This window comes from Dendronalium phyllosphericum CENA369, assembly GCF_016056275.1.
Taxonomy (GTDB): domain Bacteria; phylum Cyanobacteriota; class Cyanobacteriia; order Cyanobacteriales; family Nostocaceae; genus Dendronalium; species Dendronalium phyllosphericum.
In genome coordinates this window covers 1-42841 of record NZ_JAECZA010000204.1, presented here as the reverse complement: position 1 = coordinate 42841, position 42841 = coordinate 1, and the positions used below count along the sequence as shown (strand labels likewise).

The 42841-nt window shown below is 43.1% G+C and carries 46 protein-coding genes, 1 tRNA gene and 1 pseudogene; 13 read left to right on the top strand and 35 right to left on the bottom strand.

The window, feature by feature from the left end:
* From I8752_RS22660 to I8752_RS22595, 16 genes and pseudogenes are all read right to left on the bottom strand, one after another.
* Positions 1-164: DUF4277 domain-containing protein (locus tag I8752_RS22660; protein ID WP_214434518.1), on the bottom strand; the 164-nt coding region annotated here is incomplete at its 3' end.
* 84 nt (positions 165-248) lie between these two features.
* Positions 249-488 (bottom strand): hypothetical protein, encoded by a 240-nt coding sequence (locus I8752_RS22655; protein WP_214434515.1) that lies wholly within the window; start codon positions 486-488, stop codon positions 249-251.
* 83 nt (positions 489-571) lie between these two features.
* On the bottom strand, positions 572-2215 hold the full coding sequence (locus tag I8752_RS22650; protein ID WP_214434514.1) for an acetolactate synthase large subunit: 1644 nt from the start codon (positions 2213-2215) through the stop codon (positions 572-574).
* 81 nt (positions 2216-2296) lie between these two features.
* Positions 2297-3664, bottom strand: coding sequence for an NAD-dependent succinate-semialdehyde dehydrogenase (locus I8752_RS22645; RefSeq protein ID WP_214434513.1), 1368 nt, complete (start codon positions 3662-3664; stop codon positions 2297-2299).
* Between the two features lie 665 nt (positions 3665-4329).
* On the bottom strand, positions 4330-4659 hold the full coding sequence (locus tag I8752_RS22640) for an MDR/zinc-dependent alcohol dehydrogenase-like family protein (protein WP_225895842.1): 330 nt from the start codon (positions 4657-4659) through the stop codon (positions 4330-4332).
* On the bottom strand, positions 4631-4864 hold the full coding sequence (locus I8752_RS22635; RefSeq protein ID WP_214434512.1) for a hypothetical protein: 234 nt from the start codon (positions 4862-4864) through the stop codon (positions 4631-4633). The genes I8752_RS22640 and I8752_RS22635 overlap by 29 nt, the downstream gene beginning before the upstream one ends.
* Positions 4865-5009: 145 nt before the next feature.
* A pseudogene (locus I8752_RS22630) lies at positions 5010-5525 on the bottom strand (IS110 family transposase); the annotation flags it as partial.
* A 234-nt stretch (positions 5526-5759) separates the two neighbouring features.
* Complete coding sequence (locus tag I8752_RS38140) at positions 5760-5882, bottom strand: hypothetical protein (protein ID WP_263985879.1); 123 nt, start codon at positions 5880-5882, stop codon at positions 5760-5762.
* Positions 5882-6091 carry a hypothetical protein gene (locus tag I8752_RS22625; RefSeq protein WP_214434511.1) on the bottom strand — a complete coding sequence of 70 codons (210 nt, stop codon included), beginning with the start codon at positions 6089-6091 and terminating at the stop codon, positions 5882-5884. Before I8752_RS22625 ends, I8752_RS38140 begins: the two co-directional genes overlap by 1 nt.
* A gap of 3 nt (positions 6092-6094) precedes the next feature.
* Complete coding sequence (locus I8752_RS22620) at positions 6095-7312, bottom strand: hypothetical protein (RefSeq protein ID WP_214434510.1); 1218 nt, start codon at positions 7310-7312, stop codon at positions 6095-6097.
* Positions 7302-7424: a hypothetical protein gene (locus I8752_RS38135; RefSeq protein ID WP_263985876.1), complete on the bottom strand. Its 123-nt coding sequence runs from the start codon at positions 7422-7424 to the stop codon at positions 7302-7304. The genes I8752_RS22620 and I8752_RS38135 overlap by 11 nt, the downstream gene beginning before the upstream one ends.
* Positions 7421-7594: a hypothetical protein gene (locus I8752_RS22615; RefSeq protein ID WP_214434509.1), complete on the bottom strand. Its 174-nt coding sequence runs from the start codon at positions 7592-7594 to the stop codon at positions 7421-7423. The genes I8752_RS38135 and I8752_RS22615 overlap by 4 nt, the downstream gene beginning before the upstream one ends.
* Positions 7587-7796 carry a hypothetical protein gene (locus tag I8752_RS22610; RefSeq protein ID WP_214434508.1) on the bottom strand — a complete coding sequence of 70 codons (210 nt, stop codon included), beginning with the start codon at positions 7794-7796 and terminating at the stop codon, positions 7587-7589. Before I8752_RS22610 ends, I8752_RS22615 begins: the two co-directional genes overlap by 8 nt.
* Positions 7786-7989: a hypothetical protein gene (locus I8752_RS22605; RefSeq protein WP_214434507.1), complete on the bottom strand. Its 204-nt coding sequence runs from the start codon at positions 7987-7989 to the stop codon at positions 7786-7788. Before I8752_RS22605 ends, I8752_RS22610 begins: the two co-directional genes overlap by 11 nt.
* Positions 7986-8201, bottom strand: coding sequence for a hypothetical protein (locus I8752_RS22600; RefSeq protein WP_214434506.1), 216 nt, complete (start codon positions 8199-8201; stop codon positions 7986-7988). The genes I8752_RS22605 and I8752_RS22600 overlap by 4 nt, the downstream gene beginning before the upstream one ends.
* A 46-nt stretch (positions 8202-8247) precedes the next feature.
* On the bottom strand, positions 8248-8607 hold the full coding sequence (locus I8752_RS22595) for a hypothetical protein (RefSeq protein WP_214434505.1): 360 nt from the start codon (positions 8605-8607) through the stop codon (positions 8248-8250).
* A 383-nt stretch (positions 8608-8990) separates the two neighbouring features.
* Between I8752_RS22595 and I8752_RS22590 the strand changes: the two genes are divergently transcribed.
* Entirely contained in the window at positions 8991-9326 is a 336-nt protein-coding gene (locus I8752_RS22590; protein WP_214434504.1) for a hypothetical protein, read from the top strand.
* Positions 9327-9807: 481 nt separating this feature from the next.
* Here the strand turns inward: I8752_RS22590 and I8752_RS22585 are convergent, their stop codons facing one another.
* On the bottom strand, positions 9808-10149 hold the full coding sequence (locus tag I8752_RS22585) for a hypothetical protein (protein ID WP_214434503.1): 342 nt from the start codon (positions 10147-10149) through the stop codon (positions 9808-9810).
* A gap of 227 nt (positions 10150-10376) precedes the next feature.
* Here I8752_RS22585 and I8752_RS22580 point away from each other — a divergent pair, with 227 nt between their 5' ends.
* The 3 genes from I8752_RS22580 (at position 10377) to I8752_RS22570 (ending at position 13248) form a co-directional block, all read left to right on the top strand.
* A complete protein-coding gene (locus I8752_RS22580; RefSeq protein WP_214434517.1) occupies positions 10377-11306 on the top strand; it encodes a DMT family transporter in 930 nt (309 codons plus the stop codon).
* A gap of 92 nt (positions 11307-11398) precedes the next feature.
* The gene (locus tag I8752_RS22575) at positions 11399-12265 is read left to right on the top strand and encodes a DUF2382 domain-containing protein (RefSeq protein ID WP_214434502.1); all 867 of its coding nucleotides are present in this window, start codon (positions 11399-11401) and stop codon (positions 12263-12265) included.
* Between the two features lie 314 nt (positions 12266-12579).
* Entirely contained in the window at positions 12580-13248 is a 669-nt protein-coding gene (locus tag I8752_RS22570; protein ID WP_214434501.1) for a DNA-3-methyladenine glycosylase family protein, read from the top strand.
* Here I8752_RS22570 and dapF read toward each other — a convergent pair.
* Positions 13232-14071, bottom strand: coding sequence for a diaminopimelate epimerase (gene dapF / locus I8752_RS22565; protein WP_214434500.1), 840 nt, complete (start codon positions 14069-14071; stop codon positions 13232-13234). The two genes, I8752_RS22570 and dapF, sit on opposite strands and share 17 nt — an antisense overlap.
* 188 nt (positions 14072-14259) lie before the next feature.
* Here dapF and I8752_RS22560 point away from each other — a divergent pair, with 188 nt between their 5' ends.
* Entirely contained in the window at positions 14260-14478 is a 219-nt protein-coding gene (locus tag I8752_RS22560) for an Hfq-related RNA-binding protein (RefSeq protein ID WP_214434499.1), read from the top strand.
* 49 nt (positions 14479-14527) lie between these two features.
* Here the strand turns inward: I8752_RS22560 and I8752_RS22555 are convergent, their stop codons facing one another.
* Entirely contained in the window at positions 14528-16864 is a 2337-nt protein-coding gene (locus tag I8752_RS22555; RefSeq protein WP_214434498.1) for a cation:proton antiporter domain-containing protein, read from the bottom strand.
* Between the two features lie 400 nt (positions 16865-17264).
* Between I8752_RS22555 and I8752_RS22550 the strand changes: the two genes are divergently transcribed.
* The gene (locus I8752_RS22550; RefSeq protein WP_214434497.1) at positions 17265-18245 is read left to right on the top strand and encodes a magnesium transporter CorA family protein; all 981 of its coding nucleotides are present in this window, start codon (positions 17265-17267) and stop codon (positions 18243-18245) included.
* Positions 18246-18311: 66 nt separating this feature from the next.
* Here the strand turns inward: I8752_RS22550 and I8752_RS22545 are convergent, their stop codons facing one another.
* The 3 genes from I8752_RS22545 to I8752_RS22535 form a co-directional block, all read right to left on the bottom strand.
* Positions 18312-18935, bottom strand: a complete 624-nt coding sequence (locus tag I8752_RS22545) for a hypothetical protein (RefSeq protein ID WP_214434496.1) — start codon at positions 18933-18935, stop codon at positions 18312-18314.
* A gap of 98 nt (positions 18936-19033) precedes the next feature.
* Positions 19034-19669 (bottom strand): Uma2 family endonuclease, encoded by a 636-nt coding sequence (locus tag I8752_RS22540; protein WP_214434495.1) that lies wholly within the window; start codon positions 19667-19669, stop codon positions 19034-19036.
* Between the two features lie 31 nt (positions 19670-19700).
* Positions 19701-21266, bottom strand: coding sequence for a YcjF family protein (locus I8752_RS22535; protein ID WP_214434494.1), 1566 nt, complete (start codon positions 21264-21266; stop codon positions 19701-19703).
* Positions 21267-21593: 327 nt separating this feature from the next.
* Here I8752_RS22535 and I8752_RS22530 point away from each other — a divergent pair, with 327 nt between their 5' ends.
* A complete protein-coding gene (locus I8752_RS22530) occupies positions 21594-22118 on the top strand; it encodes a DUF937 domain-containing protein (RefSeq protein WP_214434493.1) in 525 nt (174 codons plus the stop codon).
* Between the two features lie 134 nt (positions 22119-22252).
* On the opposite strand, the gene I8752_RS22525 is transcribed toward I8752_RS22530, so the two are convergent.
* From I8752_RS22525 to I8752_RS22490, 8 genes are all read right to left on the bottom strand, one after another.
* Positions 22253-22783, bottom strand: coding sequence for a pentapeptide repeat-containing protein (locus I8752_RS22525; protein WP_214434492.1), 531 nt, complete (start codon positions 22781-22783; stop codon positions 22253-22255).
* A gap of 362 nt (positions 22784-23145) precedes the next feature.
* Positions 23146-23652 (bottom strand): COP23 domain-containing protein, encoded by a 507-nt coding sequence (locus I8752_RS22520; RefSeq protein WP_214434491.1) that lies wholly within the window; start codon positions 23650-23652, stop codon positions 23146-23148.
* A 369-nt stretch (positions 23653-24021) separates the two neighbouring features.
* A complete protein-coding gene (locus tag I8752_RS22515) occupies positions 24022-24255 on the bottom strand; it encodes a YXWGXW repeat-containing protein (RefSeq protein WP_214434490.1) in 234 nt (77 codons plus the stop codon).
* A gap of 241 nt (positions 24256-24496) precedes the next feature.
* The gene (locus I8752_RS22510; protein WP_214434516.1) at positions 24497-27091 is read right to left on the bottom strand and encodes a polynucleotide kinase-phosphatase; all 2595 of its coding nucleotides are present in this window, start codon (positions 27089-27091) and stop codon (positions 24497-24499) included.
* A 120-nt stretch (positions 27092-27211) separates the two neighbouring features.
* Entirely contained in the window at positions 27212-27973 is a 762-nt protein-coding gene (locus I8752_RS22505; protein WP_214434489.1) for a tRNA(His) guanylyltransferase Thg1 family protein, read from the bottom strand.
* A complete protein-coding gene (locus I8752_RS22500) occupies positions 27963-28412 on the bottom strand; it encodes an ATP-binding protein (protein ID WP_214434488.1) in 450 nt (149 codons plus the stop codon). The genes I8752_RS22505 and I8752_RS22500 overlap by 11 nt, the downstream gene beginning before the upstream one ends.
* Positions 28413-28459: 47 nt before the next feature.
* Entirely contained in the window at positions 28460-29248 is a 789-nt protein-coding gene (locus tag I8752_RS22495) for a hypothetical protein (protein ID WP_214434487.1), read from the bottom strand.
* Positions 29245-30627, bottom strand: a complete 1383-nt coding sequence (locus I8752_RS22490; protein ID WP_214434486.1) for a 3' terminal RNA ribose 2'-O-methyltransferase Hen1 — start codon at positions 30625-30627, stop codon at positions 29245-29247. The genes I8752_RS22495 and I8752_RS22490 overlap by 4 nt, the downstream gene beginning before the upstream one ends.
* A gap of 214 nt (positions 30628-30841) precedes the next feature.
* Between I8752_RS22490 and I8752_RS22485 the strand changes: the two genes are divergently transcribed.
* The 5 genes from I8752_RS22485 (at position 30842) to I8752_RS22465 (ending at position 34752) form a co-directional block, all read left to right on the top strand.
* Complete coding sequence (locus tag I8752_RS22485) at positions 30842-31573, top strand: ABC transporter ATP-binding protein (protein WP_214434485.1); 732 nt, start codon at positions 30842-30844, stop codon at positions 31571-31573.
* Between the two features lie 29 nt (positions 31574-31602).
* A complete protein-coding gene (locus I8752_RS22480) occupies positions 31603-32166 on the top strand; it encodes a Uma2 family endonuclease (RefSeq protein ID WP_214434484.1) in 564 nt (187 codons plus the stop codon).
* Positions 32167-32375: 209 nt separating this feature from the next.
* Complete coding sequence (locus I8752_RS22475; RefSeq protein ID WP_214434483.1) at positions 32376-33023, top strand: histidine phosphatase family protein; 648 nt, start codon at positions 32376-32378, stop codon at positions 33021-33023.
* Between the two features lie 55 nt (positions 33024-33078).
* Positions 33079-34104 carry a glucokinase gene (locus I8752_RS22470; RefSeq protein WP_214434482.1) on the top strand — a complete coding sequence of 342 codons (1026 nt, stop codon included), beginning with the start codon at positions 33079-33081 and terminating at the stop codon, positions 34102-34104.
* Positions 34105-34149: 45 nt separating this feature from the next.
* A complete protein-coding gene (locus I8752_RS22465; RefSeq protein ID WP_214434481.1) occupies positions 34150-34752 on the top strand; it encodes a hypothetical protein in 603 nt (200 codons plus the stop codon).
* Positions 34753-35070: 318 nt separating this feature from the next.
* Here I8752_RS22465 and fba read toward each other — a convergent pair whose 3' ends face one another.
* The 5 genes from fba to pdhA form a co-directional block, all read right to left on the bottom strand.
* Positions 35071-36150 carry a class II fructose-bisphosphate aldolase gene (fba, locus tag I8752_RS22460; protein WP_214434480.1) on the bottom strand — a complete coding sequence of 360 codons (1080 nt, stop codon included), beginning with the start codon at positions 36148-36150 and terminating at the stop codon, positions 35071-35073.
* Between the two features lie 235 nt (positions 36151-36385).
* Complete coding sequence (locus I8752_RS22455; RefSeq protein ID WP_214434479.1) at positions 36386-37078, bottom strand: Uma2 family endonuclease; 693 nt, start codon at positions 37076-37078, stop codon at positions 36386-36388.
* Positions 37079-37231: 153 nt separating this feature from the next.
* Positions 37232-37303: transfer RNA gene (locus I8752_RS22450), tRNA-Lys, on the bottom strand.
* Positions 37304-37364: 61 nt separating this feature from the next.
* Positions 37365-38234 carry an aldose epimerase family protein gene (locus tag I8752_RS22445; RefSeq protein WP_214434478.1) on the bottom strand — a complete coding sequence of 290 codons (870 nt, stop codon included), beginning with the start codon at positions 38232-38234 and terminating at the stop codon, positions 37365-37367.
* 206 nt (positions 38235-38440) lie between these two features.
* Complete coding sequence (gene pdhA / locus I8752_RS22440) at positions 38441-39475, bottom strand: pyruvate dehydrogenase (acetyl-transferring) E1 component subunit alpha (protein WP_214434477.1); 1035 nt, start codon at positions 39473-39475, stop codon at positions 38441-38443.
* Positions 39476-40447: 972 nt separating this feature from the next.
* Here pdhA and I8752_RS22435 point away from each other — a divergent pair.
* Entirely contained in the window at positions 40448-42742 is a 2295-nt protein-coding gene (locus I8752_RS22435) for an IMS domain-containing protein (protein ID WP_214434476.1), read from the top strand.
* The last annotated feature ends 99 nt before the right edge of the window (positions 42743-42841 follow it).

Here is a 42841-nt window from a genome sequence, read left to right as displayed (position 1 = left end):
ATTTCCTTGGGTTCTAGAACTTGACCTGCACTGATAATTTCTTGAGCGTGAGTTCCCAATAGCCGATTAATTTGTTCTACTAGATTCATCTCATCACAGATGCCTGCGACTATGCCGCAGTGGTCAATATCCTGTACCCTAATATCTAATGGTGATGCTGTCATGCTTCTAAAATGCAGCATTTAGCTCATTTTCAAAAATACAGCATTTACGAGCGCACCTGCGGAATCTAGGCTCAAAGTAAGAAATTAAGTCAAGACGTTTCTTACTTTGTGGTTTTTGAAAGAATTTTTCGCTCTCCGGCTAGGTAGCGATCGCCCTACCTTCACCTCAAGGCTTGATTCTAAAAAATGTGAAATAAAGGGGCTGGGGAAGATGGGGGAGACACGGCGAGTTTTTTCTTTGCGTTCCCGCATCCCCGCGTCCCCCTCCGGGTTCGGAAGTTCGGACTCGACGGGAACCGCCCTTCGGGTTCGCCACTTTGCCATCGACGCAAAGCGCCAAGACGGCAAGTGGACTCACCAAGACTCCGACTTCCTCACCGCGTCTTCCTCTTCCAGCCTTTTAAAAGTTAAAGCGCACAACTCAACTCGCCGGCTTTTTGGGTAAAGCGGCTGTTCTCTCGATAGTCTACTGGACAATCAATGACGGCAGGCACATCTTGAGCAAGGGCTTCTTTAAGTGTGGGTATCAAATCAAGTGTAGATTCAACTCGATAACCTTTTAAACCCATGCTTTCTGCTAATTTGACAAAATCTGGATTGCCAAAATGTACAAATGATGAATTGCCTTTACCAAAATGATTTTCTTGCTTCCACTCAATTAACCCATAGCCACCATCATTAAAAATAATGGTGACAAACGGAGTTCCAACACGTAAAGCAGTTTCTAATTCCTGGCAGTTCATCATAAAACCGCCATCACCAGTCACCGCTACGACTTTGCGGGTGGGATGAACGAGTTTTGCGGCTAAAGCACCAGGAATGGCAATACCCATTGCTGCAAAACCATTAGAAATAATGCAAGTATTAGGACTATGACAGTGGTAATGACGGGCCATCCACATTTTATGTGCGCCTACATCAGAGATCGCAATATCATCTGGACCCATCACTTGCCGTAAGTCATAAATTAATTTTTGCGGCTTAATAGGGAAACCTTCATCGTGGGCATACTGTTCGTAATCTGCACGAATATTTCCTCGTAAACTGATAGCAAAAGGATTAGGTTTCCCCTGACGGTCTGCCAATTTTAAGATTTCATAGAGAGAATCGGTAATATCTCCTACTACTTCTGCGTGAGGTATATAACTACTATCAATTTCCGCCGCATTTAATCCAATATGTACGATTGGAATTTTGCCATCAGGATTCCATTTTTTGGGGGAAAACTCTATTAAATCGTAGCCAATAGCAATTACTAAATCTGTATTGTCAAAGCCACAGGTAATAAAATCTCTTTGCTGTAATCCTACTGCCCATAAAGCTAAATGATGAGTGTAAGGAATTACTCCTTTACCCATAAAAGTATTGACAACAGGAATATTCATCTGGGTGGCGAATTGCGTTACAGCATCACTTGCTTGAGCGCGAATTGCCCCATTTCCGACTAAGATTAACGGGTTAACTGCTTGAGAAATTGCAGCGGCGGCGGCCCGAATGCTAGCAAAAGATGCATAGGTTTTTTCAATATTATCCTTACGCAAAGGGTTGCCAGATACAGGCATGGCAGCAATATTTTCTGGTAGATCGATGTGAACTGCCCCAGGTTTTTCGCTTTGCGATCGCTTAAATGCTTTTCGCACAACTTCTGGTGTAATACTCGGCCGGACAATCTGTTTATTCCACTTGGTTACGGGTGCAAACATTGCCACCAAATCCAAATATTGATGGGATTCGATGTGCATTCTATCTGTTCCCACTTGACCGGTAATCGCCACCAAAGGCGCACCATCGAGGTTAGCATCTGCTACCCCAGTCATCAAGTTTGTCGCCCCAGGCCCAAGAGTAGAAAGACAAACTCCGGCTTTTCCTGTCAGACGACCGTAGACATCCGCCATGAAGGCTGCACCCTGTTCGTGACGAGTAGTAATAAATTTTATGGAAGAATGTTTAAGTGCTTCTAAAACGTGCAGATTTTCTTCGCCAGGGAGTCCAAAAACATATTGCACCCCTTCATTTTCTAGGCACTGCACCAACAATTCAGCTGTATTCATTTGATTTCCTTACTAGCGACAAGTCAGTGGTCAGTAGTCAGTGGTTAAGAGAAAAACAACTAACAACTGACAAAATCCAAATCACTTAACCCACACAGTCTTAACATTGACAAATTCATGTATACCCTGAATACTCAATTCTCTGCCATAGCCAGAACGCTTGATGCCGCCAAAGGGTAAGCGGGGGTCGGATTTAACCATGCCGTTGATAAATACAGCACCAGCTTCGATTTCTTCGACTAAGCGATCGCGTTCTTGGTCGTTGGTTGTCCAGGCACTTGCACCTAAGCCAAAGGGTGTAGCATTAGCAAGTTTAATAGCAGCATCGAGATCGGGAACGCGGAATAATAAAGCCACTGGGCCAAAAAATTCTTCTTGAGCAATTGGTGTATCAGGAGGGATATCTATGATAATGGTTGGCGGATAAAAGTTTCCAGAACGATTTGCTAAAGGTTGTCCGCCCGTGAGGACTTTACCCCCACTTTTAACGGCGGTTTGCACTTGTTGGTCTAAATCTTCGAGGATACCGGGAGTTGCCAACGGGCCGAGGTCGGTGTCTGCTTCCATCGGATCGCCAACTTTTAGCGCCTCGAATTTTTCGAGTAGCAATTTTTCAAATTTATCGGCGATCGCTTCTGCTACAATAAAGCGTTTCGCTGCTATACAAGATTGCCCGTTATTCAACATTCGTGCTGTAGTAGCTGTGACAACTGCTGCCTCTAAATCAGCGCTTGCTAACACGATAAATGGGTCGCTTCCTCCCAATTCCAAAACGGTTTTTTTCAGTTGTTTGCCAGCAGCAGCGGCCAAGGACGCGCCTGCTGGTTCGCTTCCGGTCAAGGTGGCAGCTTTCACCCGATCGTCAGCCATTAAATCGGCAACTTTGCCAGCACCGATTAATAGCGTTTGAAAGACACCTTGGGGAAAACCTGCGCGTTGAAAAATATCTTCAATTGCCAAAGCACACTGCGGCACATTAGAAGCATGTTTGAGTAAACCGACATTGCCTGCCATCAGTGCTGGTGCAGCAAAGCGGAACACTTGCCAAAAAGGAAAATTCCACGGCATAACTGCGAGAATTGCACCTAATGGCTGGTAGCGAACAAAACTATGATTTGCATCAGTATCGACAGCGACATCAGCCAGGAAATTAGCTGCGTGTTCGGCGTAATAGCGACAAACAACGGCACATTTCTCTACTTCTGAGACTGCGGCCTTGAATGGCTTACCCATTTCTAGAGTCATTAATTTAGCAAAGTCTGCTTTTTCTTGCTCTAAAATTTCCGCAGCTGCTTCTAGCCAATGCGATCGCTTTTGGAAATTAGTCTGGCGGTATTGTTCAAAAGCCCGACCTGCCAAATCCAGTTTAGCGGCAATTTCTGAATCGTTGAGCGGCTCAAAGGTTTTGAGCGTTTCCCCAGTGGCGGGATTAATGGTGGCGATAGCCATTACCTGACCTCCCGTTAAAAAAGTAGCTTGAAGTAGCTTCCTAGTGTTACACATATCAATTAGGGAAGCCACCACCCAAATTTTAATCTTTCAGCTCAAAATTAGCTGCTCAATATTACAATTTTGCAACTTAAATTGAATTAAACTATACCAAGCAATAAGTATTAATATTGGTGAATTAAATGCCAGTCAAGTTGCGATAATTCGCACAATTGAGGAATTAAGCCATGACTCAAGCCTTACGCAAACTAGTCAGCAACTTTTCCAGAGTTGAATTTATGAATTACGCAAGCAATTGCAAACGGCTTTAACCACAAGTATTTCGGCTTTTCTTAATGTTCATTAGATTACAAAGTTCTCTGTTTAGGCTGGGTGTAGGGTGTTGGGTGTTGGGTGTGGGGAAAGAATTGCATTGATGAGTCGCTATAAAAGTTAATTAGCGTGAGTAAATTCAATCTATAATCATCAAAAAGCCATGATTGACCTAATTAGTCTTTAATAACACCAACAATCCGCTCCTTTGTCACCAACACCCAACACCCAACACCCCACACCCTGTCTTCACGAAAAAGTTTTCGGTCTACCGAATGTCATTCGGGTATGGGGAAAGGTAAATTCAAACCCTTTCCCCATGACCAAAAAGTATTGGAATCGGTGCTTAATTACTAATGTTTTAAGACAATTCGATAACGAGCCTTTCCTGCTTCTAGATGAGCAAGTGCTTCATTCACTTGGCTAAAATCAAAAGTCTCTGTGACAGGTTCAATGCCATGACGAGCAGCAAAGTCGAGCATTTTTACTATTGTTGTTGGGCTACCAGTTGGGCTACCCGATAAAGATTTTTGTCCAAAAATTAAGGGAAGCACATTCAGTTGAATTGGATTCGGCACGGTGCCCACAAAATGTAACTTTCCTTTGGGACACAGCACATTAATGTACATTGCCCAGTCTAAATCTGCATTCACTCTAGTAAGTGTTGTCCGAGTTAGCCGCATCCCATTCATCCCATTCCAACCCCGACGCACATTTACAACACATAAAAACATCGTCGGGAATTGGTGCATTTTCTGGCCAAGTTTCAAATTCTTGGTTTGTAATCCCAGAATGCCAATCGTGTAGCATTTGACTTCCGCAAACGTCGCAGTAATAATAGCCGCGTTTTAGTTCTTGTTCCGTTATTGGTCGATAGTCATTAGTCATTAGTTATAGCCTTCACTAATTCACGAAACAGCAGCCGCGTACCAATCGCAGCAATTTTCATTCTTACCAACTTGACCGGGCGGCCTGCTTCCTTCTCTGCCACCAGCTTCTCACCCAATTGCTGACCAATCTCATTTTTGAGACGCGATCGCACTAGTGCCACCTCTGGAAACTGCCATGCTAAATCCTGGCGAATGCGGTTAGCAATGGGACTTTGGACGCGGTTCAGGTGTGCGAGTCTCAGTACCAGTTCCCGAATTCTGACAATTGTGCGATCGCGAATTTGCACAAATCGACGCGGGTCAGCGTGGTAATCAAAGTAATAACAGGCCAGTGCTAGGGAATCGGCATCATCATCTTTGTCAGGTAGTGCCAGATGGTGCGCTCGGTAGTTCCTTAACTCTTTGTGACCGACCAACCGCACCTCAACACCAGCTCGGGCCAAGTGAGTTCCCCAAAGCTTGCTGTAATTACTGCCTGTTGGCTCCATGATTGCAATGTCCGGTTTGAGTGCCAAAAGTTCTTTGATGCCTTGACTATTGGCACTCAAGCGATAAAACGGACATTCGTAATAAAATTGTCGTGGTTGAATCGGCTTGTCCGTCAAAAGACAAGCAACAACTGAGGACTTGCTAACATCAAGTCCTAAAATTCTGGTCATTAGTTTTCCTCGTGGGTGGTTTGTTTGAGTTGTCCCAGTGTCAAAGCCTATGAATCACCCATAAGCCAGAAAGCTTCCTTATTAAGGCTCCAACCCCCGATAGTTATGTGAGAAATGATTGGCAGCATACACCGGGCGTAGGCTCGGACCTCTTTATGGGTTAGCTTGCCTGTTTCATCGTTGCTAGCTATTCGCTTCAAAAAGCTTTTCAGCCCTTCAATTTCATCACTGCCATCAAAACTTAATCCAAACATGATTAATGTGATATTTTTGACAAAGTATTTGAATATGGTGCGATCGCGTTCCTCCCCGGTTGCGCGTTCGCCCTTGGCGTTGGCGAAGCCATCGCTTTTGCATTAGTTTGAACGCCGATTAATAGCTTGCTCGTACTGATTTACAGTCTCTTTCAGCTTTTCAACCTCCTGACGCTTTGCAGCGCAATCTGCCTCCAAGTCTTCAAGCCGTTTTTGCTTCTCGGCAATCCTGATATCAGCAGCTTCGATCTGCCGATCTAGTTCGCGGCTCTCAGGGGTATCTGTCAACCAATCCCAAAGTTTACCCAACATTGTCTACCCTCCAAATTCCTTTCTCAATCGCTCCAAAAGTGTCATCCCCTCGCCGTAGCGCTTGCCAGTGAAGCCCAGCACCTCAGTCACGATCGCGCTATCGCTTTTTCCCTCCCCAAATCGCTGAATCATCCGCCAAAGTAGGCGATTTTCATCAGAAAAAGAATCGCTGTAATCGGCTCCTGGAGCGGTTTTTACGGCATTTTTAGCGCTTTTTTCGGGGTGGATCGCATTGTCATAGTATGGTTGTACTATGGTCGAACCACCGCGCAGCGCTGCGGACTTCATCTCGCGGTATGGCGGAAGTTTCAAAGGCTGGTCATCAAGTAAGCAGTGAGACTGGTCTTGTTTTAACCAGTTAATAAGCTGCTCATTTTTCAGCGATTTGGCATGTGCTAGAGCCTTTTTACCCAGGCGAATGCGGTAGAAAGCATCGGCTAAATCGCTCTTACCATCAAGTCCCCATGCTGCAACTCGGTCATACTGACTCAGTAGAACTGTAAAGCGTTTGGCTTTGCGTCCCCTCCTGGCGTGACGTTCTAGCCACTCCCCACTACTAAGAACCTTTGAAACGAGTTCGGGGTATTCTTCAGCAATGATTACCCGTTCGGTTCCAGCCAAAGCACCATCACCGCGTTCGGTTCTCAGCTTGAGTTGATTACTCAAGTCTTCCAAGTCCTCAGCCATCCCCAACTCGATAGCCCCCCAATCTTCACCCTTGCCAATCACCTCAAGCCCTTGCCAGTCAGTTGGTGTGCCTTCGCATTCGTAGACGCGAACGCGACCGCCCACGGTATAGGCGAGGTATTGGGCAATGGTAGATTTACCCGTTCCCATCTCCCCGATAATCATCACCTGTTTACCTTCAATGGCACTGATGATATTGGTGATGATTTCTAGTGGCTCCTCAATGACGGCGGCTGATGCTTCAATCACTTGGGTCATGGGAGTTCCGGCGTAAGGGAGAGCATCATAAACTTTGAGCAGGCGCTTGACCCCAGTTTCAAAGCCGTCACATAACCAAATGCCCAATTTAAAAGCATTACGGGTAATGTTGACACCGAACAAGGACACAGAAAAACATAACCTTCCCACTCCCCAGGCGCAGTATTTGAGGAGAGTATTGCCATCTGGCAAGTGAAGCTCAACCCACAACCCGGTTGTTGTCCTGGCGGGTGTGGGGGAACTGGGGGACTTTACCTCAACTAGATCACTTCCCATACTGCACCTCAATTTTTAGGTACATTGGGCGATCGCTCGATTGTTTACACAGTGCAATGATGGCGAAAGTCAGTGATAGCAAGGTTAACAGCAGAATTAACAGCTGGTTCATTGTCCCCCCTCAGCATCAAGAATGGCGTTGAAGTTGTAAATGGTATCAGCAAGGGGTGGTGGATCTGGTGCTGTCATTGGCTCAAAACTAGACGCGATCGCGTCTAATATTTCTGTCTCGCAATTACCCAAAATGTTGAGTGTCGAGTTTACTGGCTGGTCTTCATTCATTGCTTTGTCCCTGCCAGTAACGGTTCATATGCCCGACAGCTTCATCTACTACTTGCTGGTCTTTTTCTGTGCGACCAAGATTTTCTTGATGGGGGTCATCTTTTGCCACTACTGCGGAGGCTGCGCTAGCAACATTTTCGGGAACGCCATTGTCGATTAGTGTTTCGAGTGAAGCTTGATAAAGGTCTGGGTTAAAAGTCATTGCCTAACTCCAGTTCAATGGTTGCGGCTGGTGGTTCGACCTCCCAAGCCAAGTTAATCAGTGCTGTTTTCGCGTCCCCAATGGTTACATCTGGGGTATAGTCATTCTCCAAAAGCTTTTGATAGTCAGGATGCTGGATGATTTCCTCAATCAGGGATTGGGTATTAGTTATTAGTTGAGCGAGTGTTTTCATCCGCCGATCCTCTTGTAAATGAAGGAGTTACTAGAAAATCCCTCCTTGGCTACGAGATGGTCGTCTGGGGTATCTGCAATGATGTCAGCCCAGCCTGTGGACTGATTATCGCGGATGTTGCGTTCAGCTATTTCACCCATACCCGGACAAGCTTTCTCGAATTCGTCAACTACTTTTTGTTCTTTGGGTGTTAGCGATCTATCTTCAGTCATGGTAAATTTTGATTGTGTTGAGTTCAAAACAAGCCTTCAGCGGGAACTAGGGCTTGTTTTGATTTTGGTTTGGATGATTGGACAAAGAAACTCGAAAGCAGCGCCCGGAACCGACCATCATTACTTCGCGGTCGGCAAGCCGAACGGCTTTGCTACAGCTGACTTTCATCATTGGGAATGACCCATCGGGGCTAAGGCTGAACATCTCGTAATTTTTCAAAGATGTCCATTCCACAGCTGTGCGATCTGCTAGTCCCGAATATTCAACAGAATTCATGTCTGCGGCAGAAACGGCACTTGCCATCTTTGCCAAGTGCCGTTTTTGCTTTTCTTTGTCTTTTGAGGACTTCTTGTCGGTGTTTAGTGGGGTTTGAGTGCCATTAGAAGTGGCTTCTAGTGCATTCATAGTGGTTGCATAAGGGTATGATGCACGGACTTAAGTCTGTGCATAGTTCGGTTTAACTGTGGGCATAGTGGGGCTTAAGTGCCACTATGCACCGGGTATAGTGCCACTATCGAGTAGTGGTAATTTTGGTGAAAAGCTTGTATGTCAATGGTTTGAGCGTTTTGATATTTAGTTAAACTTCCGTTATTCTCGGTTTTAGTCAGCATCAGGTACATCAAGGGTGTGTCCGCGCAAGGTCAAGGCGCGGGTGCTTGCTCCTTTTGGTGGAACACGAGGTCTAGGTGTTCGGGAGCACATATCTTATGTAAGATATGTGTTTATCCTAGCATCTTATACAATAAATCTTATACAAAATCTTGCTAATCTTATATAAGAAATTCACCATGATTACCAAAAATGCCAAAGTCCAAGCACAGAGAGCACGGAGAAACCAAGAAACAGTACAGCCTAGGGCTGACGGAGACAGGAGTGGAGGGTCTAGACAAACAAGCTCAGAAAATGGGGGTGAGTCGCTCTCAATTGATAGAGATGATCGGTCGCGGGGAGATTTCACTAACCAATGTGGACAAACAAATGTTGGGGGAATCCTTGATCGGCTGATCGTTAAAACAATAGAGTTAATTCAGGATTCTGAGAATCGAACAGCCGAGCTAAAAACTCAACTACACGAATTAGTAGAGCTATCTAAGGAGTTTCAACAAAAAACAGAAGATTCATAAAACCGTCCTCCTTTACAAGATGAGGACGGTTTTATTCATGCGATCGCAGACAACTTACAGGATTACCAACAGGCATGGGATGACTGGGAGAAAACACACGGCGAGTATAAAAAGTATCCGGTTAACCGTGTTAGCGAATCATATTTTGGTGGAGATGATTCGCTAACAGAAAATCACGATCGTGATAATGATGATTCGCTAACAGCAGTCAACACTTACAAACTAGCCGGAACTGCTAGGGGAGATTTAAAATACTTCCGCGTAAGTTAATTAGCAGTTTTTGGTCGGCAATTTAACTTAAAAATCAAAACTGTGGATCGTAAAAACTATAGTTACCCATAGTCAATGTTAACATTTACCGCATCCTTACCACCGAGCAAATAGAGCAGACGCTGGAATTATAACAATTTTGATAGCGATCGCCATATTGTCAAGATTGAACGAGCGATCGCCATCATCAAAGTTAATTTTTATCGCCTGCTTACCAGTTCTTACCTAATAAAGTTTCAAATTCAGCTTGTAATGCTGCAATATCTGCCACTCTCGCCACGAGTATATTCTCTCGACCAGCATCATTTAAACGTGCTTTCCAATAGCGAATATTATCTGCGTTGTTTAACCAAAACTGAACTACTGTTTCTATCACTTGCTCGGAATTCCAACCCCACTTTATGGGTACTGGTTCTACAGTTTCTATCAATGCATCAAGCGTACATTTTTGGGTTCCTAGATATTCTACGCCTTGGTTATTTGGCTTTTGCTGTTGGTTATTAAAGAATTGCCAAATTGGAGACACCCCTACAATATCAAAAGTGTATTTCATTTAAGCCCTCCTAAATGGTAATTAGTTGTACAAAAATTTAGATTTATAGAAAAATTATGTCAGAAAAAATATCCGCCTGTCATCTGATAAAAGTATAATTCCCCCCTATGTCATCGGAATTAAACTTTGTTTAGAAATTAGCACTTGCCAGCTTAGAGTGCTAATTTTCATTCAACTAATTGATGTATTATTAGTAAGTTTCAAGCATAAATTCTGAGGCTAATTTTATTTTTAATAATTTTTTAAGTTTTACATTTACAGATGGAAAAGGTGAAGTAGCGGCTTTATCTGCCGCCTGTTTGTGGGCTGTGGCTTCGGTAGTTTATGGGATTGTAGGGCAGCGTATTCCGCCACTACATCTCAATTTGATTAAAGCGATAGTTGCCATCATTCTGCTTTTATTCACAATCCTAATTACTGGCGAATTCCTTCCAACTTTTGCACCCCTGCCTTTGTCTTTACTCTTACTCAGCGGTGCTGTGGGTATCGGCTTGGGCGATACAGCTTTCCTGGCTGCCATCAATTATTTGGGGGCGCGTCGCGTTTTACTCATAGGAACCCTCGCTCCTCCAATGACTGCGATCGCAGCTACAATCTTGCTTCAGGAACGGCTAAATTTCAGCGCTTGGTGCGGCATTTTGCTGACTATTTTAGGAGTCGCTTGGGTAGTTACAGAAAGAGTTCCCGATACGAGTAATAGTTCCACAACGCACCTATGGCGAGGAATCGGCTGTGGTTTGTTAGCAGCAATTACCAATGCTACAGGAATAGTTATCTCTCGTGTAGCATTTACGGCTTCTGATATTTCTCCGTTATGGGCTGCTTTATTGCGCTTGATTGCAGGCGCATTGATTATTCTAGTCTTACTATGGTTTTCCCAACACAGACATCGGACATTCTCAGATCCTTACTGGCGATCGCAACGAGTAATTCTCGCGAGTTGCTTCGCTGCTTTTTGTGGAACATACTTAGGAATTTGGCTACAACAGACAGCAATTAAATTCACGCCTGCGGGAATTGCCTCAACACTGATACAGACTAGCCCGTTATTTGTAATTCCCATTGCTATCTACATAGGCGAAAAAGTAAGTTCGAGAGCGATGGCAGGTGCAATTGTAGCGATCGCAGGCATTGGAGTGTTGTTTTACTTCAAATAATCCAGCGTTAATACGATATCCTTCTTGAGGAAGAAGGAGTAATAATTTATATTTTTAAAATTGTTAAGTATAGATGTTGGAGCAAAAATAATATGGCTTTATATAAATTGGAAGACCTTGCTACCAACCATGGCGATGCAGATTTGAAGAACTATGACGCTAGGAATTTTGATGTCTATTCAGACATTGATAACGATAAAGTTGGAACTGTCAAAGATATCTTAGTGGATGATTCAAGTCGCGTTCGCTATTTAGTTGTTGATACAGGTTTTTGGTTTTTTGGTAGACAAGTATTGTTACCAATTGGGCGTTCTAGAATAGACTATCCTAATCGGCGCGTGTATGCTACTGGGTTAACCAAAGAGCAAGTCGAACATTTACCAGATTTTAAGGATTTGGAACAGATTAATTACGATTATGAAGAACGGGTGGGTGGAGTTTATCGTACTCCAGTCACACAAGCGCCTTTAGAGACATCGACACCTGTAGATACTCCCCCAGCCTCTGGCGATCGCAATACATATAACTACAATCGCGAACCAAATCTTTACAATACAAACGAGCGGGATCATCAAAACCTGAAACTATACGAAGAACGTTTAGTTGCTAATAAATCCCGTGTGAAAACAGGAGAGGTATCTGTTGGTAAGCACGTTGAAACAGAAACGGCAAAAGTTGCTGTACCAGTTGAAAAAGAACGTGTAATTATTGAACGCACTACTCCCGAACAAGGTGCTAGAACTGTATCGCCTGCTGAAGCAGATTTCCGTGAAGGAGACGTTACCCGCATGGAAATTTACGAAGAAACTCCTGAAATTCGTAAAGAAGCTGTTTTGCGTGAGGAAGTAAAAATTAAGAAAGTAGTTGAACAAGATACAGTTGAAGCCCAAGATACCGTTCGCCGTGAGGAATTAGACATTCATAAAAACGACGAGCAATTAGGCGATCGAAGAAGCTGAGTGATATCAAACCAAGAAGAATACTTTGTGAAGTATTCTGCTAGCGATATATCCCCGCACTTAGCTTGTCAAGTGCGGGGTAATTTTTGACATTAATTTTTCCGTTCTTTACCAATCCTCAATTTTTTGTTCTGGCATGGCAAGGCTAAAGTATGCATTATGGCTTTCTTGTAGGATAGGCTTCTAGCCCCTCACGCGCAGGCTTTCCAGCCCACACCACAAGAGTTATATCTATGCATCTGACTTTTATCGGTTAGTGTAAATAAATGCAGGTTTGTAGCAAGGGCTTTAACCGAAGTTGAGATTTGATAAAGATGATATTAAAAGAAACAGTTGAACTAGAATTGCTGACGAAAGAAAGTATTGCTCGTGGTTTAATAGTGCTTGCCAATATTGACAGCGATCTAGGTCGCATTGTAGAGACGCTGGGAAATCCTCCAATGTGGGAAAGAGAAGCGGGTTTTCCCACACTACTCCGCATTATCTTAGAACAGCAAGTTTCCTTAGCAGCTGCAAGGGCTGTATTTAATCGTCTGTGTGCGCTTGTTGTACCGCTGACACCAGAAAATTTTTTGACATTAGATGATACTCAATTGAAAACGATTGGATTTAGTCGGCAAAAGACTTTATATTGTCGTGGGCTAGCAGAAGCTATAACGAGCGGTCAGCTTGATTTAACTCAGCTAGAAAAAATGGACGAAACGACAATTAGAACTGAACTCAAACAACTCAAAGGTATTGGAGACTGGACGGTTGATATTTACTTGCTAGTGGCGCTACAACACCCTGATGTTTTTCCCAAAGGAGATTTAGGATTAGCGATCGCTACCCAAAAGCTCAAAGGATTGACAACACGTCCAACACCAGTACAATTGGAAGCGATCGCGGAAAACTGGCGACCGTGGCGTGCAGTCGCTGCTAGACTTTTATGGCATTACTACCTGAGTAATGCCAATGGAAAGTCAGTTACAGTTTACCAGTGAATACCCGCTCGGCCGGGCCAGTCATGTAAACTCGCTGGTCTATTTCTGACCACTCTATTTGCAAAGGCCCGCCAGGGAGTTCTACAGTTGCGGTGCGATCGCATTTGTCTGTTAATACACCCGCCACCAAAGAAGCACAAGCACCAGTTCCGCAAGCTAATGTAATTCCAGCGCCTCGTTCCCAAACCCTCATTTTCAGGTAATCTCGGCTCACTACTTGAATAAATTCGGTATTTATTCGTTGAGGAAATACTGGGTGATGCTCGAACTGGGGGCCTATAGTTTCTAAGGGAATTGCTGCCACATCTTCTACAAAGGTAATGCAATGTGGATTACCCATACTCACACAGGTAATATTCCAAATTCGCTCTGCTAGTTCTAGCGGCTGCTTAATAACTTTTTCTTCAGCGGGTGCAATGGTTGTAGGAATTTCCCTCGCGAGAAGCCTGGGTAAGCCCATATCCACCTTCACTTGACCGTCGGGCATGAGTTGGGGTGCGATCGTACCAGCCAGGGTATGAATGCGATATAGGTCTTTATTTCGGGATTCACCTTCTAAATCTGCCAAAAACCCAGCTAAACAGCGAATGCCATTGCCGCACATTTCCGGTTCCGAACCATCGGAATTAAAAATCCGCATAGTATAGTCAGTGCCATTTTCTCCAGGTAGGGCAAAAATCACACCATCAGCACCGATACCAAAGTGGCGATCGCACAACTTGACTGCTTGCTCTGGAGTCAGTACGGGTAATGATGATGAGCGATTGTCAATTAATATAAAGTCATTTCCCAGACCGTGATACTTAGTAAATTCGATTGCCATTTTTTCAATGATGAATTATCAATGATTAGGTATTAGGGATTGGGTATTGGTAATTAGGGATGAGTCAGTGGTCAGTGGTCAGTGGTATTTGGAATTTTTCTCCCCCTGCTTCCCCTGCTCCCCTGCTCCCCCTGCTCTGTTAGTCCCCAGTCCCCAGTCCCCAGTCGCTTATTAAAACATTACCAAAAATGCATACAACTGAATTTGATACCTCACTACCTAGCATTCGACAACTACAAAATCTGATTAAACAAACACCAGTAGTAGAGTTCAAACTGGTAACGGGCGATTTGTTGGTGGGTAGGGTCTTATGGCAAGACCCACAATGCGTGTGTATTACAGATGAAAACAGCCAGCAAACGACGATTTGGAAGCAAGCGATCGCCTACATCAAGCCGAAAAATTAGTCAGTTGTCAGTTGTTAGTTGTCAGTTGTTAGTTGCTACTGACCACTGACTACTCCCGCAATTTATCCACAGGCAGAAACTCTTTGAGTGCTTGTGACTCTCCAGGTTTCACCTTGGGGATAGATAAAGGCACTTTGCTAACTGAGGCAAACAAAGGCTGTAGTTGATTTAAACTCGGCAAGCTACCGCATAGTAATACTTGGTCGCCATCTCGCAAGTCGATGTTGCTTTCAGGAGAGCGGATAAATTTGCCATCTCGCCGGATCGCCTGTACTTTCACAGTAGATTTATCGTGGATTTCCAAATCTATCAGAGTTTGACCCAAAGCTAAAGAATCAGCATTGACTGTAGTCCACTGACAAGCGCTATTTTCTCCGGGAACTGCCACCTGTCCTTTCGCCAATTCTTCTAAAGCTGCGACTTCCTCAGTTCCTCCCACCACCAACAGGCGATCGCCTTCTTGTAATTTAGTTTGAGCGTCAGGATAATCGATTTCATCGCCGTTAGTGCGGCGGATTGCCATCAAACTTACCCCTGTTAAGTAGCGCATATCCGCTTCTTCTAGGCTCATGCCAATTAAAGGAGAGCTAGACGGTAGGGCATACCAACGGCGATTTAAATCGCGCGTGGCTTGTCTTAAATCGTAGGAAACCTCCGAGGCAGAACGTTCTGGGCGCAAATCTAAATAATGACCGTTACGGATTTGCTGCATTTCTTGTTGTACTACCAGTGGTGAAAAGCCCAAACAATTTAATAAATAAGTAGCCATTTCTATACTGGCTTCAAACTCTGGCTGTACTACTTCCCTTGCTCCTAGTTGGTAAAGCACTTCAATATTTTTATCTTGGGTGGCGCGTACAACCAAATCTAATTCTGGGCACACTTCCAAAGCGCGTTTCAGACAAAGACGGGAACTCATCGGGTCTGAAAGAGCGATCGCCATTCCCTTAGCATGGCTGACTCCAGCGGTTTCCAGAACGTGGAAACTCACACAATTGCCGTAAACATAAGGCACTCCCGTCTCTCTTAATTTCTGAATTCGACTTTCTGATTGGTCGATAACCACTACAGGCAAGTCGTGTTGCTGTAATAATTTCACTAAATTCTTGCCGACTCGCCCATAGCCACAAACTACCACATGGTCTTTTAAAGGTAAATCATCGGAGATATCGCGCGGTTGCTCTTCTTGTAAATACGGTTTCAACCAAGGCATTGATTCGGCAAAGTTAAATAAAAATGGTACTAACCGCAGTACAAAAGGGGTAAGTATCAAAGTGACTGCTGTAGTTCCCAAAATTAGTAAATATATCTGTCGGGATACCAACCCTAGAGCTTGCCCTTCACTGGCGAGAACAAAGGAAAATTCCCCAATTTGAGCCAGTCCCAACCCAGCAATTAAAGCTGTTTTTAAAGGGTAGCGGAACAGCTTAACTAGGGGCGTAATAATTAAAAACTTACCGATGAAAACGATCGCCACTAGTTCTAAAATCAATTCCAGGTTTTTCCACAAAAATACTGGATCGATTAACATACCAATGGCGGCAAAGAACAAGCTGGCAAAAATATCTCGCAGCGGTTCTACATAACTTAGGGTTTGGTCGGCGTATTCCACCTCCGAAATCATTAAGCCGGCGACAAATGCCCCCATCTCAATTGAAAGTCCCAAATACTCTGTCAGCAGGGCAATACCCAAACACAATGCCACCACACCTAGTAAAAATAGTTCTCGGCTTTCGGTGCGGGCTAGCAATCGCAATAAAGGCGGTACTAGCCAAAGCCCCGCCGCCACAGCTCCAGCAGCAAATAATCCAATCCGCGCCAAAGCTGTCAGCACTGCTATGCCGATGGCTTCCCCCGGTTCGTTGAGAGCGGGTAATACTGCTAGCATCAGTCCCAAAGCCAAATCCTGCACCACCAGAATGCCCAGCATTACTTGTCCGTGGGGCGTTTCTGTTTCGTTACGCTCCATCAAGCATTTCAGGACAACTGCTGTGGAAGACAAAGATAAAATTGACCCCAAAAATACGCCCTTGGCAGGTAAGGCTCCCCAAGCTCCTGTTATCCCGCAAACTAAAACTGTAACCGCGATCGTCAAGGCAATCTGGAGTCCGCCTCCTCCCAGAGCGATCGCTTTTACTTTCTTGAGTTCCGTAAAGGAAAATTCCACACCCAAAGCAAACAACAAAAAGGCAACCCCGAACTGTGCCAGAGTTTCCACTTGAATCAATTCTTTAATCAGTCCCAGTCCAGCTGGCCCGACAATCATTCCGCCGAGCAGATACCCCAATAGTGCGGGTTGTCGTAAAAGCGATGCCAAAAGACCACCACAGGCTGCGACGGCGAGAACTAATACTAAATCAACAATTAGCCTAAAATCTTCCTGCACAAGTTTTGAAAAGAACTATTAAAACCTATTAATTTAGGATACAAAGTTTTATCTATCTCATGCTATTTTGACTAAGAATACGCAAAGTGCGACACACAATAAAGACCCGTATCTCCTCCTTTGCCCCTGCCTTTCAAAGGCAGGTATTTAAGAGGTTGTTTGAAAAGTCTAATTTATTACTTGCCTTGGCGACTAGTGACTAGAAGTCGCGGCTACACAAACAAAACCCACCTTCGTGGGTTAAAACCTTTAATTTTTCATTAGTCCGCGTAGGCGGACTTTGCCTGTGTAGTAGCGAATTATATTTGCCCAAAATTTTCAAACATCCTCTTAGGAGTCAAATAAATTACCGCTCAACATGAGTCTCCGGGTTTTCTCACGACTCAATTAGGGTTACTATATGCTAAGTCTCCTGACATTTTCTCAGAATCACCTGGAATTATTTACCAGTTGGGATGTCGATGCGGTACTTAAAAGGATTGATGGTTCTCAAAATATTTGGTTGCGCTGTACTCACTTTCGCGATCGCACGGGAACGGCTAAAATTATTCAGCATTTTGGACTCAATCCATCTCGCGTTGACATGATATTTAACCATTCTTCTATAGGAATAGATGAAGATATAGAAGATTGTTTGTTTGACAACTATGAAATTTTAATTCATCAAATAAAAAATCGTGATTATGAAGTAGCGCGCGGCAGTATTGTGGTTGGCAGTAATTTTATTATTACGTTTGAAATTACTGAGTTAAAAATTTTAAGTGTACTAACTAACAATCTTCAAAAGCAAACTATAGATATTAACAATTGCGGAGTAGACTATCTTTTATATCTCATCTCCAAAGAAATTTTGAATAATTATCATAGTGTATTTGACTATATCTCTTTACAACTTGATGATTTAGAAGATGAAGTTTTAGATAATTCTGGCGATGAATCAACTTACCAAAAAATTGCCACGATGAGACAGTCTACTCGTGTCGGACGACGTAATTTTCAAAACATCAAATCACTTCTGGTAATTATGAACCATGAAGATTGTCAATGGATTACTCAACCAGTGAAAGAACTATTTAGTCAAGAATTAGTTCACCACGTTGATAATCTCTGGCAAGAATATCAAGGTTTGAGAGTTTGGATGTCAGAATTAATGGAAATTCAACGGGATAACATTGCGAGCAAAACCAGCGAACGAATTAATCGCTTGACTATCCTATCGACGGTATTTTTACCAATCACTTTCATTGCTGGTGTCTATGGTATGAACTTTAAATACATGCCAGAATTAGATCAACCTTGGGCTTATCCTACTGTTATGGGCGTGATGCTATTAATTGTAATTGGTAGTATTGTGTATGCTAAACGGCAACGTTGGTTGTAGCATCTATGGGGATTACAAGCCATGCATATTTTATTGAGCGATGCCCTCGATCGCGGTAATAATCGCTTAAGATGTTGATATTGAAAGGATACCTACCAGTACTCGTACTAAATCTTCTAAACCTTCAGGAACGCGATAAAGTTTAATATCTTCTGTAACTAGTTTCTGTTCTCTATGAAGTGTACCAAATTTCCAATCATCGCCATTAGTAACTGCCCCATATAAAATCAGCGATTGATTTTCTAAAGATTTATCCAGAGCTATTAATTCTACTGATAGCTGTGTAAATCCCCTTCTAATATCTGATTGCTTGGCTTCAATTATTAATAGAGAATTATATTTATGCAAGTAATAATCTAAAGTACCTTTAAGCTTGTTATCTACATTCAGGGGATACTCGCTATATAGTTGAGCCTTTGTTTGGTCGCATATTTCAGTCAGGATAGGAGCAATTAGAAATTCTCTAATTGATATTTCTGCTACAGGATTAAAAAGTCGGATATTACGTTGTAAATATCCTTGCAAAAACTCCAAATATTTAATTTCATCAAAATATTTAGGCAAATTCAAACTTGTACGTTCATAGTTATATTCAAATTCACCTATGATTTCTGCTGTGGGATTAGTTAGTTGAAAATATTGGCTGAAAGTATAGCTTTGGTCGGATTTTAATATTTTGTATTTGCTCATCTTGGCAGGAGAAAAGACTATATATCTGGGGTTTTTACTGATTTATTTGTTAATAGCATAATCACCTCGCGATCGCAAATCAATATAAAATTATCTAGTTAGTCTCGAACAACTTCCCCAGCTTGAAAAATTTGATTAACTGTTATTTTCAAATCGGGAAAAGTTGGGGATATGATGTAGTCGTTGCCTCGAAACTGACTAACTTGATACTCCCCATCTACTAATTGATAAATTGAGAAGGTAGGAAGTTTCGGATCGCCAATGAACTTTCTAGCACCTAATGCGGCGTAATCGGCGATCCAATATTCAGGGATACCCATTTCCTCATAGTCAGCAAGCTTTTTGTAGTAATCATCGCGCCAATTTTGGCTAACAACTTCAATCACCAAAGCAATTGAACTACCTTGAGTAACAGTAGAGGATTTTGTCCAAAGAGGTTCTGAAGCTAAACTGTGGCGATTCAAGATTAAAACATCTGGTAAATAACCAGATTCACCTTCAGGAGCTTTTACTATTGCTTGATTGGGTATGAAGTAAGGAAGGTTTAATCGACTGTATTCAATGACTAGTTTATTATTTAAAAACCCTTTGATTTCTTCATGCTTACCGCTAGGTGGTGTCATCTCAATAATTGCCCCATTATGTAGTTCGTAACGTACTGGAGAATTTTCTGGATACCATTGAATAAATTCCTCAAATGTTACTAATTTTGTTGCTGTTTGAATTTGAGCCATAATCAACTTAATAATTTATAGAGATATCTATTTACCTAACATCTTCACTTTGGACTTCTTCATCGCGTTCAATTACCTCAGATTTATCCGTTAAAGGCTTCACCACCCGTGCGATCGCTTCTTGTACAAAAGCTTTAATAAATTCATCTCTGCGATTAATTTGAAACTGTCGCTGCACTACCTCAGTCATTCCACCATCACCCCAATCTTGGTCGTGACGAAAATACTCAATAAAACTTTTACCAGCAATCCGCGTTAAATAAGCTGCCGTTACGCCCTGAATTGCCCTACCGACAATAAAAGTGGCAGGATTCGTTTGCAAAGCAGTAGAAAGTAATTCAATCGCTCCCTTGACTATACCCAGACTGGCGATGGTTTTGGCTAAGGAAAGGGCTAACTCTCGTCCCCGTTCCATGTTCAGTTCACAGCCGTAGACTCTGCCAATTTCTACGACCATTTGAGCATTGACAGCAGCAGTTGCCAATAAATCGACAAATGGTAGCGGTGTGACTGATACAACACCTGCGCCAATCCATTGAAACCGTTCCACGATTTTGTCGGCTTGACGGCGACGCTGGCTATCGATGAGTTTTCGCGCTTCTTCTCCCAGTCGCAGCGATTGCAAAAGAATATTATCTGCTACCAAATCTTCACCCTCAGCCCTTAAAATCGCTGCCATCCGCCGCAGCAAAGGTACAATATCCGCTTCTGGCTGGAAGATTTCACCAGTTTCTAATTGTGCAGATTGGGGATTAGCCGCGATCGCCACTACATCATTAGTCGCAATAAATCCCCGTACTCGTTGGCGCAATCGTGCTAAAATCGCTTCTTTATCTTCATCGGTGTATAAATCAGTTTTATTGAGGATTAGCAGCGATCGCTTGCCAATTTCTGCCAAGCCGCGCAGTGGCTCGTATTCCGAACGCCGCAGATCATTATCTACCACAAATAATAGTAAATCTGCTGAGGTGGCTAGTTCTCTTGCTAACTGTTCTCGTTCCGTTCCTGCTACCCCTGCTTCTAAAATCCCTGGCGTATCTGTAATTAAAATCTTGCGTTCTAATCCTTTGAGCCGCATACAATAGGTTTCGCCGACTTGGGTTGTACCCATTGGTGCATCCACTTGACCCACCATGCGTCCCATAATTGCATTGACTAGGGAAGTTTTGCCAGCACTTCCCGTGCCAAATACTACCACTTGAATTTCACCACGCGCTAGATTAACTTCAATTTCCCGCGATCGACTGAGTAAAGCTTGCCGTGCTACTTCATCTTGAATTTGCGCTACTTGTTGTCGTACAGCTTGTAGTGTAGAAGAAGCCGCATCAGATTTGGCAGCTGGTATTTGCGCTGGAGTTACACGGGGGCGACTGCGGCGAGAACGTTTCTCTCCAGCCTGCATTACCAGTACGTAATAAATAAAAGCTGCAACTAAGGCCCCTATCAACACAACCAGCAGCAACAACAGCAAATTGCCTAGCAACGGAGAATAAGACAACTGCCAGTAGAGGCGCGATAGAGAATCAATCAGCCACAGGGCTAGCCCCAAAATGACGATTAGACCAACAATCAGCGTGACAATGCGGGACAGAGGCATGGGTGGCAAAAATTTAGTGGGTATTCAGTAGGCAGTCCCAATGAAAAAGGGACTGGGTACTGGGTACTGGGTACTAGTATTTTTACTCAGCACTCAGCGCTCAGCACTTTCAAGGCAGATGCTTTTAATATTAATAGTTTCAATCTTTTTTATCAGAGTAGAAAGTAAGAAGTATAGATCCTAGGGAAGTTGCGATCCTTGCAAATTTAGTGCATCACAGAAAGTACATCCCAAGGCAGGCTTGGTTTGTCTAGCCTGAGACTTGAAGTTTGAGGATTTGGCAAATCAGTCTTGGGAAAGAGAAAAATATAGAAACAAAACAAACTTATGGGACTTTTCGATCAAATTCTTGGTGCTGTCAGCAATCCCAATCAGCAAGGCAGCTTGGGTCAAATTGGCAGTATTATCAACGCTGTGAATCAATTGAGCGATCGCACTGGGGCAGATCCCTCAACAATACAATCTGTATTGGGTATTGTGGGGAACTATGTGCGTTCTTCTTTGCAAGAGAAGCAAGCTACAAGCGGTAATGAAGAAGCCCAAGCTTTAGTCAATCAATATAGTGGCACTTCTGACAACCCTCAAGCTGTTAACTCCCTCTTTTCTCCGGCGATACAGCAGCAAGTAGCTGAAGTTGCATCCCAGCGCACTGGCTTAGATGCTGGTACTATCCAACAATTACTGCCTTTAGCAGTGCCTGTAGTGCTGAATTTCTTGCAATCTGGCGCAAACGCACACAATCCTCAAGCTGGCGGGAATCCTATCCTTAATTCCTTCTTGGATGCAGACAGGGATGGCGATGTCGATATTGCTGATGCTATCCAGTTGGCTAGTCAGTATATGAGAAGGTAGGGAGCAGGGAGTGGGGAGTAGGGAGTAGGGAGTGGGGAGTAGGGAGAGGGAAAGTTCTTTCCCCGCATCCCCGCGTCCCCGCATCCCCGCGTCTCCGCGTCTCCAAGTCTCCGCGTCTCCAAGTCTCCGCGTCCTCAAACATTCCCATCCAAAATAGTTCCTTCTAAATTGGCTCCCTCTAGATTTGCGCCGTTCAAATTAGCAGCGTTTAAATCTGCGCGGGTAAGATTGGCCTGAGTCAAGTCAGCTACAGTTAAGTCTGCACCACTGAGGTCTGCTTTATCTAAATTTGCCGCATTCAATTTCGCTTCGTGCAACTCCGCTTCGCTCAGGTTAGCTTCAATTAGCTTGGCGACAGTCAAATCAGCTTGGGTCAAATTAGCTCCATCTAAAATTGCACCATCTAAAATGGCTCCATCCAAAATAGCTCCAGCTAAGTTACTACCAGTCAAGTTTGCATTGCTCAAATTAGCTCCGTTCAAGTCGGCCTCAAGCAAGCTAGTGTGCGATAGATTAGCATGACTGAGATTAGCTCCATCTAAGATAGCTTTATTTAAAATTGCCCCACTGATATTGGCTTCTTTCAAGTTTGCTTCGCTCAAGTTGACAGCAGTAAAGTCTCTTACGCCTGCGGCATAGTTTTTCAGGAGTTCATCTGCTTTCATATCGTCGCTATGTAAGGAACGTTGATTGAGAAATATCTAATCTTTGTAACAGAGGATTATTGTAGTGACTAAATAAAAGTACTTTATCTAGGATAGCTAGCTGAAAATTTTTGAGCTACTACCTGAGGTGATGAATTTATTTCATACCTAAGAAAGATATTTAGGGATTTGAAGATTCAGATACAACATATTGCAACTAGGTGAAGCAGCGCAGTCTTGGTGAGTCCACTTGCCAAATTGAATAAAGTCGGGTGCGTTGACTAAGTGTCACGCACTCGCCTCATCCCAAAAGATTAGAGAAATCGAAATAGAAAGAGAGTTTCAAGCAATATTTTGAAAAGTCTTCAATTTATCTGAATAATTTACTCTTTACGAATTCCTAAATGTCCTCTGACATCGATGTAAGGTGTTTTATTTCTTCCACTTGTAGAGGGCGCAGCTCCTGAGCGCCAAGCGAAGAGATTGGTTAATGTCCGCACAGGATTTTCATTTGGTTTCAGGGTCAATATCAACTCATTACACTGTCCATTTAACTGGTTAGCAGTGCAAATCACATTTTGTCCGTTCATATGGCCTGTCGTAACATATCTCAACTGTTTGTTGCGGCGGTAGGTTTCCAAGCGTCCGCTCACCTCTTGACAACGCGTCAGTGGGTCGTAGCCAGAGTTTTGGAAGTAATTGGAAGTCCAGCGAATCCAAGGCTCAGTCACACCTTTCTCATTTTGGTACACTGTCACGGGTTTTCTTGTTGAGTTGTCACAATAAAAACCTCGCCCACCTTGAGCTTGACTAGGTTGATTGATACTTGCAGTCGCGCCGAGGGCGACAACACCCGCAACCAAAACATTTGTCAATCGTGCTAATTTCATAAATAACTCTACAAATCTTGAGTAAAAGGTTTTTTGTCTGCTCATTTCATAGTCTCCCTACTAAAAGTAGGGAGATGATAAAAAGTTCTAGTGCAACATTGTTTAAGGCATTTTCAAGAAATAAATTATCCACGTTGTGGCGTTCGTTAGATATCTTGATGGGACAGGTGAGGACACCCATCCCACAAGAAAATTTGGAATGTTTTTTATTTATCAGTCCCCAAATAAGCCACTCATTTGAAATAGACGAAAAGCTGACAAAATCATGATTCTTTTGCCTTTTGCTCTCCTCCAACTTTCATAGCCTCAATAGCGATAGGATATTTATTTAGAAGTACCTTAGCCAATTACTTAGGTTTATAAACGTTTTTATCTATATACGTAATGAGCAGGAACCCACTTGCGACCATGATTTGTTTTCTCCCAATGTCCAGGAATCAAAACTTTCTTTTTCACTGGTGGTTTTCTTGCTATCTTTGAAACAGTGGTATTGTGAGCGTGAGAATTAACAATAACTTCTAGTGCTGATGCTTGTGAAGGTATAGAAGTAAGAGTAAATGGTAAAAGAAGCGCAGTACTAACTAGTATTTGTTTGATATTCATCACTAAATCTCCTGTTGTGAATTGTGTAAATGATTTGTATGTCTTACGTTTATAAGTTTAGAAATTCAAACAGTTAGATACTAGTGATAAAAGTAAGTACTTAATTATGACTTAAGTAATATCGGACAGGAGACTTAGGAAAGGTGACAAGGAAATATGCTAAATGGTAAGTAAATTAGTATACCCCTTGCTCAAATCCTACAAAGGTAGCGATCGCTTTGCTAAATTTTGCATTCAGCAGTTAAAGTCGCGGATCTACAGGTTCGCTCTCTAATGCCAAAATCCCAAAAACGCATTCATGCACGCGACGTAGAGGTGCATGGGTAACAAATCTTTCCAATGCTTCCACACCCAAGGCAAACTCGCGCATAGCCAAAGAACGTTTGTGAGATAAACCCCGTTGGCGCAGGCGTTGTAAATTCTCTGGGGTTGAGTATTCCGGGCCGTAGATAATTCGCAGATATTCTTGGCCGCGACACTTTACCGCAGGCTGTAAGATACCGCGACTACCTCGGACGATGAATTGCATTGGCTTGACAACCATACCTTCACCTCCCGCAGCGGTGAGTTTTTCCCACCAATAGACACCTTCTGCTTGGCTGCTGGGGTCTGTCAAATCTATCATTTTATAACCAGTAGCTAGAAGCAAGGCGGGGTCTGACTGGCAAATTTTAGCTATTTGCTCCATGTGCCAGCGATGGTCTTTGTCAACATGGACAGTTTTCTCGGTTGCCAGGATGTGGAAGGGAGCGAGTTTGAGTTGCGAAATATCAGTAACTGTCCAACAGTAGCGACGGTAGGCAGTAACGTATTGCTGCGCCATCTCTGCACGTTGTTGGTAGTGTTTAAGTGGGGTGCTTATTTCCACGCCGCGATCGCTTGCCTGTTGTAGTAAACTAACAGCATTACCAAGGGCAAGCCGTGAAGCTACACCCACGGGTGCATACTGTTCTCGCAGTAGTCCCTGAGCCTTAGCTGACCAAGGCATCAATTCACAATCCAGACACACCCAATCTGTCTGAAATTCTTCCCAAAAGCCACTGTGGGAAAGAGCAGCATTGACCCGTGTTAAAAGTTCTATTTCCAAAGCTGAATCATCGAAAAAGCGCCTTCCCGTGCGGGTGTAACAGATGCCGATTCCCTCATTTATGACACCAAACCGTTTTTCGGCAGCTTTTAAATCCCGACAAACAACCACCACAGCCCGCGAACCCATGTGTTTTTCTTCACAAACTATTTCCGTAATTTCGGCGTTTTGGTAATAGGCAAAGGCTTGTGCTGGATGTTCTAAAAATCCTGATGCTTGGGATGTTTCCACAGGGGACATGGTAGGCGGTAGATAAATCAACCATTTAGGATTAGCAGCAAAACGACTGATCACTTCTAGGGCTGCGATCGCATTTTCTTCCCGAATGGTAATGTTATTCTGAAGTCTGGTATTAATGATGCGCTTACCCAGTACGTCCTCTATGTGCAAGACATCATCGAGTTCCTGCTGGAATGTGCGTGTGATTGTATTGTTGTTCAGCGGTTTCACAGGTTCGCGGTAAACACGGGCGGCGGGGATGCTCACTAATTCCCTTTCTGGATAGCGCAGGGCGGTTAATTTGCCACCATAGACACAACCTGTATCAATATCAATAGTGTTATTCAGCCATTCCGCTTCCGGTACAGGGGTGTGTCCGTAAACCACCATCGCTTCACCCCGGTACTCTCCTGCCCAGTTGTAACGCACGGGTAAACCAAATTCATCAATCTCGCCAGTACTTTCGCCATAAAGGGCAAACTCACGCACCGCACCAGACCCTCGTCCTTGCATTTCTTGTTTCATCCCGGCGTGCGCTACCACTAACCGCCCATCATCTAGGAGGTAGTGACTGATAAGGGAATCAAGAAACTTTTCTAATTCTTTGGAGAAAGGTTCGCGCACTGCATCAGGTAACGCCTCAATCTCATTTAAAGTTTGCTCTAGTCCATGAGTTACTCGGACATTTTTACCACGTAGTTTCCGCAACAGCTTGTTTTCATGATTACCAGGAACGCAAAGAGCCGTACCCGCACTAACCATATTTCGCACCAGCTTGACTGTATCTAAGATACGCGGCCCTCTATCTACCAAATCGCCAAGAAAAACAGCTTTACGTCCTTCAGGATGATAGTAAATTGGATAGTCCCACAATTCATCCCCTCTGCTCTCCTGCTCCTCTGCCCCCCTGCCCTTTTGGTAGCCTAACTGTTGCAGTAATGTTTCCAGCTCGTCGCAACAGCCATGAACGTCACCAATGATATCAAAGGGGCCGCGTTCGTGCTTGAGATTATTCCAAAGAAGTTGACGCTCAATTTCGACAGATTCAATTGCTTCTAAAGAGTTAAGAGTATAAACATAGCGGAAACCTTCCTTTTCCAAACCCCTTAGAGAACGGCGTAACATTTGGGTATGCCGACGCACCACATGGGGGCCAAACTGGCGATCGCTGCGTTGTTGGTTGCGTTCGTGGCATAATTCTTCTGGGAGGTCGAGAACAATTGCGATCGCAAAGCAATGATACTGCCGTGCCATTTGTAGCAAAGGTTTGCGGTCTTCCATCTGCACGTTGGTAGCATCGATTACAGTGAGTTTACCTGCTGCTAGTCGTTTGGCAACAATAAAGTGCAACACCTCAAAAGCGTCTTTGGAGACAGTCTGGTTATTTTCGTTATTTGACACCAACCCGCGGCAAAAATCAGAAGACAGCACCTCAAAAGGCTGAAAGTGCTTGCGAGAAAAAGTCGATTTCCCCGAACCAGAAGCACCGATAAGGACAATTAGAGAAATTTCCGGAATAGTTATTTTCATAATTAATAGAGACGCGATTAATCGCGTCTGTACAATAGTCATTAGACATCTTTGATCGTTAATTCTGCATTGTCCGAAATCCTTAGTAAGGGCGAACGGCCGTTCGCCCTTACATCATTTCTACGAACTCTTGATTAATTGAGCAATAAACTGACTGTATTCATCCTTCATTGGCAAGTCTAAATCTTGCCGGATGCGTCGTCGCAATGCCGGAACAGTTTCACCTGTAACGGGGTTAAATCCTTGCTTTTGATATTCTTCCCAATAAAGTCCTACACCTCGTTTTTGCCAGTTGGGAAGTTGATTAAAATTAATCCCATACTGGAATAACAACTCGTTTTTATCAGCAACAGATAACCTATTCATCATGCTGGTTGCTTGAGTTGCACTTTCACCATCTCGACGCAAACACCAGTAGCAATGAGCGTTGAGGGCATTTCTGTGAGCGTCTTCACTCCGCCAGCGAAAATAATTCACTACTTCTTCTGTATTAGGAAGCTGTGAAATTCGACAGTCAAAGCAGCCTAAATCGCCCAATAGTAAAGAGAATTTGGCACTAGCTTCACCTGCTAAAACTGAATTTAACTTTCTGAGTTTGCGGTTGAAAGTATTTTCTTTTTGAGCAAAAAGTAAGGATATCTCATCACTTTGGGTATATCCATAGATAATATCTATACCGCAGTTCATCAAATGTTCGACTGTTGCTAACATAAAGTCCCGAAGACGAGTATCGTAGGGAGCTTCAAATTGATGTATTTCTTTTGTCAAGCGGGTAAAGCTGCGTCCATCCAATCTGGCAACTATGTAAAGTCCAGGTAGCACGCAATGGTCGTGTGCGGTTTCAAATACCCGCATCCTGCTATCAAGTTCATCAAATTTCACTTTGCCATTCCTCAACAATAAATGAATAATTTAAGTTAGTTTTCACTGAATACAGTGCGTCAAATCCTTCTTGCCAACTTGGTAAAACCAGCTTTTTATATGTTGCTAATAGTCCTATAATAGGTACTATTTGTTCGGAATTTCTTTGACTATTTCGTTTTTTGCATTCTTCCAGTTCTGATTGAAAGTAATAACCCACAACTTGGAAACCTTTCGCTTTAGCTGGAGTAATGTAACGCTTTCTTTCCTCAACTGTTGGGTTAGTATTGTCCACCACAAAAGGCTGTTTAGCCTCTAAACAAGCTTGAAGAAAAATTTGTTCTCTGTGACGAGTTTTGAGCATGTCCAAGTTAATGCGAATGTGGGTATTAAAGAAGCGATCGCGATAAAAAGTAGATTTACCCGCTCCCTGAATTCCTATAAAAATAATTGCTTCCATTCATTTATGTATAGAGTAAAATAGTTCTGAAATATCCTTGATTAAATTTATTGTCGGCAACTATTAATAGCCATTTCTAGCAAGTTATTATTTCCTGTCCACCACTGTTTTAATAGCATCAATGCTGGATAAAGCCTTGAATCTGCCATTTCCTTTGCTGCCTCAATTGCAAGCACACCAACATAGTCAGGCGATAATTCTTCTATTAGTCGATTTAATATTCGTGAGTCTTTTCTTTTGGCTAAACCAACTAGTGCTTCTCCATAAATTTCATAATTTTCATCGGTATCCTCATTCAGAAAACGCTGATAAAGTGCTTCTCGAATAGCTGTTGTATCAGTTTCAATTTGTGAACCTAATCCAAAAGTTGCCCAATTTCGCACCTCGTAATCTCGATCTGAAGACAATTCAATGAGGGTGTTAATCGCTAATTCATGTTCATATCCTAGAAGACCAAAGACAATTCCATAACGTACAGATGAGCAGGAGTGGTTTTTCAGTCGAACTAACGAGGAAATCGCTCTAGCATCGTGTAGATGTCCTAGTGCAACTGCAATTGAGTTGAGGACATCAGTATTTTGCTCGCACTCAAGCATTCTTAGTAGAATTGCTAAAGACTCATCAGGAAAAGTTCGATTGGGTATTCCAAGTTGACCTAATATATCAGCCCCTAATGCTCTTTGTTGTGGGTTTTGACTGTCGCACAACTTTGACGCAGCTGCAAAAACTTCTTGATTTCCACGAAAGTGCAAGATACTCACTGCATCTTCATTTTCTTCTGTTAGCGCCAGTTTTATCAGTTCTTGGGTTGAGCGAGGATCGGTTTGTAGACTCATTTTGTAAACACCCCCATCTGTGTAGGCGAACCTACTTCTGGATCTTCTGTTCCTACTGGTTGAAATTGCACAGTATAACCAAAACGTTCTGCTACTTTGTTCGCCCAAATTTGGAACTCTTGACGCGTCCATTCAAAGCGGTGGTCTTGATGTCGCAGTTTCCCAGCAGGAAGGTTTTCAAATTTGACGTTATATTCAATGTTCGGCGTTGTTACTACTACTGTTTTGGGTTGAGCAAATTCAAATAAAACTCGCTCAAATCCACCCAAACGCGGTAAATCGAGATGTTCAATTACCTCAATCACTGTAGCAGCATCGTAGCCGTTGAGGCGTTTATCTTGATAGGTGAGTGCCCCCTGAATCAGTTGTATGCGTTCCCATTGATTGCGGGGAAGGCGCAAGCGGTCTAATCTTTCTTGGGCAACTTCTAGCGCCCTATAGGAAACATCAACACCTGTGACTTTTTCAAAAAAGCTGTCTTTAAGTAAGATTTTTAGTAGATTACCTTGACCGCAGCCCAAATCAATTACTTTCTTGGCGTTACTTTGCTTTAAAGCAGCAATCACCGCATTCATCCGTTGCTGATTCAAGCTGATGGGTTTTTCTACCGCTGCTTCTTCTTCGGCGTGGCTTTCTTCGGTACTATCGGGGTCGAGATTATCTTCCTCTGCTAGTTGGGCTAAAGCTAGACGAGTCAAGCGTTGCTGTCGTTTTAGGTAACGCCGAGTAATTTGTTCTCGTGCTGGATGGCTAGTTAACCAACCTTCGCCATGACGCAGTAACTTTTCGATTTCCTCATCGCCTACCCAGTAGTGCTTTTCGTCATCCAAAACCGGAATCAGGACGTAGAGATGACTTAACAAGTCACTCAGAGTTATTGTGTGCTGAAGTTCAACGGTGAAATATTGGCTTTGTCCCCAATCAGGGAATTGCTCATCTAAAATATGACCTTGGGCACTGACACTGTAGCCCAACGGCTCAAATAATTCTCGCAGAAAACTTTCGCCGCCGCGACAAGGTAAAACAGATAGTTTTGCTACCAAAGGTAAAGGGGTTTGTACTAGTTCTGGTAAGTCTTTGCAACGACCTGCTAAAGCAGTGCTAAATACTTGAGCGATCGCTACACTTAAAAATGAAGAAGCAACATAAGGGCGATCGTTGACATATTGTTCTAGCCTAACACTACGCCCCCGCACCAACTTCACAGGGTCAACATCCAATAGCAACGCCGCTGTACATTGCTGTATACTCGCTTCTGGATAGAAGACATGCGCCTGTCCAAAACTCAGCGAAAAGGACTGACAGCGGTCTGGGTGTTTATGCAGTAGGTAGCCCAACTCTGTTGCTGGAGAGTGTGTTGTGGTGATGGTAAGCAGCATTAAACCCGAAAATTACAAATTACGAATTAAATAAATACCGCTTCAGGGTAAGCGATTGCGGAAAAAATTATGGTGTTATTGAGGAATATTAAGTTAAAGGTAAAAAAATTGATATATTAAGCTTTGAAATTGCATGATTGCTCATGAGGTTTATTAACCGCTGACAGTTAACAGTCAACAGTCAACATTCAAGACTTATAAATGTAAATTGCTAATGAAAACTCCCGATAAACAAAATTATACAATATTGGAAATTCAAAATCTTGATGTTAATTATGGTGGAATTCAAGCTCTCAAAAAAATTAATTTAACTATTCAAAAAGGTGAAGTAGTCACTTTAATTGGTGCTAATGGTGCGGGTAAAACTACTACACTCCGCGCTATTTCTAAAATAGTTAATTCTAAAAGTGGCGAAATTATCTACAACGGACGTAATATTACCCGTCGCCAAGTACACCATGTTGTCCAACTTGGAATCGCTCACTGTCCAGAAGGACGAAGAGTATTAGCAAAGCAAACAGTTTTTGATAACTTACTATTAGGTGCTTATATTCGCTCTAACCAAGCAGAAATTAAAGCAGATATTCAACGTCAATTTGAGCAATTTCCCCGTTTAGCACAAAGACGCTATCAACTAGCAGGAACCCTCAGCGGTGGCGAACAACAAATGTTAGCGATCGCTCGTGCTTTAATGAGTAGACCACAACTGTTACTTTTAGATGAACCTAGCTTAGGTTTAGCACCTGCGATCGTTCGGGAAATCTTCTCAATTATTGAAAATCTCCGTGCAACAGGCGTTACTATTTTGCTAGTCGAACAAAATGCCAACCTAGCCCTACAAATTGCCGATCGCGGATATGTCCTAGAAGCTGGTTCTATCACTTTAACAGGTGCAGCATCAGAATTAATTAGTGATGAACGAGTGAAAAAAGCTTATTTAGGATAATTAAAATAAAACTTTAAAGGTGCAAATATATGGTAAAGTCACAAACTAAACCCCTAACTTTAGAAGAGTTTTTAAAACTACCAGAAACCAAACCAGCAACTGAATACATTAACGGCGAAATTATTCAAAAGCCAATGCCTCAAGGAAAACACAGCATACTTCAGGGTGAGTTAGTTAGTGGTATAAATGCTATAACCAAGTCTCAAAAAATTGCTTTTGCCTTTCCAGAATTACGGTGTACCTTTGGCGGACGTTCGATTGTACCCGATGTCGCTGTATTTGCTTGGGAGCGAATTCCCTTAGATGAACGTCAAGAGGTGGCAAATGTCTTTAAAACTTACCCAGACTGGACAATTGAAATTCTCTCACCCGAACAAAACCAAACTAAAGTAACTGGAAATATTTTGCACTGCCTAAATCATGGTAGCCGTTTAGGTTGGTTAATCGATCCAGATGAACGTTCGGTTTTAATCTACCCACCAAAGCAGCAACCAGAACTTTTACAAGAAGAACAAGAAATATTACCAGTTCCCGATTTAGTTAGTAGTTTACAATTAACTGTAGGTCAACTATTTGAATGGTTGAAGATGTAAATTCATGATAATTTTTAATGCCTCAAGCTATTTCACATCAGATTTTAGTCTTTAGCTAAAAAGGCTTCGAGGAAAACCAAGAAAATTTTTCCAATTATTAGAATTATTACAAAATATTACAAGAATTGTCATATTATATTTGCAGCCCTCTTTTTTGGGTGTCTATCTTTGTATCAATGCGAATTCTGTTCGCCTGAATATTTAAACTTATGAGTCAAATAGTTTGGATCGCAAGACATGCCAACCGTCTGGACTTCGTTAACCCCGATTGGTTTCTCACCGCAGAACGACGCTACGATCCACCACTTTCTGATGATGGAATAATCCAGGCACAGCAGTTAGCCAAACGCTTGAAAAGAGAAAAGATTGCTCATATTTTTGCTTCCCCCTTCTTGCGAACAGTACAGACAGCAAACGCAGTCGCCCAAGTGCTAGATTTGCCCATTAAACTCGAAACAGGCTTGAGTGAATGGTTAAATCCCGCGTGGATGACAGAAGAACCAGAAAGGCTTTCAATTCGAGCTTTAAAAGAATTATTCCCCAGAATTGACATTAGCTATACACCGCGCATTGCCGCCAAATATCCTGAAACCCGCGAGAAAGTTTGGGAACGTTCCGGACAAACAGCTAGATGCCTAGCTACGGAATTCTTCCCCGAAAATATTCTTTTGGTAGGGCACGGTGTATCCGTAGTTGGTGGGACAATAGGGCTTGTAGGTGAAATTGCGAAAACTGAAGTTAAGGCTTCCCTGTGTTCTCTAGTAAAAGTGGTATTTGAAGGCCCAGAATGGTTACTAGAACTAAAGGGAGACACTTCCCATTTAACCCAGGTTGAGGAAGTGATTCGATTTGCTTAAATGACTTCCGCTAGCCTCAAATCCTCCAAAAATAACTAAATTAGCGATAAGTTTTATGACTTTATTACTAGCAGGAGATATCGGCGGCACGAAAACTATTTTGCGATTGGTTGAAACATCAGACTCATCGGAGTTACATACTATCGCTGAGGAAAGTTACCACAGTGGAGATTTTCTTGATTTAGTACCGATGGTGCAGCAGTTTTTGCTGAAAGCTAAAACACCAACTCCCCAAAAAGCTTGTTTTGCGATCGCTGGCCCAGTAGTGAATAATACTGCCAAGCTGACTAATTTGGTATGGTTCCTGGATAGCGAACGCCTCCAACAAGAATTGGGCATTGCATCTATATCTCTAATCAATGATTTTGCCGCTGTGGGCTATGGCATTTTTGGCTTACAACCACAAGATTTGCTGACTCTGCAAGCTGGTAAACTTAAACCCGAAGCCCCCATTGCCATCATTGGTGCTGGTACTGGTTTAGGACAAGGATTTTTAATTAAGCAGGGAGATCGCTATCAAGTCTTTCCCTCAGAAGGCGGACACGCCGACTTTGCCCCCCGCAACGAGTTAGAGTTTCAGCTATTAAGATACCTGCTAGATAAACATGATATCCAACGTATTTCAGTAGAACGAGTCGTTTCTGGCATGGGAATTGCGGCAATTTACCAATTTTTGCGCGATCGCAAACTAGCCACCGAATCGCCAGAAATCGCCCAAATTATTAGAAGCTGGGAACAAGAAGCCGGAAAGCAAGAGAAAAGTATCGATCCGGGTGCGGTTATTGGTAAAGCTGCACTGCAAGGAAGCGATCGCCTTTCGGAACAAACCTTACAATTATTTATAGACGCTTACGGTGCAGAAGCCGGCAATCTTGCCCTCAAACTCTTACCCTATGGTGGTTTATACATTGCTGGAGGCATTGCGCCCAAAATCCTGCCTTTAATCCAAAACAGCAGTTTCCTGTTAAGCTTTACCCAAAAAGGCAGGATGCGTCCTCTCCTCGAAGAGATACCCGTGTATATAATTCTCAATCCCCAAGTTGGGCTAATAGGTGCTGCTTTATGTGCTGCTAGGTTATAACAACTAGCATCATCAGTAATAGTTGCATCTTAAAAGGCAAAAAATATGACAATCAAACGTCTGCTGCCATTCATCGCCACCGCTTTAATTTGCGGTGGTTCTGTCATAGTTGAGGCGCGTCAACCCAAACAACCAGTTTCTCAACAGAAAATAACTGTTGCTAAACCCGCACAGCCCAAATGGAAGTTATTCACTGCCCCAGATGGACGTTTTACTATTTTGCTGCCAGGAACGCCCAATAGAAATACTCAAGCTCAAAAAACCTACATGGGGGAAATTAACTTAGAAACATTCATCGTTCAACCATTAAAGCAAGAAGTGGCATATATAGTTGCTTATAATGACTTTCCTTACAGCTACGGTGAAATAACTAACCCCCAAGCAATACTGAATAATGCGCGGGATATGGCTTTAAAGACTACGAAAAGCAATTTAATTCATCAGCGAAGCATTCGTAGTTCCAACGGTCATCCTGGTAAAGAAATTGAGTACATCAATGCTGGGGGTAAAATTACTAAAAGTAGGATGTATGTTGCCGAAGGAAGATTGTATCAAGTAATGGCAATAACTACTAAAAAGCAGCGAAAAACATTAGCTAAAACTATTACGGGATATTTAAATTCCTTTCAAGTGGTTTTGAAAAAGTAATATAATCTATCCGCCTTGGATTTCATTCCAAGACGGGCATTATTCAGCACCTAATAGACATCCTTTTACTTAGAGGATTAATATCATGTCCGCCTAATCACTTGTGATTAAAATATCTCCGCGTCTCCGCGTCCCCGCGTCTTTGCGTCAGCCCTAATGATAAGTCTTTAAACGGACATGATATAATCTGGCGAGCGCTCCATACAATCAAACAAAAAAACCGAGTATAACTTTAATGTCACCCGGTTTATCTATATCAATATCAAAACTTTAGTCTTAAAGGAGCAGAGTAGTGCTCCTATTTATTTTTAGGCAAAATTAAACTTTAGCTGTTGCTTTGGTAACAGCGTTAAGTTCGCCCTTAGCATACTTAGCAGCAAAATCTTCCAGAGAAATTTGCTTGATCTTGCTAGCGTTGCCAGCAGTGCCAAATTGTTGATAGCGCTCGGCACAAACCTTCTGCATATATTTAATAGAAGGCTTCAGGAAGTGACGGGGGTCAAATTCTTTGGGATTTTTCGCCAAAGCTTCACGTACCGCAGCAGTAATAGCCAAACGGTTATCGGTGTCAATATTTACTTTACGTACACCGCTCTTGATGCCTTTTTGAATTTCTTCTACAGGTACGCCGTAGGTTTCAGGAATTGCACCACCATACTCGTTGATTAGTGCGAGTAAATCTTCTGGTACAGAAGAAGAACCGTGCATTACCAAGTGGGTGTTAGGCAGACGGCGGTGAATTTCTTCAATCCGGCTGATTGCCAAAATTTCTCCAGTTGGTTTGCGGGTAAACTTGTAAGCACCGTGGCTAGTACCAATGGCAACTGCCAAAGCGTCTACTTGAGTTTGTTCTACGAAATCAACAGCTTGGTCTGGGTCGGTCAGCAGTTGCGAGTGGTCGAGTGTACCCTCAAAACCGTGACCATCTTCAGCTTCACCAGCACCAGTTTCTAGGGAACCCAAGCAACCAAGTTCGCCTTCAACGCTGACACCTAGGGAATGAGCTACATTCACCACTTCGCGGGTGACATTGACGTTGTACTCGAAGCTAGCGGGGGTCTTCGCATCAGCTTCTAAAGAACCATCCATCATCACACTGGTGAAGTTGTTCTTAATTGCTGAGTAGCAAGTAGCAGGTGCATTACCATGATCCTGGTGCATGACAATGGGAATCTCAGGATAGGTTTCTACCGCTGCCAAAATCAAGTGGCGTAAGAAGTTTTCTCCTGCATAAGCACGAGCGCCACGAGAAGCTTGCAAAATTACGGGGCTATCTGTCTCAGCAGCAGCCTTCAGGATCGCCTGAATCTGTTCCAAATTATTCACGTTGAAAGCTGGGATGCCGTAACCGTTTTCAGCCGCGTGATCCAACAGCAGCCGCAATGGTACAAGCGCCATAGATAGTCCTCCTAATGTGGTTGTCAGCTAGTCGGTGTGAGAGAAGCGCAATTATTACGCTAATCTTAAGAGTTTTTTCAACTTATAGGAAATTATAACTAGTGTCGGGATGTTTATGTTGAAAAACTTTAACGGCATCATTCATCAATATGCTTCATACTGGGTTCGCGGGCTGTACCCTTAGCTACTGCCGGATTATAGACTTTGGTATTTTGGTATACTAAATAATTTAGGGCTATAATTTGCTAGCTAATTCCCTAACGAATGCTGCGTGTTCGGGAGATTGCAAACCCGCCTGTAAAATAGTTAACACGGTTTGCATATTCCCCGCTAATAATTCGGCAACAGCCAACCACAATCCTGGAAACACCTGACTTCGCACAATTCCATCACTATCGGTAGCTAATTCTAAATACTCACCCCGTTCTAAATAGAACCAAGTTAATTTGCGATCGCCAACTTGCCAAACGATATACTCTTTTACACCATTGCGGCGATAGGCTTGTTTTTTAGCATGAAGATCGATAGCAACGCTACTAGCTGCAATTTCGATAATTAATTCTGGCGCTCCTTCGATGTAATCATCATCACTTAGCTTTGTTTGACCGCCTGCTTCTGGTGCGATGAGAAGAACTGCATCTGGTTGAGGTTCGTTATCCAAGTCTAGGCGTACAGTTGGTTCAACTCCTAATGCTACTCCTGGTGTAGCAGCTTCGTAAGTGCCAAGCCATGTAAGAATCCAGCCATGAGGCTGACCGTGACTTCTAAAACGCAAAGCAGCAGGCATGATATAAACAATTCCCTCAATCAACTCGGCTTTTTTCAGGTTGGGCATAGCATTGTAGCGCCTCTCAAACTCGTAACGGGTGAGTTTGTCGCCATTTTCCAAAGTGGGAATTGTTAAATGCTGCGGAGGTGTTTTTACCATGACGATCGCATTTGGGATGAGTCTATGGCTATGCTACCGAATTGGGGATATTGATTGTAGTGGAGGCGAGCGCATTGACAAATTTCCCCATCGCCATATAGCTAGCTTCGCATTTTATCTTCAAAAACTTAGCAAGCGTTTTGCCTTTAAATATGGGTCGCCCGGGATTCGAACCCGGAACTAATCGGTTAAAAGCCGAGTACTCTACCGTTGAGTTAGCGACCCTTTTGTTGTTTTTCGCAACTTTGCAATTATAGCATAAAAGTCTGTAAATTTGTAAAGGGGTTTAGAAAAAATTCGCTATGAATCGCACAGATGCTGTGTGGCTACCCCCTGGATCTAATATATTTAGATGTTCGCCAGTATTTAGGGAGTTGCGGGGAGCGCTCCACGGTTCTAGACAGTAGAAGTCTTTCCCTTTGAGCGTCCAAAATACTAGGATGGGATATTCATCGCCGTAATCTAAAGTGAGCTTTAGCTTGCGGCTATTGTCTATTACACTTGCTGATTTACTAGTTAATTGCTTAAAAGCAACATCAATTTCATCTAAGCTCAAGTCAAAATTACCGTTAAACGAGTGAATTTCCTTAGTTCTCTGGTCTTGGTATTCTTGAGAGGGGATTTCAAACTCTAGTTGATTTTTATCGCTCGTCAGAAAGTAGGGATGGAAACCTGTAGAAAAGGGCAGGGAAGTAGATGATAAATTTTGATACTGCTGTCGAATTTCTAGAGTATTACCTTGGAGTTCGTAAGTGAAAACGACTTGAAACTCAAAAGGATAAACTGTTCTAGTTTGCTCGTTGCTATTCAGGACAAGGCTGAGACTAACTTTATCCTTGGTCACTTGCTCGGTAACTGACCAAGGTAAATCACGGGCAAAACCATGTTGTTTAAGAGTGTACTGTTTCCCGTTGTGAGTGTAAGTGTTATCTGGCAAGTTCCCGCAGATCGGAAACAAAATAGGATTTCCGCCCCTAACACTCAAATCGGGATTAGCAAAACGTTCGGTGTCCAAGTAAAAAATTTCTTGTCCTTGGACGCACCACCGCGTAATGATACCGCCGCGTTCTGGTACTACTTCCAGTTGCGAACCAGCAGTTTCATCAGAAAGGATATATGTTTTGTACTGTCGCTGTTCGAGTGCAATGGTAAACACAAGTTTTAGTCCTAAGTTGGGTATTGGGAACTAGGGATTGGGGATTGGGTATTGGGGATTGGGGATTGGGTATTAGGAAAAGGAGAAAGGTTAAAGGGAAAGGGGGAAAAACTTTATTTGATTCCTTTTCCCCTTCCCCTTTACCCAGTCCCTAGTCACCATTACCTAGTCCTTAGTACCCAGTCCCCAATCCTCAATCCCCGATTTTACTCGTCTTCTGCAAACACGAAGCGATACAATTCATTGGGGTCTGGTTCCGGGCTGCTTTCGGCAAATTTAACCGCATCGTCGATGACATCCTGAATCTTGCGCTCAATGGCTTTGAGTTCGTCTTCACTTGCCAAGTTTTGCTCGACAAGATAAGCAGCAAGTTTCTTAATTGGGTCGCGGGCAAACCAAAATTCTTTCTCGGCTTTGCTTCGTAGTTCATCTGGGTCTGCCAGAGAGTGTCCCCGGAAGCGGTAAGTGAGCGCTTCAATTAATGTCGGGCCTTCACCTGCACGTGCCCGTGCGACTGCTTCTTGAGCTACGGCTCGCACTGCTAACACGTCCATTCCGTCTACTTCCACGCCCACCATGTTAAACACGCTGGCTTTTTTGTATATCTCTGGCTCAGAAGTTGCCCGTTCGTGAGCCATGCCAATTGCCCACTTATTATTTTCTACCACAAAAATAATTGGCAGTTTCCATAAAGCTGCCATGTTCAATGTCTCAAAAAACTGACCGTTGTTAGCAGCACCATCGCCAAAAAAGCAAGCTGTTACTTGGTCGGCGTTTTTATCTTTTAAAACTTCGCGGCGATATTTACTTTGAAAAGCTGCACCAGCAGCTACAGGAATACCTTCAGCAACAAAAGCATAACCACCTAGCAAGCGGTGTTCCGCAGAAAACATGTGCATGGAACCACCACGCCCTTTGCTACAACCTGTGGCTTTGCCAAACAACTCAGCCATGACCTCTCTTGCTGGTACTCCAGCGCTGAGGGCGTGAACGTGGTCGCGGTAGGTACTAGAAACAAAATCTTCCCCCGGACGCATGGACTGAATAACACCAGTAGAAACAGCTTCTTGACCGTTGTACAGATGGACAAAACCAAACATTTTGCCCCTGTAGTACATTTCGGCGCATTTGTCTTCAAAAAAGCGTCCCAGTGTCATGTCCTCGTACAAACGCAACCCTTCTTCTTTAGTAATTTGGGTAGTGGCAGTATTAAATGTAGGTAATGTGCGTTCTTGAACCATATATTTTTTACTATCCCTGTAGTAAAACTGAAATTTACCATCCCCCTTCGGGGCGGGTGTAGGGTGTAGGGTGTAGGGTGTGGGGTGTGGTGAAAAAATTAGCCCCGAAGCAAGGTTTAAAGCCTCGCCCGCAAGTGGCGCGAAAAAATCCTTGTTTCTTAGGGTAGGTTAAAACCCCACCCCTCGTGGGTGGCTTGTTTCCCCTACACCCTGCACCCTACACTCCACACCCCTTTACCATCTTTAAAAATAGGTTGTTCGCATAATACATGCTTCTCACAACCTGGGATGTACCAAAGTCAATAACCAAAAATTATGCACCACAAGGGATTTTGGGAAATAGGCAAGAAAAAATGGGCAAATTTCTCATTTTTCAAACCGCGCTATCCGAGAATATTACCCTAATGGTTATAGCCGTTTTCTAAGTTTTTCCATTTCCCGCTCCAGTTCCTAAGCTATCAAACAGAATAGCTCGGTTTCTGCATGTTCACGAACAGTTTCAAAAAAATGAATGTAAAAGTCCTTATTTTCTACGTGACTAGTTGTAATTAAAGTTCAATCGTGCTAGTATTTTGTCCCTATGTTATTAAAATCTACCCTTGTAGGTGTTTGACTCACCGTATAACCAGGCAGTTCTCATAAATACAATTAATCAGAGATTTTTGTTAGTGCAACTTCCATACCACTAGCAACGATCGCAATGGTTATTTATAATATCGAAGGCTTGTAGTAGTTCTTTAGTATAAAAATGCTAAGAATTAAGACAAAGTTTTCGCGTTTCCTAGGCGATCGCAAAATCTTAGGACTAAAATGTGACTCACAATTTTAGGAAGTACAAAATTAGTTGTCGCAACGTACACTTAATAGTGTAACTACGTTACGGTCTGATTCGTCATTTTATTATGGCACGGTTTTACAAGCCTGGAAGACTCTAGGTGAATTATGTCGATCGCGGTGCAGGGGAAGTAGGCTGTGCGAATTCCGCTAGATTACTACCGAATTTTAGGACTCCCGTTAGCGGCAAGTGACGAACAGTTGCGACAAGCGTACAGCGATCGCATTGTACAATTGCCACGACGAGAATATTCTCAAGCAGCAATTTCTTCTCGAAAACAACTCATAGAAGAAGCTTACGTGGTTTTATCAAATCCCAAGGAACGCAGCAATTACGACCGACTTTATCTTGCCCACGCCTATGACCCCGATGGCACTAGTACTGCTAGAGTGGCGTTAGAAGACCGGGCCAAAAGCGGTGACGGCGATCTTGATACTCAAAGTCTCAGTATCGAAATTGCCCAAGAGGAATTAGTGGGTGCTTTGTTGATTCTGCAAGAATTAGGGGAATACGAACTAGTACTGAAACTAGGTCACGGGTACTTAGCAAATTCAAATGCTGCGGCAGTTGCCAACACAGGCAATAAGCTAGCAAGTGAAGACTTACTCGATAGTCCCGAACTTCCAGATATTATTTTGACTGTTGCCCTGGCCTGCCTAGAATTAGGTCGGGAGCAGTGGCAGCAAGGTCACTACGAAAATGCTGCTGTATCTTTAGAAACTGGGCAGGAAATGTTAGCTCGTCAAGGGCTATTTCCCAACGTCCAAGCAGAAATGCAGGCCGATCTTTACAAATTGCGACCTTATCGGATTTTGGAATTACTGGCACTGCCTTTAGAAAAAACAGCCGAACGCCGCCAAGGACTGGAATTATTGCAGAATATTTTAAGCGATCGCGGTGGCATCGATGGTGCTGGTAATGATGAATCGGGTTTAAATATCGATGACTTTCTGCGATTTATTCAGCAACTACGCAACCACTTGACAGTTGCAGAACAGCACAAGCTATTTGAAGCTGAAAGCAAGCGTCCCTCTGCTGTGGCTACCTACTTAGCAGTTTACGCTTTGGTAGCACGGGGATTTACCCAACGCCAACCGGCTTTAATTCGTCAAGCAAAACAAATGCTGATACATCTGGGCAAGCGCCAAGATGTACATTTAGAACAATCGCTATGTGCCCTACTCCTAGGACAAACCGAAGAAGCAACCCGTGTTTTAGAACTCTCTCAAGAGTACGAAGTTTTAGTTTTTATTCGGGAAAAATCCCAAGACTCTCCAGACTTGCTACCAGGACTATGTTTGTACGCTGAACAGTGGTTACAAAATGAAGTGTTTCCCCACTTTCGAGATTTGGTCAAACAGCAAGCTTTGCTAAAAGATTACTTTGCCAACCAGCAGGTGCAAGCTTATTTAGAAGGACTGCCCGCAGACGCAGAAACCACTAACGAGCGGGTTGTCATGAATCGTCAATTTTCCCAACCACAGGTCAATAGTCCTCGTCATCCCAATCAAACCACTGGCTCTCAACAATTCCATCAAAATCGCATATCTGACCCATTACCAACAACATCAAACACTAGAAGACCAGAGTATTCAAACTTCAGGGCTAGACCCCACACATCACCAATTTCGTCACCAGGGAGTGCAACACCAGCAACACCCATGACACCGCTTTCTACTGCTGAACGCACAACTAGAGCAACTAACCAGAATTTGAATGGTGCAGCTAAGTCCTCTCCACCCCGGCCAACCCAAAAGCGTAAAAGGCGTAAGTCCAGTCAATCTGCTAACCAAGAGCGCGTAGCAAATCGTCAGCAACGGCAGCGAACCTTTGCTAATACCTTAGAAGGGAAAACACGATTAGTTTGGACTGTATTTGCTTCTTTGCTGGGTATATTAGTTTTTTGGGTAGTAGTCTCTACAACTTTTGGATGGATCAAAAATCTCCTTGCGCCTGCACCCGCTTTGCCAAGCAAACAGTTATCTGTACAAATTAATGAACCACCAATACCCATCCCCGATCGCAACAGCAAATTACAATCGCCAGAAGGATCTCTGACAGAAACAACGGCAGAGGAAGTGATTCAAACTTGGTTATCTACCAAAGCTGCGGCTCTAGGGCCAAATCATGAAGTTAATGGATTAGAAAATATTTTAACTGGTTCAGCTTTATCTCAATGGCAATTAGTGACCCAGCAAGAGAAGGCAGACAACCGCTATCGGAAATATAACCATAGCGTGAAGGTGGAATATGTCAATAAAACTCAGACAAACCCAAATCGCGTAGCCGTAGAAGCTACGGTAAAGGAAGCAACACAGTTTTATGAAAATGGTCAGAAGAAAAAATCTTCTGACGAAAGTTTACGAGTTCGGTATGATTTGATTCGCCAGGATGGTGTGTGGCGTATCCAGAGTATGTTAGTTGTCAATTAAGCAAAACAGGGGTTTTTTGCTCAAATACATTAAACTCTGGCTGTCACTAACAGGGTGTGGGGTGCAGGGGGTAGGGTGTAGGGGAAAACGGCGTTGGAC

Coding starts and splice junctions, on each gene's coding strand:
- I8752_RS22655 (WP_214434515.1), bottom strand. CDS start 488: ATGGCAAAGTGGCGAACCCGAAGGGCGGTTCCCGTCGAGTCCGAACTT.
- I8752_RS22650 (WP_214434514.1), bottom strand. CDS start 2,215: ATGAATACAGCTGAATTGTTGGTGCAGTGCCTAGAAAATGAAGGGGTG.
- I8752_RS22645 (WP_214434513.1), bottom strand. CDS start 3,664: ATGGCTATCGCCACCATTAATCCCGCCACTGGGGAAACGCTCAAAACC.
- I8752_RS22640 (WP_225895842.1), bottom strand. CDS start 4,659: ATGCGGCTAACTCGGACAACACTTACTAGAGTGAATGCAGATTTAGAC.
- I8752_RS22635 (WP_214434512.1), bottom strand. CDS start 4,864: ATGACTAATGACTATCGACCAATAACGGAACAAGAACTAAAACGCGGC.
- I8752_RS38140 (WP_263985879.1), bottom strand. CDS start 5,882: ATGCAAAAGCGATGGCTTCGCCAACGCCAAGGGCGAACGCGCAACCGG.
- I8752_RS22625 (WP_214434511.1), bottom strand. CDS start 6,091: ATGTTGGGTAAACTTTGGGATTGGTTGACAGATACCCCTGAGAGCCGC.
- I8752_RS22620 (WP_214434510.1), bottom strand. CDS start 7,312: ATGGGAAGTGATCTAGTTGAGGTAAAGTCCCCCAGTTCCCCCACACCC.
- I8752_RS38135 (WP_263985876.1), bottom strand. CDS start 7,424: ATGAACCAGCTGTTAATTCTGCTGTTAACCTTGCTATCACTGACTTTC.
- I8752_RS22615 (WP_214434509.1), bottom strand. CDS start 7,594: ATGAATGAAGACCAGCCAGTAAACTCGACACTCAACATTTTGGGTAAT.
- I8752_RS22610 (WP_214434508.1), bottom strand. CDS start 7,796: ATGACTTTTAACCCAGACCTTTATCAAGCTTCACTCGAAACACTAATC.
- I8752_RS22605 (WP_214434507.1), bottom strand. CDS start 7,989: ATGAAAACACTCGCTCAACTAATAACTAATACCCAATCCCTGATTGAG.
- I8752_RS22600 (WP_214434506.1), bottom strand. CDS start 8,201: ATGACTGAAGATAGATCGCTAACACCCAAAGAACAAAAAGTAGTTGAC.
- I8752_RS22595 (WP_214434505.1), bottom strand. CDS start 8,607: ATGAATGCACTAGAAGCCACTTCTAATGGCACTCAAACCCCACTAAAC.
- I8752_RS22590 (WP_214434504.1), top strand. CDS start 8,991: ATGATTACCAAAAATGCCAAAGTCCAAGCACAGAGAGCACGGAGAAAC.
- I8752_RS22585 (WP_214434503.1), bottom strand. CDS start 10,149: ATGAAATACACTTTTGATATTGTAGGGGTGTCTCCAATTTGGCAATTC.
- I8752_RS22575 (WP_214434502.1), top strand. CDS start 11,399: ATGGCTTTATATAAATTGGAAGACCTTGCTACCAACCATGGCGATGCA.
- I8752_RS22570 (WP_214434501.1), top strand. CDS start 12,580: ATGATATTAAAAGAAACAGTTGAACTAGAATTGCTGACGAAAGAAAGT.
- dapF (WP_214434500.1), bottom strand. CDS start 14,071: ATGGCAATCGAATTTACTAAGTATCACGGTCTGGGAAATGACTTTATA.
- I8752_RS22560 (WP_214434499.1), top strand. CDS start 14,260: ATGCATACAACTGAATTTGATACCTCACTACCTAGCATTCGACAACTA.
- I8752_RS22550 (WP_214434497.1), top strand. CDS start 17,265: ATGCTAAGTCTCCTGACATTTTCTCAGAATCACCTGGAATTATTTACC.
- I8752_RS22545 (WP_214434496.1), bottom strand. CDS start 18,935: ATGAGCAAATACAAAATATTAAAATCCGACCAAAGCTATACTTTCAGC.
- I8752_RS22540 (WP_214434495.1), bottom strand. CDS start 19,669: ATGGCTCAAATTCAAACAGCAACAAAATTAGTAACATTTGAGGAATTT.
- I8752_RS22535 (WP_214434494.1), bottom strand. CDS start 21,266: ATGCCTCTGTCCCGCATTGTCACGCTGATTGTTGGTCTAATCGTCATT.
- I8752_RS22530 (WP_214434493.1), top strand. CDS start 21,594: ATGGGACTTTTCGATCAAATTCTTGGTGCTGTCAGCAATCCCAATCAG.
- I8752_RS22525 (WP_214434492.1), bottom strand. CDS start 22,783: ATGAAAGCAGATGAACTCCTGAAAAACTATGCCGCAGGCGTAAGAGAC.
- I8752_RS22520 (WP_214434491.1), bottom strand. CDS start 23,652: ATGAAATTAGCACGATTGACAAATGTTTTGGTTGCGGGTGTTGTCGCC.
- I8752_RS22515 (WP_214434490.1), bottom strand. CDS start 24,255: ATGAATATCAAACAAATACTAGTTAGTACTGCGCTTCTTTTACCATTT.
- I8752_RS22510 (WP_214434516.1), bottom strand. CDS start 27,091: ATGAAAATAACTATTCCGGAAATTTCTCTAATTGTCCTTATCGGTGCT.
- I8752_RS22500 (WP_214434488.1), bottom strand. CDS start 28,412: ATGGAAGCAATTATTTTTATAGGAATTCAGGGAGCGGGTAAATCTACT.
- I8752_RS22495 (WP_214434487.1), bottom strand. CDS start 29,248: ATGAGTCTACAAACCGATCCTCGCTCAACCCAAGAACTGATAAAACTG.
- I8752_RS22490 (WP_214434486.1), bottom strand. CDS start 30,627: ATGCTGCTTACCATCACCACAACACACTCTCCAGCAACAGAGTTGGGC.
- I8752_RS22485 (WP_214434485.1), top strand. CDS start 30,842: ATGAAAACTCCCGATAAACAAAATTATACAATATTGGAAATTCAAAAT.
- I8752_RS22480 (WP_214434484.1), top strand. CDS start 31,603: ATGGTAAAGTCACAAACTAAACCCCTAACTTTAGAAGAGTTTTTAAAA.
- I8752_RS22475 (WP_214434483.1), top strand. CDS start 32,376: ATGAGTCAAATAGTTTGGATCGCAAGACATGCCAACCGTCTGGACTTC.
- I8752_RS22470 (WP_214434482.1), top strand. CDS start 33,079: ATGACTTTATTACTAGCAGGAGATATCGGCGGCACGAAAACTATTTTG.
- I8752_RS22465 (WP_214434481.1), top strand. CDS start 34,150: ATGACAATCAAACGTCTGCTGCCATTCATCGCCACCGCTTTAATTTGC.
- fba (WP_214434480.1), bottom strand. CDS start 36,150: ATGGCGCTTGTACCATTGCGGCTGCTGTTGGATCACGCGGCTGAAAAC.
- I8752_RS22455 (WP_214434479.1), bottom strand. CDS start 37,078: ATGGTAAAAACACCTCCGCAGCATTTAACAATTCCCACTTTGGAAAAT.
- pdhA (WP_214434477.1), bottom strand. CDS start 39,475: ATGGTTCAAGAACGCACATTACCTACATTTAATACTGCCACTACCCAA.